The sequence below is a fragment of the Paraburkholderia polaris genome, assembly GCF_012927345.1.
Classification (GTDB): Bacteria; Pseudomonadota; Gammaproteobacteria; order Burkholderiales; family Burkholderiaceae; genus Paraburkholderia; species Paraburkholderia polaris.
The window spans coordinates 57672-114862 of record NZ_JABBGJ010000030.1; the positions used below are offsets into that span (position 1 = coordinate 57672).

Consider the following 57191-nt stretch of genomic DNA (forward strand, 5'->3'; position numbering starts at 1 on the left):
ATAAGAACCGTGCTGTCGTTCAGGATCTTTTTGTCGAGTTGTGAGGTCTGGAGAATCAGGTTCAGCGCATCGATTACTGTGGTATTTCTGGCGTAAATGGTGGCGCGTAGCTCGGGACTCACGTCCTTGTCCAGTACGAACCCGATGCCGGATGTCTGTGTCAGGATCGAAAGGATGGAGCGAATCTCCACATCTCTCAATTCCAACGTAACCGGCGTCTGCAACGACTGGTTCAGCGCCGGCAGCACCATTGCAGCACGTGTGTATTGTGCGTCGATCTGCTGCAACATCTGGCGTGCCGGGGCATGCCCCGGATTCTCCGACAGGATTGCATTCAGCTGTTGCCTGGCGGTGGCGGCATCGCCTTTGCCGAGCGCAGACCTGGCCTCTTCCAGTTCAGTCTTTTCGCGTTGCTCACGTGCGATCAACCCAACGCCACGCAACGCCTCCGTATTCTGCGGGTCGTAGTGCAATATCTCCTGATACGCTGCGAGTGCCTCGTCCGCATAGCCGTTATAGCGCGCCGCCGCCGCCTTTTGCATCAGCGATTGCACTTGCTGATCACGTTGGGCAATGAACTTCATCCGGTACTGTTGTGGGTTTTCCAGTGACGCCTGCTGCATCCGCCCTAAGCCTTCGCCGACCCTGCCTTCTTTGAGCAGCGTGTTTCCATCGCGCCAGTCGTTGTAGCCGGCACAGCCGCCGACGGCAGATACAAGTGCGCCGATGCACAACGCTAGCGCCAGCCGTTGCACATACGTGAGTGCGTGCGTGCACAAACGCTGATACCCAAACTGCTCATTACTCATCCGTCTGCCTGTTAGTCGGTCTTTTGCTGTTGTATGGGTTGGCTCGCGAGAAAACGTTGGCCGATCTGAACCGTTGCCACGCTACCTGGATGCGGATCGGTGCTGCCTCCCATTGCAACCCGGCGCGTTTCCCCGGTTTGCAAGTGATGCAGCGCGACTTCCGTTGTCGAAATTGCCTGAACGCGCCAGCTACCGTTGAGCACGTCGCCCGTGCTCAAGACAACCGGATCGCCGTTTGATGCGAAAAATACCTTCACTTTGCCGTCCTTGATCATGCGGCCCAGATACACCACATCCGGCTGCATTGGCGCGGCTGGGAGGGGAGGCAAGGGCGGCGTCGAACCTGCGTCCGGATTAAATCCGGGCGGCGGGAGAGGGGGCAATTCCGAAGTCTTGGGCGCGACCGTCCTGGGCGCTACGGTCTCGGGCAACAGAGGGCGGCTCCACGGCCGGTCCTCGCGATTCGCGATCTTCGGCGCGGCGATCTGCTGTCGTGTCGCGGCTGATGTCCGCGACGCGACAGGCAGAGTCAGCTCGACCGGTTCAGGGCGGAGTAGCAGGACGACGGAGCCCACTATCGTCGCCACCAATACCGACTGGACCGGTGTTGAAACAGTCGGCCTCATGCAGAGGCCTTCTGGCGCGATTGGTAATACAGATTCACATCCAGCTTCTGCTCGACCTTGGCGGCACCGTCGGCGCTCTTCGCAAACGCAAGGCGCGTGATCGAAAGATTCGGAATGGCGTTCAGCGTCGCTTGCAAGAATCTGCGCTGCTGCGCTTCATCTCCTCTTAAGTCCATGCGCAGAGTCAGCTTCCTGATCGGCAGCGCAGGCATCTGTTCGTAACGATAATCGATGCGCATGATGACGACGCTGCTTTTGTCCGCCAGCAAGTTCAACTCGCGAAGCTGTTCTGGATACTTTTCAAATCCGGGCAGGGACGCCATGAATTCATGCGTCAGATCACGCGGCGCTAACTGCTGCGCGGCTGGGGGCGGTCTTGTCGGTTCCAGGGCCGTGTGCTGCGCTAACTGCAATGTCATCTGCCGCGTTTCCACGTGCAGTGGCCAATCTATCGTGCCGACCAGCATTGCCCACAAGGCCAGCAGACCCATTGCAGTGGTGTGTTGCCACTTCACCCGGTTCAAGACGCACGCGAGGTGCCAGGAGACGATTTGCCGAAGTTTTTTCCCGTTCACGGTCGGCCCCATTCGGCTACCAGCGAAAACGAAATGTTGCGAGGGGAGGCGGTGGGTAGTCCCGGAAGTGCGGAGCCGTTGGCGCGTGGCGCGCCGGTCTCGTCGTTTCTCGTCTGGCTGATCAGTTGCACCGAGGACCAGGCGTGGTCACCCTGCAGCGCCGCGATCAGTTCGAACACGTCTTGGGCCTGGTTCGCCACCGCGCTGATATGCACACGGCGGATCGCACCGGCGTCCGCTTGCAGTGTGAGCAGGTCAAGGCTGGGTTTGGTCACCCGCTGCAGGCTGTCGAGCATGTCGCTCCACGGGTAGCGCATCTCCGCAAACACCTGGTTGAGTGCGGCAGGTGGCGGGGAGGCATCCCGATGGTCGCGGGCCGCTGCGAAGCGAAACACTTCCTGCGCTTGCCCGACCACGTGCTCTCGCCGCTGAAGCAGGTCATGCCGCCACCACAATGCATGGATGCAGCCAGCCAGCGCGACGACGCAGACGATCGAACACGGTTGAGTCCAACCACGCCGCGGGGCAAAATTCCAGCGTAGACGGGCCATTCAGACCATCCCGCAGAGCGCATATGCAAAGCGCGCGTCATCGTCGGACGCCAAGCCTTGCAGTGCCAGGTCGCCGGCTGCCGCCATCGTGAGATTCCGTGCCGGGAAAGCGAGCGTCACGTCGCTTGGAATGGCCGCTGTCCGTCTGCCGGAGAAGGGCTGGACGGATAGAGAACTGACGTGCCCATGGTCATATGTCACGCGCAGCAGACGCTGTCCTTCGACGAGCGCCAATACGCCGGAATCATTTTTAATGCGGACAAAGAAACAGTCCCAGACCGCACTCAACGCCGGCGTAATGCGCTGAGTGCGGCTCTGGTGGCGGGATGCGAAGGTGGTGAGTTCTTTTACGACTTCGCTCGGGATCAGTGCCGCCAATAGCGGCCGGCCGAACGAGAGCGGGGCCAAGCGCATCTGATACGCGGAGAACGGAATTTCACCCGCTGTGGATTGCTGAGCGAATAGCGCGGCCGCCAGCGTGTTGCAGAACGATTGGCTCGCGAGGCGTTCGTCCCACGGCAACAGCAAATAGCGCACATGGTCGATACCGATGACCCAATCGATCGAACTTCGGAGCGGATGCGCGCATAACCACGTGGTCAACGCGGTGAGCGCAACGGAAACGCTATGCGTGCCATCGTTGTCCGATGCGGTGGAAGGCAGAATCGTTTTACTCCGTACCACGGGCCGGAAGCGGCCGGTTACGACGCAAACCGCCAACTCGTTTCGGCTGAGATACACGCAAAGCCGTTCATGCTGGCCGATTCTGGCGAGCAGACTGAAGACCCTCTTAACCAATTGAATCAGCCGACTAGCCAGTAAACGTGACACGGTTAATTTCCTCCAGGGTGGTCTGACCGAGGCGCACCGCGTCGACGGCTTGTTCTCGCATAAAACGCATGCCGCGTTGGCGTGCCATTTCCTTTAGCTGGCTTGCCGGCATCTGTTGCAAAATGGCTTCGCGCAGGTCGTCGTCCAGCGTCAGCACTTCGGCCAATGCGCGCCGGCTGCGATAACCACTGCCGCGGCAATGTCCACACCCCGACCCTTTCATCAGACGGCCGTTCGCCAACTGCTCACGCGTAATACGAGAGTCCTGCAGAAGCGCGTCGTCCGGGATAAACGGTGCTGCGCATTGAGTGCAAACGAGCCGGACGAGCCGCTGCGCCACCACCCCGTTCAGCGCCGTGACGAAGCTATAGGGGTCTATCTGCATATGCCGGAAACGGCTTAGCACGTCAAACACGTTGTTTGCATGGACAGTCGTGTAGACCAGATGGCCCGTCAGGGCGGCCTGAATCGCGATCTCCGCGGTTTCGCGGTCACGGATCTCGCCGACCAGTATCCGGTCAGGGTCATGCCGCAAAATGGAGCGCAGTCCGCGAGCAAACGTCAGCCCCTTTTTTTCGTTTACCGGAATCTGCAGGATGTCTTCGAGTTGATACTCGACGGGGTCTTCGATGGTGATGATCTTGTCGTCGCCACGCTTGATCTCGGAAAGCGTCGCATACAGTGTGGTCGTTTTGCCAGAGCCGGTTGGTCCAGTCACAAGTAGCATCCCGTATGGCTGATTCGCCAGTCTGCGCATCACCTGACGCGTCGTCGCATCGATACCCAGCATGTCCAGATTCAATTGCGCCATATCGGTTGTCAGCGACTGCCGGTCCAGGATACGCAGGACCGCATCTTCACCGAACAGGCCGGGCATGATCGACACGCGAAAATCAACCTCGCGCGCCTGGATGGATACTGAGAACCGTCCATCTTGTGGAATCCGTTTTTCGCCGATATCCAGTTCGGCCATCACCTTCAAACGTGAGATGACCTGCTCGGCCAGACTGGGGTCGGGCAGTGCGCGTGCAGTAGAAATCACGCCATCGATCCGATACTTGATTGTCAGTCCGCGCAGGGAGTTCTCAAAATGGATGTCGGAGACGCGGTTTCGATGAGCGTCGTAAAGCGTCGAATTCACGAGGCGCACGACCTGGCTCTCGTCGCTGGCGATCGACGCGAGAGAAATCTCTTCAGCGTCCAGCGCGCCGGTATCCGACCGGTCGAGCTGAATCAGTTGAGTCAGTGCCTCCTGATCGCTGCCATAACGTGCGAGCAAGACCTTCAGTTCGAGTGGATGCGCGCATGCCACGTCGAAATAGCCCACCAGCCGATAACTCGCGAGTGAAATCAGCGATTCGTTCCACGGATCGTCACAGACAAAAATCCGGCTGGGTTCGCTGCTGCCGTCGTCTCTGCCACCGTCTGCGGCATTATTCAGAACGACGCAGTTTTGCTTGAGGCATTCCGCGTAACTGAACACCGAAAAATCCGGGGTCATCGCTTCCATTTGCGTTAGCCGCTGAACGGGCATGCCGCTTTCGCGCGAGGCAAACTGCAATGCCTCATCGAGAGACAATCCGGCAAGCCTTTCCAGCGCGCTCAGAACGGCTTCGCCGCCGGTGAGCGCGAGTTCGCGCGCTCGCTTGAGCAGCAAGGCTTTCTGAGCGGGTTCGACGAGCGCCTCGGCTGCGGAGTTGCTCATTGCAGACTCCCAGCCAGGTCGAAAATAGGCAAGTACAGCAACACGACGATCAGCCCGATTCCCAATCCCATTACCAGCATCAGTACCGGCTCAACCAGGCGCGCAAACCGCTCAACCCACTGCATGATTTCCCGTTCATGAAACAGTGCCGCCTGCTCCAGCATTCCAGCGATCTGACCGTTGCGTTCGCCGGCACGCAACAGACGCAACGCAACCGAGGTCATCAGGTTTTCATGCTGCAAGCTCTGGCTCATCTTCTTGCCTTGCGCAATGCTCAACATCGATCTTGTCAGGCCGGCCTGAAGCGTGAGGGGCAAAAGCTCTCGCGTCATTTCAAGTGATGGCAGTAGCGCAACGCCACCTTGCAGCAGCATTCCAAGCGAGCGATAGAAGCGGGTCAACTGCATCAACTTCAATATTCCGCCTATCCATTCGATTCGAGCGAGCGTTGCGACGCATTGCTGCTGCACCGCCGGACGCATCGGCAGCGCGGCTGCGGCGGCGAGCGTAACGGTCAGGCAGGCCAGCGATGCGGTTGTGTGATCGCTGGCGAAGAGCCCAAAGCTGATCAGCCATCGCGACAGCAGAGGCAACTCGGTATGCGTCATCCCCTCGTACACATGCCCGAAGCGCGGTGCGAGAAACCAGATCAGAAAGAAAGCGACGACCGTTCCCGTTATCAGAAGCATGGCCGGATAGAGTGAGGCTGCGATCAGTTTTTGCCTCACGAGGCTCACCTGACCGTCATATTGAAGATATCGCTCTAGCGCCTGCGTCATCCCACCTGTCTGCTCGCTTGCTGAAACCATAGCGACAAACAACCCAGAAAAGCAGTCTGGATGCGCGGCCAATGCGACTGAAAACGACTTGCCCTCTTGCATCAGGCGAATCAGTTCGGGCAGGACGTAATAACCTTTCTCCTCAACTGACGTGCCGGCACTGTTCTGCCGCCGACGCTCGTCGAGCGTTTCCAGCGCCTCGGTCAAGGCGAGTCCGGCGCGCAGTAGTGCCAGCAGTTCGTACACGAACAGGGATAAATCGAAACGGTTGCGCCGGAACAAGCTGGTGAGAGAAATGCGCGCGCGCGGCGATCTTGCCGTGCCGGCGCCGGCAGCACAGATATCGACCACCTGTACCCCGGCTTGCCTCGCACACCGCACGCCTTCCTGCTGCGCATCCTTTCGGTTCGCGGCGAGCAGGTCAAACTGCTGCAATTCCCCACGCGCATTCAGCCCGAGCAAGACAAATTTCGTCACGATCCTAGGTCACTTACCTGTTACAGCCGCGCTTGGCCTAGTTGTGGATTTCCGCGTTTGCGTTGCCGCTCGCACCTTGCTTTTCAGCGCCATTCGACACGATGTCGTAATCCGAATTGCGCGTGCCGGGAAAGACGTAGTGGTACGCCATGCCCCACGGATCCAGCGGCACGGCTTTGGTCAGATAAGGGCCGTTCCAGCCGGGAGTGCCGTCGGCGGGTGGCGACGTAAGCAGGGTCAATCCTTCCTGTGCCGTAGGGTAACGGCCGATATCCAGCCGCAACTGGTCAACCGCTTTGCTCAAAACGTTGATCTGTGCCTTTGCCGTGGTCACTTTGGATTTGTCCACATTGGCAAACAGCCGCGGACCGACAATGCCAGCGAGCAGGCCGATGATTACCAGAACAACTAGCAGTTCGAGCAGCGTGAAGCCGCGTTGGTCACGTGCCTTTACATTTTTCATCGTTTTACTAAGTGTTGTTTGGCCTATTTTGCCGACTGGGTTTAATGCGCGGCACCCCGGCAGGCGGATCCGGAGAATTGCACATCCTCGGATGGGATGGCAATACTTTGTCACCTAATTTGACATTTTCATTTGATGCGTTTGATTTAATTTGGATTTCTAATCGGTAGAAAAATTTGATGTTGATCGTGTGTTAAGTGTTCTGTAATATCGGTTACAAGTTAGTAATGCATGGAGTATGGTGAAGCGAACACGGGTCAGTGGCGTGGCCAAAATAATGCCGTATCGGCGCACTAATGGCAGCGCGATTCACCTGACCGGCTTCGATGTGCGTCATGACCAGTACAAGTTGAAAGAGGGGGTATAGCGAAGTGAGCAGCAGAGAATCGTCGGAAAGCAGGCCGGGCAAACTACGCGGCGCAGCTCGCAAGTGGAAGGAGTACAAGGGAACACGGCCGGCAGTCGGTCTTGCGATCAGCTTCGTTTTGCTAACGGCTTCCACATCGGCGGTTTCCGCCAGCGACACTAACTACACCTATGACGCGCTGGGAAGACTGACAAAGGTCGCCTACAGCGACGGTGGTAAAACCACCACCATCACCTATAGCTATGACGCTGCCGGTAACCGTACCAGCGTTGTCAGCACGTCGCCTTCATAAGCTCCATTCTGACCGTCCGCGCCGGACAGCCGTCGGGATAAGTCGGTAGCGCCGATTGCAACTCCATCTGCACGCTTTAAGCCGCGTGCAGATGGACGCCACGACGTCTGATTGTCCCGCTTGCCCCTGCGAAAGCATTTATCCCTTGCGCACAAGGGAGGGGGCTCTCTGCGCGCAAATTCGATCACAGCAACTAAAAACACCAACACTCGAGGAAATGGTTCGATGCCCGAGGCCGCATACGTAGAAATCCGCGCGACCAGTCGTCGCGCTGCCCGCAAACGCGAATCGGTTCGCCTTGTTGTGCTTACAGCACTCACGGGCATGCTGGCTCTGTTTTTCGGCACTGCCGAAGCCGGTAACGTCGAGTTCTCCAGAACCACGCCCGTCGTCGTCGACAAAGACGCCGCCGCGAACGCCCAGCAAACCCAGCAGCAGCCGCTTATTCGCCGTGGACGTGAGTCTTCCACAGCCAGCGCGCCGAAGTTGTTACGAGCCGCCCCAGCTCAGTCTGGCGTGGAGTTCGCTCCGCAGCCAAACAGCTTGCGCGCAGTCATGCCCCCGGTTACTGAAGCTGAGGCCACCGCACACGACGAGCAGGTAGCTCGTGAGTTGCCGACGGGTATCAACGCCAATGGCGCGATCGAAACACTGCCGAAGCTCGATCTGCAGCGCGCGCACGCCGCTGCCGAGGGCGTTCATTTGCAGAACTTCGAGCAGCCGAAGAAAGGACTGCTGCGCGGTGCCGGCATCACCGGCGCGAACGGAATCGTCAGCAACGATGCGCCGCCCGGCCCCGCGTCGATCGACGAGCTCGCCCGTGCGCTGCGCTACAACCCCGACCTGATTTATCAGTTCGTTCGCAACAACATTGAAATCGACCCGGTGCGCGGCATCCACAAAGGTGCGCTCGGCGCGGTGCTCGATAACCAGGGCAGCGCATTTGACCAGGCGCAGCTGATGGTGTCGCTGCTGCGTACCTCAGGCTACGACGCGCGGTTCGTGCGCGGCGTGATCAAGCTCAGCGCGCAGCAGTTCGCTGACTGGTACGGCGTCCCGGCCAGCAACGCTTGCGCCGTTCTGAACCTGATGGGCCAGACTCAGGTTCCGGTTTACAGCATTAGCGCGACGCAGGCGGGCAGTTGCCCCGGGTTGAATGCCGCGATGACCGAGATCTCGATCGAGCACCTGTGGGTCAAGGCAAATATCGGCGGGACCTGGTACACCTTCGACCCCAGCTACAAGCCGCACACAGTCAAGTCCGGTGTGGATCTGAATGTGGCTGCCGGCTACAACGCAGCGTCGTTCCTGAAGAACGCCACGACCGGTGCGACGGTCACGCCCGATCTGGTGCGCAGTCTGAACCGGACCGGTATTCGCTCGGACCTGCAGACCTCCGCGACTAACCTCGCTAGCTGGATTCGCAAGAACAAGCCGACGGCCACTCTCAGCGACATCATCGGGGGTAAAGCGATCACGCCTTTCTACGGTGGTGCCGTTCGGCAGACCCAGAATCCACTGCTGGATACGCGCTGGAACGCCGAGGAGTGGACGGACATTCCGGCCGGCTTCAAGCCCACTGTCCGTGTGGTTTATCAAGGCATCGATCAGACCTTCACGTCCGACGCGATTTACGGCAAACGCCTGACGATCACGTACAACGCGTCGAACCAGCCCGTGCTCAAACTTGACGGCCAGACAATCGGTGCGCCGGGAAGCGCTGTCGCGCCGGGCGCAGACAGTGTCGTGAGCTTTATCGTGTGGCATAACGCGTATCCCAACGCAGATTCCGATCATGCGTTCGACCAGCACATCAAGGGCGGTGGCACCTACCTGATTGTCAACGGCTGGGGGCCGACCGGCCGCGGGCTGTCGCAGAGCTATCTTAAGTATCTGGAAAACGTCCGTGCGGCCGGCAATGCCGATACGAGTGAGCCCGTGCTCGGCGCAAGCCTTGGCGTGATGGGCGCGCAATGGGTGTCGCAGACGACGGCCAGCGCCTCTATTACCGACCGCCTCGCGAATGCGTATTCGGTCCAGCAGCACCAGGTCGGCGTGGCCGGTTTCTACAATGGCCCGTATGTCGATTTGCCGAGCAACATGAGTTCGACCGTCCAGATGGCCGGCGACACGAATCTGGAAAAGGCGGTGTTCGACAGCAACGGGATGCATCTTTCGATCCTTGAGTCGACCGCGGTCAATCAAACCTCGGGCGTGTCGGCGGTGTCCACCGTGAAGCTGCTCGATATGGCGATGAGTCAAGGGCAGACAATCTACAACACGGGCGGCGGTCACTACTCGAATGTGATTCAGCCCGCGCTGGCTAACTGCCAGGCTCATCTCGGCAACTTCCAGAGTTATCTGAACCAGGGCTACCGGTTACTGATTCCGGGCAATTGCCAACTGACCGAAAATAGCTGGAAAGGCGTCGGCTACTTCGTACTCGGAACCGGCAAAGTCCGCCTGCTCGGCGCGAGCATCAGCGGTGGGTATTCGGGTGGCTACTTCACGATGCCAACGTCAGCGCCTGTCTACAACGTTGCCGCGATCAACAATTCGCAGTCCCCACAAGGCATCACGTTTTACTCAGGACCGGCGCTGAGCGCAGGCGATCCGATCGACATGGTTCACGGCAACTTCCTGTATGAGCATCTGGATCTCAAGACAGGCTACGGTGACGCACCCGACAGTCTGAACTTCCAGCGCTTCTACAGCAGCGGCATGAAGAATCAGAGCGGTGCACTCGGCAAAGGCTGGACGCACAACTACGATATCCGTCTTCGCACCGCGTCCGATGGTTTCCTCGGGCTGGGCGACCGCCTCGCACTCGACGCTGTCGGCACGATCGTCGAACACAAAGCGTCACTCGATCTGCTGAATGATCAGTTGGCTCCGGCTGAAAAGTTTCTGAGCGCGGTGGTGGCGCAGCGCTGGTTTGGCGACCAGTTGGTCGATAACACCCGGATTGCGACGTTCGGCCTGAACAGCGACGTGTTCGTGCGCCTGCCCGATGGCAGCTTTAGCTCGCCGCCGGGCAAAGCTGTGCTTCTTTCGCTCAATGGCGCTACGACGTACTACACGACACTTAGTGGTGGGAAATATTTGTTCAGCCTCGGCAACGCGTACAGATACGATCAGCCCGACGGCAAGGCGATTAATTTCACCTGGAACGGCGACGTGCTGACCCGGGTGGACAATAACGTCGGCCGCAGCCTCACGCTGACCTATTCGAACAACCGTTTGCAAAGCGTTAATAGCCCGCTACAGACGGTGCGCTACGCGTATGACGGCAATGACAACCTGGCTAGCGCGACCGATCCGGACGGATTCACGACGCGCTTCGAGTACGACCAGCCCGGGCGGATGACGAAGTTCTATCAGCCGAGCCTGCCGTACACCGCGGTCGTCACCAATACCTATGACACGTTGGCCCGGGTACGGACGCAGACCAGCGCCGCGGGCAACTTGTTCAACTACTACTTCGCCGGCTACCGCAGCGAGGAAGTCGGCCCGGGGGGATCGAGCCGCACGCACTACCTGGACGGCGAGGGGAATCTGGTGCAGGTCGGCGATCCAATGGGCAACTGGACGATCAAAGACTACGACGGCCAGAACCGGCTGGTCCGCGAAACACGTCCCGAGGGCAACCGCACCGAGTTTGCCTACGATGACGCGACTTGCGCAATGAGTGGAACCGGCTATGTGAGGGGCTGCACGCATAATATCGTGACGGTGTCCCGGTATCCCAAGCCGGGCACCGGCGATCCGGTGTTGACCGACCGTTTCACCTACGACCAGACATCCGGCAAGGTTAGCACCGCTACGGACGCTCGAGGCCAGGTCACGCGGACCCTATATACCGCTGTCGGTCAGGTGTACAGCGTGACGAGGCCTGCGGTCAACGGCGTGGCGCCAAGTGTGACTGTTGGCTATGAGTCTGTGACACCCGCAGGTAGCGGCAACTATCAGCCGCTCTATCGCCCGGTGCGCGTGACCGAAAAAATCGACGCAACGCGGAGCACCGCGACGACGATCAGTTATGCAGCCGACTACACGCCGTCAATCACGACCCAGGATGCAGGCGGTCAGGCAATCAAGACCGTGACCACCTTCGACAATGAAGGCCGCCTGCTCACGAGCAAGCGCGACGGCATGGCGACCGTCACCAATACCTACGACAAGCGCGGCAACGTGATCCGCACGAACGCGAACCTGCTCGCAAGTGACGAGGTGATCACTTACGACTCGGACAGCCGCGAGATTAGCCGCGGCGTCGCAATCGACGGTGGTGCGATGGTGAAGTGCAAGAGCTACAACCCAATGGGCGACGTAGATCTGGTATGGGGTCCGGCGAAGACCGCTGGCGTGACCACCTGTCCGGTGCGGACAGTACCGACGCCTATGACCGGTACGGCGTACGACGACCATCACCGTCCATACCGGGTGACTCGTTACCTCGGCTCAACCGAAGGCAGCAACCGCGTTACCGAGACGGTGTACAACGCGGACGACAGCGTGAAGAGCATCCGCAAGGCGGTGGGGACGAGTCTCGAACAGAGCTACGTGAGCTATACCTATAACCCGAACGGGACGGTGGCGCTGACGACCGACGCGAAAGGCAATACAACGGTCAACGTGTACGACGGTCACGACCGGCTGTACCGCACGCACTATCCACTGGACGGCCAGCCGGGCATGGGCGATGCGAACAACTACGACCAGTACACGTGGGACGCGAATGGCAACCTGATCGCGCACAGGAAGCGCGATGGCCAGACGGTGGAGCAGAGCTTCGACGCGTTGAACCGGCTGGCGACGCGCACGTTCCCGGGCGGCGTGGGCAATGTGCAGTACAGCTACGATCTGCGGAGCCTGAAGACTGCATCGCAGTACAGCGACGGCAGTCACACGATCACGAACAGCTACGACGGTCTGGGCCAACTGACGCAGACGAGCGCGGCGGGTAAGACGCTGCGCTACACCTACGATGCGGCGGGCAACGTGACAGACACCGCGTGGCCGGATGGTTTCCATGTGACCACGAAGTACGACGGCTACGGCCGGCCCACGCAGATGCTTGAGAACGGCACGCAGAACCTGGCGAAATACACCTACGACGCGCTGAACCGGCGGACCCAGGTGGATCTGGGCAACGGTACGCGCACAGAGGTGGCGTACGACAGTCAGGGTGGGGTGTCGAACCTGAACCACCGGTTTACGAGCAGCGCCGAGGACTGGTTGGCGAGTTTCACGCGCAACCAGGTGGGAGAGATCAGGCAAACCCGTGTGACGACCAGCCAGTACGCGAACCCGCCGCAGGTGTGGGACGCCACCTTGAAGACGAACGCGCTGAACCAGTACACGGGAGGCTGGAGCGATGCGTTCACGTACGACCGTAATGGCAACCTGACGGGCGAGGGGATCTGGCAGTACTCCTACGACCTGGACAACCGGATGAAGACGGCGTACCGGCGGGGCACGGACGCGAGGTTGGGCTACGACGCGGAAGGGCGGCTGGTGCGGCTGACCTACAACGAGGTAGACACCAACCTGCTGTATGACGGTCAGAATCTGGCGGCGGAGTACGATGCTGCCGGGGCGATGAAGTTTCGCTATGTGTTCGGCCCCGGTGTGGATGCGCCGCTGGTGCAGTACGAGGGTGCGGGTACAAACGCGAAGATGTTTCTGTACGCGGATCATCAGGGTAGCATTGTGTCGTCGGCGAATAGCGCAGGCGCGACGATCGACAGTGTGAAGTATGGGCCGTTCGGGGAGACCACCGGGACTCAGCCGTTCTCACGCTTCCTGTACACGGGGCAGCACTACGTGGCGCGGTTGGGGCTGTATTATTACAAGGCGCGGATGTACTCGCCGGCGTTGGGGCGGTTTCTGCAGACGGATCCGGTGGGCAGCGCTGCGGACTTAAACCTGTATGCCTATGTTGGCAACAACCCGGTTAACTTCACAGATCCGAATGGAGAGAGTCCGGTCTCTGATGTCGTGAAAGCGATCATCAAGACGTTTGAGCCGGGGCCATTTGCCACAAAGAGCTTGCCTGCGACGGGCACGAAAGTAACTGCATCTGAATCGAAAGCAGTCACCGAGATCGGAAAAGAGGCCGGCTGTCACATCTGTGGTAGCTCGGATCCTGGAACGACATCAGGGAAATTTGTTGGAGATCACATGCCGCCCACTTCTATTGCTGCTGGCCAGTCGCAACGTCTTTTTCCAAGTTGCATGACGTGTTCGAATACGCAAGGCGGGTATCTCAGCGGCATCGCGAAGACGGCAACTGTTGCCGTCGCGTCTGTGACATCTACCGTCACACAAGCCGCGACAGCAATTTGGAACGGCATCAAAGATGATCCGCTTGGAAGTGTTTTCTATACACTGCAGTCAACGCAGCTTGGAGATGGGACTTTGAAGCATAGACCTTCCGCTTCGGGGTTCTAGCGCTCTGCTAGAGCGTCCAATTTATGAAGTGGGGGCTCTAGCAATCTAGTTTCAGACCATTGGGAGACGAACTGCGACTCGATGCAGAACTTGATGTTCGTTCACGTTTGAAGTGTTTCTCTGTGAGCAGGGAATGATTTTAATTCTCTACGAAACTGGGAAGTCTAGATTTTTAGAAGCGCTAATTTCGCGTAAACTTTGAAGAGGTCACCTAAGACACATGAAAGACGATATTGACGAGAATTTTTACAGCCGAGCCGATGAACACATAAATCTTTCGAACCAACAAATTGAAATGGTTGGGGGTCGTGGAAAAGTAAGTGCATCGATGATGTATGGGACTGCCCGCTTCAACGCATGGGTCAGTGCATGTGGTTTTTCCTCCGGAGAGGAGATGGCCGAATTAAAAGAAAAAACCATTGAGTATTTTTGTCAACAATACCGATCGATGCTTGAGAAAAACGTAGACGACTATATTAAAAATTTTAACGCATACATGAAGCCTCCTCATTGATTGTAGGAGCGTTTGGCGGCAACGCATCGATTCCATGCACTAGGGGTAAAAACAGTCACCACCTTCGACAACGAAGGCCGGCTGATCACGAGCAAGCGCGATGGCGTCGCGAGCGTCATGTACACCTACGACAGGCGCGGCAACGTGACCCGCACCAACGCGAACCTGCTGGCGAGCGACGAGGTGATCGGCTACGACGCGGATAGCCGCGAGATCAGCCGCGGCGTGGCGATCGCCGGCGGCGCGATGGTGACATGCAGACGCTACAACGCGATGGGCGATGTGGTGCGTATCTGGGGCCCGGCCAGAACGGCGAATGTAAGCACATGCCCGGTTGAAACCGCGCCGACGCCGATCATCGATACGGCGTATCACGACCACCATCGCCCGTCGCGAGTAACGCGATATATGGCGGCGGCCGACGGCGGCAACCGCGTCACCGAGACGGTGTACAACGCGGACGACAGCGTAAAGAGTGTCCGCAAGGCGGTTGGCACGGGTCTGGAGCAGGGCTACGAACGCGAAGATTTATCTGTAAGCGGACCATCAGGGCAGCATCGTGTCGTCGGCGAACGCTGCGGGTGCGACGAGGGACAGCGTGAAGTACGGACCGTTCGGGGAGACCACGGGGTCGATGCCGTTGTCGAACTTCCTGTACACGGGACAGTATTACGTGGCGGGGCTGGGGCTGTACTATTACAAGGCGCGGATGTACTCGCCGCAGTTGGGGCGGTTTCTGCAGACGGATCCGGTGGGCGGCGCTGACGACCTGAATCTGTATGCGTACGTGAAGAACAACCCCATCAACTTCACGGATCCGACGGGGATGATTGCGGCCTCGGGGTTTGCGTCGACGAGCAGTGCACCGGCTGCTACCGTAAGTGCTCCAGTGCAGACGCCCGCCGTTGTGGCGAAGCTTGATGCACCGGTGTTCAGCATGCCGCAAGCGGCAGTGGGGGATGCGATCCAGGTCGCTGGTTCCAGCGGTACGCCGGGAAACAATCAGGCTCAGAACAAGCAGTTTAACGATGTTGTCGTCAAGCTCCGCTTAACTCCGGGTCAGGCGCGGTCATTGCATGAAGAAATTAGTGGGCAGGGTTTGGGATATCACGAGATTCTCGAGCGTGGAAGGGACATGTTTAACAAATGACGAGCAATCAAATGGAAAGCATAAGTAAGATTTTTTCTCCGCTGATAGGGAAGATTGTTTTTTCTATTAAGCAGACTCACGGGAGTTGTTTCTTGATTGAGTTTGGGGATCCGTATCTGCGGATTCGTGAACCCATCGAACCAAGGCCGGAGACCTCGGAGAAATCAAAGATTAGCCTCCGTAGACGTCGGGTCTTTGTGACCGGGACTTGGTCACTTCTCGTCTTGGGTTGCGATTGGACGCTGACTAACGAGCAAAGATCGGTCAGTCAGGGCGATGATGTAGACGATATGGAAAATCTGTTTCGGAACGTCGAGGGGCAGTATCTTGTTTCTGCGCGTGGCGTTGAGGCGACAAAGTCATGCACATTGAAGTTTGACATGGGAGCCAGTCTAAATCTGCGGCCGAGGCACGATTGGAACCCGAGCGTCGATCCGGATGAAAATCAATGGCAGTTGCATTCCAAGGACGGGGCGTCCGTGGGATATACAAACAATGGCTTAGTCGCGGTTGAGTCAACGGGTGAACCGGACAAAACCTAAGCGATTGCTAGGGAATACTGTTCCATAAACCAGGGGCCGCTAACGCGGCCCCTGGTCATTCTGTCAACCGTGATCGGGCATGATGGTAAGGCGCGCGTAGCGATAGTCGATACTGAAGCTGACGCGCTCACCGGGTTTGAAACCGGCTGTGGCGAGCCAGTGGTCGGCGCTCTGCATCCACGGGAAATACGGTTGTCCGTCCGGTTGCGCCGGCCCCGGATCGGGGGTGTTTCGCAGGATGCCGCTGCAATGCTCGTACTCGCGCTGAGGAGGTTTACGGGTCTTGCGGGGTTGTGTTTTAAGATCGTGCCTAGTCATCGTCAACTCTCCCATTGAGCTGGTGGTGATCAGCGGGCGGTGAGTGTTGGCGCACTCATCGCCCGCGCTTCGTTTACGGCTTCTACCTCTGCTTGATGAGCTACCTACCGGCGGCGGCTCATGACCTTCTGAACCTGCGTCTTCCTGACGAAACTGTCTATCACCGGGATCAGGGCCTGCTGCTCGGCATCGGGCAGGCTGTCCACCTGCTGGTAGAGGTTCAATAACTCCTGATTGTGAATCCTGGGCTCGGCCGCAGCGGGCGTTCGCCCGGCCAGTTCATCGAGGGTGACCTGGAGGATATCGGCGATGCGCACCACGGTATCGAACTGCGGCGTAGCCAGGCCGCGCTCCCAGCGGTTATAGACACGCGGGTTGACTTCCGACATGGCTGTTGTCGGCACTTCATGTATGAGGACAGCCACAAGATACCCCGGGTTCTACAAAACAATGTCCAGGATACTTCAAAACGAAGTATGCTGGATGGTGAGTTATTTTTATTAAAACCCCCTTGACAGGTTTTAGCCGAAGGACGTTTTATGGCCCGCATCGCCGATTCCGAGCTTGAACGCATGAAGGCCGAGGTGTCGGTGGAGCAGCTCGTGCGCACGCACGGGATTGAACTGGTGAGATCGGGCAGGGACGTGCGCGGACGTTGCCCGTTTCATGAGGACGGCACGCCCTCGCTGGTGGTGACGCCGTCGAAGAGCCGAAGGACCAACTTGTTTCGAGATGCGAAGTAATGGAAACTCGCGTCTGGAAAAATTCTGCTGACGGCGCAGGCGATATGGCGGGAAACCTTGCTGGATAAGAGAAAGCGGCCCGCGTGAGGGAAGTTCGCGTCAAGGTGAACTGAACTGGGGCTGTACTATTACAAGGCGCGGATGTACTCGCCGGCGCTGGGGCGGTTTCTGCAGACGGATCCGGTGGGCGGCGCTGACGATCTGAATCTGTATGCGTACGTCGGCAACAACCCGATAAACTTTACGGATCCGAGCGGGCTTGCAGCCGCCTCTGCCAGGACGTTTAATTATTCTCCACTTGGTGGCGCTACCGCGTTTGCTTACACTCCGGTTGGCTTTGGTAGTGGCACGCAGGTTGCAATGGGGCCGCTGTTGCCGCTCCTCGGTCTCGGGCTGATCGCAAATGAAATTGCGACTAGCGATGTGCCGATAATCGGGGGGATGCTTGGCAAGGGAGCGGCGGCAGCCGCGAAGAGTGTAAGTAAGTCTGAAGCTGTAATTGCAGAGGCGCTTGCTGGTAGGGGGAACATCACCAGCCAGCACACACTTCAAAGTAATGAGTTGCTCAAAGCTGGTGAGGATTTCTTGGGGCAGGGCTACAAGGAAATTGGCAAGCCTGGCAGTGGAGTATTTCGGAGCGCGGACGGAACTCGTCAGTTCAGAATTGATGGCAATTCGCTTTCGGGCAGTCACGCTCCAGGTGTCCCACATGGTCATTTGGAAACGTACGCACCCGGTGCAGCAAAGCCAGTGGCGAACAATCATGTCCCATTCACGGATTAAGAAAGTCCGGTTATGAACAATGTGCAAACAGGTAGAGTCGGTAAGATAGTTGCGGGCGATGAGCTTGGACGATACATAAAGGTCGTGGAGGACAATGAAAACACGGGTGGCTTTCTTATCTTGACTGCGGATGATTTAGAGTTTCATAGTGGTCATGACAATTGGGTTGAGGATGAAGCAGCCTTGTTGCGTTATTTTAAAGAGGCTGGTTGGTCAGTCATTTGGATAAGCTAAGAAAGTACCTTGGGTAGTGTCGCCGATTTGGGGCTGCCTTATTACAAGGCGCGGATGTACTTGCCGGCGTTGGGGCGGTTTCTGCAGACTGACCCCGTTGGAACCGCTGACGATCTGAACCTGTATGCGTACGTCGCGAACAACCCGATAAACTTTACGGATCCGAGCGGGCTTGCAGCCGCCTCTGCCAGGACGTTTAATTATTCTCCACTTGGTGGCGCTACCGCGTTTGCTTCACTCCGGTTGGCTTTGGTAGTGGCACGCAGGTTGCAATGGGGCCGCTGTTGCCGCTCCTCGGTCTCGGGCTGATCGCGAATGAAATAGCGAATAGCGATGTACCGATGATCGGAGGGGCGTTTGCGAAAGCCGCAGCAGGTGCAGCTGAGGGAGTGGCAAAGGATATAAGCCTCTCTCTTTCGAAATACGGTGAGGCAGCACAGCACGTTGCCGACGCGATTAAGGCTGGCCAGCCGTAGGTCCTCACCATAAACCGAGCTGGCGCAGCAGCGAATCGGCAGGCATCGACTGGTGGGATTGCTAAGGTTCCGGGTAAGCAATTGGATGAGTACCCACCAGCTATGTTCAGGGAAGGTGGGGCGGGAGCAAGTGTGCGACCGGTCAATCCTGGCGCGAATATGGGAGCTGGAGCTTGCATTGGAAATGCATGCCGAGGCTTACCCGATGGCGCTCGTGTTCGAATCACGGTTGGAGATTAGGATGACAATCACGATTAAATTTGAAGTTTCGTATAGTCAGCTTGCGGTATTTGCGAGCGCGCTTTCGCAGCCATATAACGACTGGAGCGATCGACACGTTGCACAAGGATTTGCTTGGCGACCAGGCAGCGTATCGTTTCGCACATTATCGGAGACGGGTTCGCACGTGGTGGAAATTGATCTTGTTGATCACACAGGAGGGATGCATCCCGACACAGTGCGAGCTATAGAAGTGCCATTTGATGTGCCAGATGACGGGGCAATTGAAATCGGTAGCATCGCCGAAACGGTGCCGTTAGCGCTTCCGGCTGGTTCGTTCCTGTTGCGTTGCGAATTTAGGCGATCGACTGGTGTGGGTGAGGAGCGGGTACGACTGACCTTTGCAAAAAAGGATGCTCCCCGTTTTGCCGTCATCCGAGCAGATTCGGAACTGTCGCCTGATGAACTGCTTCTGACTACCGCAGAACCAGCCTGTTGATCGCGACATAAAACATAGCAGCGTTAAGGTGAAAGGGGGCGTATGGCCTGTCGTCGTGTCTGTGATGATACTCGGAAAACGATTCAGTACACGAAGACGACATACGTTCCAGCTGGTGATATCGTCCACGTGAAGGATAGGATCCACGAAGGGCACGCGCGGCCCTTCGTCCTTTAAACTGTGATGATGAGCTTGTGTTCGACGGTGATGCGCATTCGCTGGCTTCCGAATAACACCTACGGTTGGCTACGAAATGTTGTCTGCGCAGCAGTGAACTTGTAGTACATCTGGGCTGTATTATTACTAGGCGCGGATGTACTCGCCGGCGCTGGGGCGGTTTCTGCAGACGGATCCGGTGGGCGGCGCTGACGATCTGAATCTGTATGCGTATGTAAAGAATAACCCGATCAACTTCACGGATCCGACGGGGATGATTGCGCCTCGGGGTTTGCGTCGACGAGCAGTGCACCGGGTGCTACCGTAAGTGCTCCGGTTCAGGTGGCCGTGAGTGCGCCGAAGCTAGTGGCGCCAACATTCAGCAAGCCGCGACAGCGGCGGGGAATCAGGCGGCGGTTCAGGTTGCGGCCCGCGGTGTCTCGATGACGGGCAATCCGCCCGGTGGCTTCCGGTTGAATCCAAACGGCCTTGATGCAGATTACTTTGACGGCGCCGGCAACCTGACTGCTCAGTATCATGAAAGTCACGGTGAAGCCCATGGTCACAATTTTTTCGACGGCAAACGTGACCCGACTCACCTGCCGATGTCGCCCATACCGAGTCGATGAACCGATCTAGAGAGTAGCGATGAACCCTTCAGAGAGCACATTTGGCTGGGAATTTGCACGGAATGGGAAACTGCTCCAGAACGTGCTCGGTGAATATCCCTCATTCCACGACTCGTCAGTTCGAAGCTTTTGTATGCGACGAGCGAGACGTTCCTTTGTTGATGGCGAAGGCACGCCGCTGCCACCGGGTTGTGATCGAGATCTTGTCGATTTGACGCTGGAGATCGCCCACAATCGCTTTGGGCCACGGCCGCCCGAAGGCGGTTCAGATTACATCGTCACCGTGGATCTGCTGAATATTAGGGAAGTAGATATCGACATTAACGCAATGCTCGAGGAAGCCTGGATCAGGGATGTCAACCTCACGAAGATGGACAATGGCCTAGTGAGGTTTGATCTGAACCCTAACATTGGTCTAGATATCGTCGTGACATGTCACGAAGTCATCGTTGAGTCGATTCGGCCTTATGATCGGGACACGCTATTCGTTCCGAGCTAAACAATGCGGACATCTAAAATCCTTGAACTATGTGCGCGAAGCGCGACCGAAGAAAGCGCTGGCGCAAATTAGATCTAGGAGGTGATGAAGAAGAAGGGCCGCGCGAGCGGCCCTTCTTCTTTTATGCTGGGGGAATGACGAGCCGCTGGTGCTCGACGGTAATGCGTACGCGGGATCGGGGTTCAAAGCCGGCGGTCTCGATCCACCGTCCGGAAAGCTTCATTCACGGAAAGGCGGGCGGCTCCTTGCGCATATGGAAGGGCAGGCGTGCCGGTTTCTGATATCGCCAGGATTCCTGGATGGTGACAAACCGCCTGGCCCATCCCCTATGCCAATTACTGCGCTTGGCGCAACGTCCCTTAAACCCCAGCCGACGAATCCTCTTCCGCTTCGCTCAACACCGCATTCTGCACCGCCGTGGCGGGACTGACGTAAGGCGGCGCCACGCGTAGGTCGTCAATGCTGTACCGCAAACGCCCCGCTTCGACATACACACGCAACTGACGATACTTCACCAGATACATCAAGCCCACAATCGCCGCCGCGAAGCCCGATGCAGCACCAACCCCGAGCGCCCAACGCGGGCCAAAACGATCCGCAACCCATCCCACCACCGGCGCGCCGAGCGGTGTGGTGCCTAGCGAGATGGCAAGCAGGATCGCAATCACCCGGCCACGCATGGCCGGGTCCGTGGAGATTTGCACGAGACTGTTCGTCGAAGTGGTGAACGTCTGCGTGGATATGCCGATCACGACAAGTGCAAGCCCAAACAGTACATAGTTCGGCATGAGCGAGGCGGTCGTACAGCCCAGTCCAAAAAGCGCCGCTGCGACGATCAGAATAGCCATGCGAGGCTTTGCTCTGCGCGCGGCCAGCAACGCCCCGGCCACCGAACCGATTGCCATGGTCGAGCTCAACACCCCGTATTGACTCGCGCCCGCATGAAACGCGGTGACGGACATGGTGGAGATGAAGATCGGGAAGTTCAGCCCGAAGGCGCCGATCAGAAACAGCATCAACAGCGCAGCCTTCAGATCGGGGCGCGTCCATACATACTTGAAACCTTCCACGAAGCTGCCTCGTGCACGTACCGCTCGCGGCTTCAGATTCAGTTCGCTCAGGCGCAGCATGCGCAGCGAACCGAGCACGGCGACGAAAGAGAGCGCGTTGATCAGAAACACCCAGCCTGTGCCCACCGAGGCGATCAACAGCCCTGCGGCGGCGGGCCCGATCATGCGCGCCGCATTGAACGAGGTGGAGTTCAGCGCGACCGCATTCGACAGATCGGCTTCTCCCACCAGATCGGAGACAAAGGTCTGACGCGCCGGTGAATCGAACGCGGTGACGCAACCGAGCAAGCCCGCAAACACATAGACCTGCCATAACTGCACGAGCCCGGTCACGGTGAGAATCCCGAGGCACAACGCCAACGTGCCCATCGCCGCCTGGGTGGCGAACAGCAGCTTGCGGCGGTCGAAGTGATCGGCCGCATAGCCGGTTAGGGGCAGCAGGAGCATTTGCGGCCCGAACTGCAGCGACATCACAATGCCCACGGAGGTTGCATTGTGATGCGTGAGTTCCGTGAGCACGAGCCAGTCCTGCGCCGTGCGCTGCATCCATGTGCCGACGTTGGAGACGATTGCGCCGCTGGCCCAGACCCGGTAGTTGAACGTGCGCAGCGAACGGAATGTGCTGCTCACCGGAACATCCTGGCGTGGACGATCCGCGTCGCGCAGAGGTTCAAACGAATGCTCATGCGCACGATTTCTCGAGCAGATCGAGGACATCCTGCGTCGTGCCGGTTTCGCCGAGGCGCGGGAAGATGCGCGCGATGCTGTTGGTGTGAGCGTCGAGGTTCATGTCGGTCATGGCGTCGACCGCGAAGGTGACGTTGAAGCCGAGTTCGTGTGCGAAACGCGCGGTGGACTCGACGCCGATGCTGGTGGCCACGCCGACCAGCACCACTTGCGTGACGCCTTGCTTGCGCAGATACGCTTCAAGATCCGTATTGGTGAACGCGCCCCAGGTGCGCTTGGTGACCAGATGATCCGACGGCTGCTGATTGACTTCGGGTACGAGATCGGCAAAACCAGCGGGGAAATCGCCGGTGTTGCGCGACTGTTCCGCGCGGCCGGGTGCGCCGCCTGCAACGTTGACGAGCACCACTGGCAGACCGTGGCGGCGAAACGCCTCAGCTAGCGAAGCGGAGCGTTTCACGACATCAGCGGTGGGGTGGGCGGTGGGCAGCGCGACGATGCCTCGCTGCAAATCGATGACGACCAATGCGGTCTTTGCGTCGAGCGTGGTGAGAGCCATGGTGTTTTCCTGACCGTTATGAGTCGATGAGGCGTTTGAGCAAGTCGACGCCAATCGCGAGTTGTTGCTGTTCGGCAGCGGAGAAGCGGGTCTGGATCGTACGGAATAGCCAGTCTTCGCGTGCCGCGCGGCTTGCCTTGATCTTCTTGCGGAAAGCGGGCGTGAGGGAGAGAACAGTTTGCCGCCCGTCGTTCGGGTCCGGTGCGCCGCTCACGAGTCCGGCAGCTTTCAGAACCGAAAGTGTCTCGCCCATGGATTGGGGACGCATACCCTGGATGCGTGCGAGCGTAGTGACCGTTGCCGGACCTTCGCGTTCCAGCAGGCTGAGAACCTGCACCTGCGACGGCGTGAAATCGCCCACATGCGCTTCTTCGCGCAACCGGCGGCGCAACTTGCCGACGAGTACACGCAAGTCTTCCGCCGTGGCGTGCAGGGCGTCCGGATCGGAGGGGGGGCGTGTGGACTGAGTGTCGTTGCTGGACATGCCGGCAGATGTGAAGGTTACCTTCGTAGGTTACCTTCGCATCTGCCGGGAGTCAAGTTGACGGAGTTGGCGGCGGAATGCGAGGCGAGCCACGCATTCCGCATTTGGCTTGAGTGCTCGAGTTGAAGCGTGGCGCGGCGACGCGCCTTTTAGAACTTGTGGCGAAGCGCCACGCGCGCTACGACCTGATTCTGCGTCGACGAGGGCGTCTGCACGCCGGGGATGAATGCGTCGTCGAGAATCGAATTGGTCGAACTGCCGGCGACCTTCTGATACTCGCCCTGGATATAGACGTCCGTACGCTTGGACAGGTTGTAGTCCGCCATCAACCCGACGGAGTGGATCTTGGGCTTCACGCTGCCTGTCGAGGCGTCGTATGTCTCCATCGTGTAGACATACTGCGCGCCGACGAAGAATGCGGGTGTGATCTGGTATTTGCCGTTCACTTCGAAGTTCTGGTATTTCAGCGTATTGAGCAGGACGCCGTTCGCGGCGAGCGGGATGCCGATATAGCCGTTTCCGGTGGGGTCTTGGTAATTCGAGTTGGTATACGCGAAGCCGACGGTAGCCGAGCCGAACGTGTAGTTGACACCGCCGCCGAACACGCGCATGCGGCCGGCGATGAAGCTTGCGTCGTTCGCGGTGATTGCGCCGTTCGAACCGACGCCGGGATTATTTGCTTGCAAATAGGCGGCGGCGACCAGCAGACCGCCGTTTGCGTATTGAGCACCGAAGCTGTACTGACGGTTGTTGGCGAAATTCGTATCGTTGCTAAAGCTGTACGTGCCACCGAACTGGAAGCCCGAGATATCGGGGCTTGCATATTTGATGGTGTTATCGACGCGGAACGAATTATCGGTGTTGTCGTTATCGTAGGGGTGGGCAAACAGATAGCCTGCCCAATTGCCGTTGGCGGTGGTTTGCGCGAGGTAGTCGACCACCGAGTCGTATTGACGGCCTAGCGTAACGGAACCGAAGCGATCGCTGCTCAGACCCACATAGGCTTGCCTGCCGAACATGCGGCCGCCCTGATTGAGCCGACCGGAATTCAGGTCGAAGCCGTTTTCGAGTTGAAAGATTGCTTTGAGACCACCACCGAGATCTTCCGAGCCTTTCAAGCCCCAGCGACTGCCTTGTGCATAGCCGCTGGCGAGCTCCACGACGCTACCGTGCCCGACGTTATTGGTGTAGTCGATCCCTTCATCGATGACTCCGTACAGCGTCACGCTGCTCTGTGCGAAAGCGGGGGAAGCGGCGGCGCCGAGCAGGGCGATAGCGAGGACTTTCTTTTTCATAAGATCTCCAGAATGGTTTGGCAAGTGGCCGACGCATGATTTTCCGGCCAATACTTTTTGCAAAGCGAGGAATTCTGATGGCATCAATCGGAAACGCCGATGGAGCAAGCGCGGGAGAATCAGCAACGAGAGAAAAAAGTTTGCTATCCGAATGATTTAACGGGACGGGAAGAGGATGCGAGGGACGAAGCGAGATGAAATGTAGTGCACCTCATTCACTGCACTGCAGTGCAGTGAATGAGGTGGGAGAGAGGAGAGCCGAAGCAGATGGTTTTAAGAAATACGCTTCGGCGCGCGCAGCGCCGCCGGAAGAATGACGCCCTTGTCACAAACGCTGGAGGGTGCACGAGCACGGATTCCACGGAGCCACTGCCACTTGCGGGCCACGGTTCCCACTTAGCATGAGCGGTTTGAGCCGCTTTCTTTTGCCTACTTTTCTTTGCGGCAGGCAAAGAAAAGTAGGTGCCGCCCCGCACAGGGGCAACGCTAATAGACCACTAAGAAATCAAGGAAAGGCCAAGAATCCAGATCAAGGAAAGGCCAAAAATCCAGATCAAGGAAGGCAAAGAATCCAGATCAAAAAAACGCCACCGCCGCGAGGCAAACAGCAACCCTAAACGTTAACAGCAACCACCAGATTGCGCCTCTCCTCCACCATCTCCTCGATCAAACCAGCGAGCACATCCACAGCCGGATCCCGATTAACCGAAGCCCGATGCAACTCGAGATCGGCCGCGGGCAAGGCGGGCAACCCATCCTGAACCCCCAGCACCCGCCAGTTATCCGGCAACGTACACCGATCGATAATCGTCACAGCCGCCCCATGATTAACAGCAACCTTAATCCCGGTAGGACTCTGACTCGTATACACAACCTGATACTGCCGCTCAAGCGCGGCGAGCGCTGCAAGCCCCCGCTGCCGGTAGCAGCAAGTTTCAGGAAACAAGGCAAGAGGCACCGGCGCCCCAGCCTCCAAAACAAAATCCCGATGCGCGGCCCACACCACTTCCTCACGCCCGAGATGCCGCCCACTGGTTTGCGACCCGTGCCGCACTACTAAAGCCAGATCCAACTCCCCAGCCTGCAACCGCTCCAGCAACTCCAACGACATCCGGCAGTGAATATGCGGCCGCACGCCCGGCCTCAGCGCATAAAACTTCTTGAGCAACTCAGGCAGCCATAACTCAGCATAGTCCTCGGGCAGGCCAAACCGGATCACCCCATCGCTACTGCTCCGGTTCAGTGCCGCGATCGCCTCGTTCTGCACCTGAATAATGCGTCGCGCGTGAATCAAAAAATTCTCGCCATCGCGCGACAAAGCCAGCCGCCGGCTGTTACGCAGAAACATATGCGTATCCAACCGCTCCTCCAGCGTGCGGATCCGCAGACTGATGGTCGACTGCGTGCGGTGCAGCAGTTTGGCCGCTGCGGTAAACCCGCCACTGTCGACGACAGCAACGAATGCCCGCACCAGTTCGGGGTCCAGAGAACTCAGTTTCGACCAATCGGGTCCGCTGATGGAAGCCATCGGAATTACTCGCTTTCCAAAGAAATTTGGCGATCAAAACATGGGGGCGTCAGTGAGGTGATTGTTGTCGAAAACAATTCGCGTCACAAATCAGTCTGAACCCCTAATCTGGAGTCTCTCCGTGTCAGTCAGTCTTCCTCTTGCCGATGCCGAATGCAACGATTTGAGCGACATCGTCGATACCGGGCGCTATCCGTTGCACGATCCGGACCACCCCCGTATGCGCGAGCTGATCGCGAGCTGTCGCGCCCACCTGGCGGGCAACGGCAGCGCAGTGCTGCACGGCTTCCTGCGGCCCGAGGCACTCGCCCAGGCGCGCGTCGAAGGCGTGGCGCTGGCGGCCAAGACCTACTTTTCAACCCGTAAGGTCAACGCTTACTTCACTGCGGACGATCCGTCGCTGCCCGCCGACGATCCGCGCCGCGTCTTCATGGACCGCACCAGCGGCTTCGTCACCCGCGATGTGATCCCCGCCGACGCGATCGTGCACCGCATCTACGTGGCCCAGGCGATGAAACGCTTCGTTGCCGCTTGCCTCGGTGAAGCGCGTGTCTGGGAATACGCGGACCCCTATGCCGGACTGGTTCAAAACGTCATGCCGCCGGGCACCGAACAGCCGTGGCACTACGACACCAACGAATTCATCGTCTCGATGATGACGCAGCAGCCGGAAGCGGGCGGCGATTTCGAGTATTGCCCGAATATCCGTTCGCCCCAGGGCGAGAACTATGGCGACGTGGGCAGCGTGGTGCGCGGTGAGACGCGGGCGCCGATCAACGTGATCACGTTGCAACCCGGCGATCTGCAACTGTTCAAGGGACGCTTTTCGCTGCACCGCGTCACGCAGGTGCAAGGCGGAATCGACCGGCATACGGCGATCTTCGCGTACTCACAGAAGCCCGGTGTGATCGGCAGGCTCGAACGCACGCGCCAACTGTATGGACGCGTGTCCGAAATGCATCTGGAAGCCGAGCAACGCCTCGTGCGCGCCGACAACCTCGTCGATTGAAGCTGTTCTTTTAAAACCATTCCACGTCCCCATCAAAACCATGACGATTATTCGCCCGACCCATCTTCCGGAAGATTGCGAACCGACCGCGGAAGAGATCGCGCAGATCCAGCGTGACCGGCTTGCCGCCGTGCGCCGTGAACTGAAAAAGCGCGATCTGACCGCCGCGATCCTGTTCGACCCCACGCATATGCGCTATGCGACCGGCTCGCGGAACATGCAGGTGTATTCGATGCGCAATCCAGCGCGCTATCTGTTCGTGCCGGCCGAAGGCAAGGTGGTGCTGTTCGAATACGCCGGCTGTGATTTTCTCGCCGACGGCCTCGACACTGTCGATGAAGTGCGGCCTGCCACCGCGATCTCCTACTACTTCTGCGACGACATGCTGGGTCGCGTCACCGAACGCTGGGCCGCTGAAATCGACGAGCTGATCAACGAGAGCGGTGGCGGCAAACGCATCGCCATCGAGAGCGCGACGTCGGCGGCTGCCTTTGCGTTGCAGGCGCGCGGCTATCAGATCAGCGACGCACAGGAGCCGCTCGAACGGGCGCGCTCGATCAAGGTGCCCAACGAGATCAAGATGATCCGTTCATCGCTGCGTGCCGCCGAAGAGGGCGTGCGCAAGCTCGAAGCGGCACTCGTGCCCGGCATCAGCGAAAACGAACTCTGGTCGCATCTGCACAAGCACATCATCGAAACGGACGGCGACTACGTGGAAACACGTCTGATCAGCTCGGGGCCGCGCACCAATCCGTGGTTCCAGGAAAGCAGCCCGCGCAAGATCCAGACGGGCGAGCTGGTTGGACTCGATACCGACGTAGTGGGGCGCTTCGGCTATTACGCCGACTTCTCGCGCACCTTCCTGTGCGGCGACGCTCCGGCTACGGCGGCGCAGAAGAACCTCTACAAGCTCGCCTATGAACAGGTGCATTCGAACATGGAGAACGTGCGTGCCGGCACGACCTTCCAGGAATTCATCGCGAAGGCGTGGAAGATTCCCGGCCCTTACCAGGCGCGCCGCTATTTCGCGCTCGCGCATGGCGTCGGCATGACCGGCGAGTATCCATACATCGTTCATCGGGAGGACAACGACGCCAAGGGCTATGACGGCGTGATCGAGCCGGGCATGACGCTGTGCATCGAAAGCTACATCGGCCATGAAGACGGTGGTGAAGGCGTCAAGCTGGAAGAGCAGGTGTACGTGCGCGACGACGGTCGCGTGGAACTGCTGTCCGACTATCCGTTCGAGAAGCGCCTGCTCGCCTGAGCGCACGGCGCGTCCTCATCGGCATGTGAGACAGAGCTTCGGCCTCTCGCGCATGCCGCTCAATGCAATTCAACGCTCCAAGGGTGATCGACGATGCAATTCAGACAACTTCGGGCGGTGCTGTGCGCCGCCGCCATGACTTTGACCGGCGCTAGCGCGCAGGCTGCGGATAACTGGTGCGCGCAGGGCAAGACGGTGCATTTCGCGGGCATTACGTGGGAAAGCGGCTCCTTCGCCACTGAAGTGCTGCGGCAGATTCTTGAAAAGGGTTACGGTTGCAAGACCGATGTCGTGCCCGGCAGCACGGCGGCTACTGAAACCGCACTGGCGCACAACGACGTGCAGGTGTGGGCCGAACAGTGGACCGGACGCAGCGAGATCACCGCGAAGGCGGTGGCCTCGGGCAGCGTCAAACTGGTCGGCGACACCTTGCCGGGTGGCACGAAGGAAGGCTGGTTCGTGCCGGAATACGTGGTGAAGGGCGATCCCAAGCGCGGTATCAAACCGGTCGCAGCGGGTCTTGTTTCGGTGACCGACCTGCCTAAGTACAAGAGCGTATTCGCGGACGACGAGGAACCGGACAAGGGCCGCTTTCTCAACTGTCCGACGGGTTGGGATTGCGAACGGGTCAACACGCGTTTGCTGAAGGTGCTGAATCTCGATGCGAGCTTCACCAATTTCCATCCGGGGACGGGCGCGGCGCTCGATGCGGCTATCGCGTCCGCGTACCAGCGCGGTGCACCAATCGTCTTCTATTACTGGGGGCCAGCGGCGTTGATGGCGAAGTACAAGTTCGTCGAACTGAAAATGCCAGCCTATAACGATGCCTGCTGGAAGACGTTGCGCGACGAAAGCAGTACCTCACAATGCGCCTCCTCGTACATGGTCTCGCATGTCACCGTAGGCGTATCCACGCCGTTCTACGACGCTGACCCGCAACTCGTGTCGATGCTTGGCAAGGTCAAGTTTCCGAGGGACTTCCTCAACAGCACAATCCTCGAAATGAGCACGAAGAAACTCGACGGCTCAGCCATGGCTACGCAGTTCTTGCGCGAGCATCCGGAGATGTGGAAGCAATGGGTGCCTGCCGACGTCGCGTCGAAAGTGCAGGCTGGACTTGCTGGCGCCTGACAGGCGGTAACGTCAGGCAGATTTCGACGGCACGAGGTCCTGCGGCGTCGTGCCGGACAGCAGGTTCGTACAGCCTGCTGTCCACCTGCAGTGGAGGCTTGATCATGAATTCGTTTTTTCTGCATCTTTCGATAGCCGACTGGGTAAACGACGCCGTGCAATCGTTCGTTACCCGCTATGGCGATAGTTTTCACCAGTTCAGCATCGCACTCTTGCGCTATGTGCTCGTGCCGCTCGAAGGCGCACTGCGCGCCTTGCCGCCGTGGCTGATCCTGCTGGCGGTCGGCGCGGTGACGTGGAATGCGACGCGGCGGCTAAGCATTGCCGGCTTCTTCATGCTGCTGCTCTATGCGATCGGTTGCTTCGGTCTGTGGGAAAAGCTGATGCAGACTCTCGCGTTGATGCTGGTAGCCACCGTGCTGTCGGTCTCGCTCGGCGTACCACTCGGCATTCTGACCTCGCGCAGCGCATGGCTGCGGCGCGTGCTATTGCCGACGCTCGACGTCATGCAAACGCTGCCCAGCTTCGTCTATCTGATTCCGGTGTTGATGCTGTTCGGCCTCGGCAAGGTGCCGGCGATCCTCGCCACGATCATCTATGCGCTGCCGCCTCTGATTCGCCTGACCGATCTCGGCATTCGTCATGTGGATAGCGAGGTGGTCGAGGCGGCGCGCGCCTTCGGCACGACGCGCTGGCAGTTACTGGTCAACGTGCAGATGCCGCTGGCGCGGCCCAGCATCATGGCCGGCATCAACCAGACGACGATGATGGCGCTGTCGATGGTGGTGATCGCCTCGATGATCGGTTCGCGTGGGCTCGGCGAAGATGTGCTTGCCGGCATTCAGACGCTCGACGTCGGCAAGGGGACGCAGGCGGGTATCGCCATTGTGATTCTTGCGATCGTGATCGACCGCATCAGCCAGGGCTATGGCCAGGACCGTCGCGCGCGGCGCCTGTTCGCGCAGCGCAGAAAGGCTAAAGCGGCTTCGCGCATTCCTTATCGCATGAGCAGCACGAATACGGATGAAACTTCGGCGGCTGAAGGCGGGCTCGAAACCCGCACGGCCAAGTAGCAGGAAAACGAGGAAAGCAAGGAGAGCGACATGGCAGCGATTGAAGTCAACCACGTGTACAAGCTTTTCGGGCCGCCGACCAGTCATGCGCGCGTGCTCGATCTGCTGCGAAGCGGCAAGGGCAAAGCCGATGTGCTCGCCCAGACCGGTTGCAATGTTGGTCTGAACGACGTCAGCCTGAGTATCGGTGCGGGCGAAATCTTCGTGATCATGGGACTGTCCGGCTCCGGAAAGTCCACCCTGGTACGGCATTTCAACCGACTGATCGAGCCGACGTCGGGTGAGATCGTGATCGACGGTTCGGACGTCATCAAACTTGGCGCGCAAGGATTGCGTCACTTGCGCCGCTACCAGGTCAGCATGGTGTTCCAGAATTTCGGGCTGTTGCCGCATCAGACCGTGCTCGACAATACGGCGTATGCATTGCGTGTGCGTGGCGAAAGCAAGTCTGAGGCCAATGAGAAAGCCCGTGTCTGGCTCGGCAAGGTGGGCCTGAACGGTTACGACGAACACTATCCGGACGAGTTATCCGGCGGCATGCGCCAGCGGGTTGGGCTGGCCCGTGCGCTTGCCGCGGATACGGAGGTGCTGCTGATGGACGAAGCATTCTCCGCGCTCGATCCGCTGATTCGCACGGAAATGCAGGATCAACTGCTGCAACTGCAGGCTACGTTGCAGAAGACCATCGTGTTCATTACGCACGATCTCGACGAAGCACTGCGGATCGGCAACCGCATCGCGATTCTGCGCGACGGCAAACTCGTGCAGGAGGGTACACCCAACGAGATTCTGACGCGCCCGGCGGACGACTACGTGAGGCGCTTTGTCGAGCGCCGCTCGGATCGCGGCACGGCGAGCCATTGATGCGTTGCTCGTATGCAGATTGACGTGAGGACACCGGGTTCACGGTACAACCTGCGCGAACTCGGGCAAGCTATCTTCAGGCGGGAGCCTGTCGTCGACCGCGAGGCCGCGGCAATCGGGTGCCGGAGCGGCAGTCGCTGCAACGATCTCGATACCGGCACGGCTATCCGTGTTGGCGACACGGGTCGTTTCGGCTTGCGTGGCGATGCTGCAACCGAGCGCCTCGAGCAGCGAGGTCGAGTTAGTCGAGCGGCATTCCTCGTGTAAGTTGTCAGCCCAGTTCGCATAGTCGAGGAACTTGCGCCGTTCGTTCCGATTCCCGGGCAGTTCGGCATATCTGGCATAGGCGAGTCCCGCGTGTGTCGGGTCCATCTCGATAGCGCTCACGTATTCGCGGCGCGCGCCGTCGTCGTCGAGCAGCTTGAGCGACTCCGCCAGATTGACGTGCGCCTCCTGGTAACCCGGTTTCAGATAAACGGCTACGCGGAAATCGTCGCGCGCGTTTTGCAGGTCGGTTCTGGCTTCAGTGGAATGGCGGTCCGGCGCCTGTCTGGCGAGTGCCAGCCAGGCGCGGCCAATGGCATTGAACGCAGCCTCCCGGGACGAACGCAAGGCGATGGATCGCTCGAACGCGCTGATCGCCATCTTGTGGCAACCGAGTTCGCTGAGTGCAACGCCCCAGTTATAAAAGCTCCAGGACGATGGGTACTTGGCGGAGAGGCGGCTGACCGCGTCGATTTCGTCTTTGTAATCGTGGTACGCCTCATCGATCTTCGATAGTCCAAGCAGGGCCCATTTGTAATTCGGCTGTTCGTCGCCGGCGTCGACAATGCTCGAAAATACCCGCTCAGCCTCGGAGAAATCACAGGCTCCCTGGCCGGCGTAGCAACGCGCCTGGGCTTCAGCCGACTCATACGAGGCGTAGATATAGGGGCTGTGTTTCTTCAACACATCCACGGCGAGATTGGAGAGATTTTGGTCCAGATCGGTGATCGAGCCTTCGGGCGTGGCAAAACGGGACACTTCGCCGCGCTCCGCCAGGACCAGATGCAAAACGTAGCGGTCCGGGGTGCCGGTGACGCTGCCCGAGATGGTCGAGACCGGAAGCGGCAGCGCCTCGCGCACGTATTGCAGGATCGTTTTCGCGGAAATAGACGTGCCAGGCACCGAGAAATCCGGCATGTCGGAATCGAGCTTGATTTCTTCTTTGGCCGAGGCGGGGATCACGTCTGCCGCGCGCGCTTCAAGTGCAATCAGGTGGCCCGCAACGAATGACTGGAAGGTTTCGCTGGAATAGCCGATTTTGGCGAACGCCTCGGGCACGTAGATATTTTCGATGAGGGTTTCGCGTGCGAATATCAGCTTCCACAGCATGGCCCCGGCAAGACATGCGCCGATCAGAAGCAGCAGGTTCAACGAAACCATGCGCAGGTTGGTCGTGAAGGTTGCGAGCTTCGCAACGCGGTCTTCGCGCGGGGTGCTTGCCTTCCTGAGCGTCGGCTTCGGCCTTTGTTCTGGCTCGGGGGTGGATCCCGGATGCGCCTGATTGGTTGGCTTGACCGCTTTTAGATGCGAGGGGCGATGAGCTCCGCGGTGATGTCTCTGTGCGTGCATACTGCCTCCCCTCGATGAGCCGGCTTCAACAAAACGAAGCTGCGAGGCGAGGATTTAACAATTGGGCGGCCGGCGTGGCCAGGGGGTATTAATCAGGTCCGCAAGCGTAGCGCTCGATGCCGAAATGTTTTTTCAGTCCATCCCAGCCGAGCGTCGTGACGGTCACCGCCCGCGTAGTGGGCGACCTGCACATCCATCCCCATGCAAGGAATGCGTCCATGAGCCGGGCGCCTAACTGTCCCGCGACGTGATATTGCCGCTCGGTCCAGTCAAGACATTGGCGCGCATGGTCCGTTTGGTCGAACGCCGGATCGCCCATGTCGATACCGAGTTGCTGCAGCCATTCGCAACCGGGCGCGGTGAGTGCGTATTGGCGCTCGCCGGCCTCGGCGATGAAACCCTGCGTGAGCATGCTTTGCGTCACCGCGACGCCGATCTGACCCGCCAGGTGGTCATAGCAGCAGCGTGCGAAACGCAGCGCCTGGGCCGAGCGACTGGGCGTATTGCGCCAGGCCGGGGTGACCGGTCCGACTGACGCGAGGCTTTCAAGCAGGTGCGAAACGTGCACGCCCGCGAGCCGGTAATAGCGATGCCGGCCCTTGCTCTCCACGCTCAGCAAGCCGCCGTCGAGCAGCTTGGAGAGATGCGAACTCGCGGTCTGCGCGGTCACCCCCGCCGCTTCCGCAAGCGCGCTGGCCGACAGCGCGCTGCCGTCGGCGAGTGTGATCAGCATCACCGAGCGAACCGGCTCGGCGATCAGGTGTGCAACGCTCGAAATATTGTGCTGGCCCATTTGTTTGCTGCGTCCTTCATTGATGCGCGTTCGATGCCTGTTGGCAGGTGAAGAACCGTTCGTTTATTCGCTCTGACACTTCGATACAGCTCGAAGCATTCTCTGTGCAGGCCGCCTTATAGTCAACGGCGAACCGATAAACAGGGGCTGGAACTCTTGAACAATGAACGTGAATATCAGAAGCGGGTATTGATTGCGACGAGCCTCAGCTACGTCATTGTCATACTGGATACATCGATCGTAAATGTCGCGCTGGAGCCGGTTGCGGCCAGTCTGGGCTCGGATATCAGCGGCCTGCAATGGGTGGTCAACGCTTATACGCTGACATTTGCCAGCCTGTTATTGAGCGGTGGCGCATTGGGCGACCGGATCGGCGCGAAGACCATTTATCTCGCCGGATTGCTGGTTTTCGCTTGCGCATCGGCTGTATGCGGATTGGCGCCGGATTTGCAGGTTCTGGTTGCCGCCCGGATCGCGCAGGGCGTCGGCGCGGCATTATTGGTGCCGTGTTCGCTGACGCTTATCAATCGTGCTTTTCCGGGTGCGCGGCAGCGGGCCAGCGCGATCGGCATGTGGGCCGGATGCGGCGGTATCGCAATGGCGGCGGGGCCTCTCGCCGGTGGTCTGCTGATTCATCTGCTCGGTTGGCGAAGCATTTTTCTGGTGAACGTGCCGATCGCGCTGATCGGCGCGTGGCTGACTACGCGCGTCGATTCGGACCGTCCGGCCGCGTCGGACAGGCCGATGGATGTCGCCGGGCAGATGCTCGCCATCGTCGCGCTTGGCGCGTCGGTAGCCGTGCTGATCGAGGGGGCGAAGCTCGGGTGGCAGGTGGGTGCCATAAGGGCGGGCGCGGTGGTCGCGCTGGCCGCCTGGGTGGCGTTCGTGCTGGTCGAGGCCAAACGGAAACAGCCGATGCTGCCTTTGCACTTCTTTCGTAGTCCGGTGTTTTCTGCCTCGGCGTTTGTTTCGCTGATTTCCGGCCTGGTGTTCTACGGGTTGTTTTTCCTGCTGAGCCTGTACTTCCAGTCGGCTCGTGGATGGTCGCCGCTGCGCACCGGCCTGGCATTCCTGCCGTTGACCGCGATGGTGACGATCGGCAGCTTCGTATCCGGCGCGTTGAACAGGGCGTATGGCGCGCACCGGCTCGTTTGCGGCGGCTTCCTGCTTTATGCACTGGGTTTCGCCGGGCTTGTCGCGCTCGCAGACGATGCGCCGTACTGGCGTATTGCGCTTTGCTTTCCGGCTGTCGGTTTTGGGGCAGGGGTGATTACGCCGGCGGCGACCGCCGCGTTGATGACGGCGGTGGACAAGGCGCGTGCCGGCGTCGCGGCGGGCGTGCTCAACGCAAGCCGGCAGACAGGGTCCGCCTTTGGCGTCGCGATCTTCGGCGCATTGATGAGCGCGATGCAACCACTCGACGCCGGGGTTCGCGCGGCGGTCTATCTGGCGATCGGCCTGTCGCTGCTCGCCGCGCTGGTCTGGGCCATCGCGTTGGCCGTGGCGACGCGTTATGCAGGCGGGGATGCCTGTTAAGCGGGATGGACCGCTCAGGGTTTCGCATGTGGACCAGGCGATTTATTATCGCTGGTACTAGTCAGGTGCATTTTCGGCCACCGATACTCAAACCAATTGCTATGGCCATCGTGCCACATCCGCTCCCTACGGACCGCCATCACCCGGTCCGGCCCTTCAATGACAGGCGGATTCAGCAGAGATGATTTCATCGATCACAAAAAGCAGGCGGAGACTTCATGCTCAAGTTCTTGATTGGGATCGGCATCCCCTATATCGGCGTGATAGGGCTGCTGCCCTGGGTCGCTTCAGTCGATAGATTCGTCCTGGGCGTACCGTTCATCTATGCGTGGATCTTCGCCTGGTTTGTACTGACGTCGATCTGCCTGCAGGTGTGCTGGCGTCTGTTCGATCGCCGCGCGGATGATGCAGATCCGCAAACCCACTGAAGCTGCAGGAGAGCCAGGATGTCCACCGTTGTCTTTCTCGGTTTGATTCTCTTCTCGCTGTATCTGGCGATACGGTCCAAAAAGGGGCACGGCGCACAAAGCGTTCATGACTTCTTTGTCGCGTCCCGGCAGTTCGGCGCCTATCTGGTCTTTTTCCTCGCTGCGGGCGAAATCTACAGTATCGGCACGATGGTCGGCTTTCCCGGCGGCATCTATGCCAAAGGGCCAACCTATGGGGTCTGGTTCCTGGGATATATCCTGCTGGCGTACCCCGTCGGCTATTTCATCGGGCCGAAAATCTGGGAGGCCGGCAAACGCTATAACGCCATCACGCTGCCCGACCTGTTCAAAGGTTATTACGGCAGCCGCGCGCTGGAGGTGATCGTCGCCGGATCGGCGATCCTGTTTTTGCTGCCTTGGGGCGAATTGCAATTCACGGGGCTCGTTGCCGCGTTCAAAGGCCTCGGCTGGAATTTCCAGCCGCTCTATCTGATTCTGATCTCAGCGATGCTGGCATTCACCTACATCGCCATTTCGGGGGTGCGGGCATCGGCGTACATTGCGATCCTGAAGGACGTGCTGATGGTCGCGGCGATTGTGATCACCGGGCTCGCGGTCTCGTGGCAAGCCGGCGTTACGGAAGTTTTTCACGCCGCGAGCCTGCACGTCAGCAACAGCATGAACGCTAGTCAACTGACGTTTTCGATGAGCACCATGCTGTTCCAGTCGCTAGGGTTCTACGTGATGCCGTTCGCTGTGCAGGTTTTCTTCACGGCCGCCAGTCCGAACACGATCCGGCGGACCCAGGTTGCCATGCCGCTGTACATGCTGATGTATCCGTTTCTGGTCATCGCTTCGTACTATGCGATCAGTCAGAACCTGCACCTCGCGTCGCCGAATGAAGCGTTCTTCGCGGCGGCGATCCGGCTGCTGCCGGGCTGGTTGCTGGGTTTGGTCGCGGCCGGCGCCGCGCTATCCGGTCTGCTGGTGCTGACGGGCATCTGTCTCGCCATCGGCCCGCTCGTGACACGCAATCTGTTGCCGAGGATGCCCGAGAGCAAGCAGAAAGCCACCGCGAAAACGGTGATCGTGCTCTACCTGCTGGTCTCGATCGTGATGACCTTGCTGACGCCGAATCTGATGCTCACACTGATCAATACCGCGTACTACGGGGTGACCCAGTTTTTCCCGGGCGTGATGGTGATTCTGTTTTCTCTTCGAGTCAAACCGTCCGCCGTTGCAACGGGTATTCTGACCGGCCAGATACTTGCGATCGTCCTTTACATCCTTCATGCCGATCTCGGTGGATTCAACCTGGGCTTGCTGTGTCTCGTGATCAATATCGCGGTGACCGCCGTGTTGAACCATGGTTGGAAGCGCAAACCGGTGCATGCGCTGTCCTGATCGTTTTCGGCCTGCCTCCTGAATCAGAGAACACCTATATCTATGAATTCGATTGAACGAGGTCCCATCACCGTCTTTGTCGCCAGAAAGATTCTGACGATGAATCCGGCCCAGCCGCACGCCACGCATGTTGCCGTGCGAGACGGCAGAATTCTCTCGGTCGGCAATCTGGAGGAGGTCAGCCGGTGGGGCGAGGTTGAGATCGTCGACACGTTCCAGGACAAGGTGTTGATGCCGGGTCTCGTCGAAGGGCATTGCCATCTGATGGAAGGCGCCATGTGGGACGCCGTGTATCTCGGCTACTACGACCGGCGCGGTCCGGACGGCACCTTGTGGCGCGGTCTGAGAACGCTGGACGAGGTGATCGGGCGGCTCACCGAAGCGCAACGCGCCATGACGGATGCGGCGGCGCCGCTGCTCGCGTGGGGCTTCGATCCGATTTTTTTTGGCGCGAGCCGCTTGTCGGTCAAGGAACTCGATACCGTTTCGACGAGCCGGCCCATCGTCGTGCTGCACGCGAGTGTGCACCTGATGAACGTCAACACCGCCATGCTGGCCCTCGCCGGTATCGACGAGAACACTGACGTCGACGGGATCGATAAAGACAAAGATGGCCAGCCGACCGGCGAGCTGCAGGAATTCGCCGCCATGTTTCCCGTGTATCAGGTGATCGGCAGCCAGCTTTCCATTGCGGCGAGTGAAAAGACCGAGGCCATCTGGAATTTCGGCAAGGTCGCGCAACTCGCCGGCGTGACTACCGCGACGGATCTGGTCAACGATCTGTCGGCGCTGGGCAATCGCAACCTGCGCGAAGTCACTGCCGACCCGCAGTATCCGGTCAGGATCGTGCCCGCGTTTGCTCCACAGCGAAGCCCCGACGGCGGCGTCGAAAAAGTGCTGTCGGCCATTAGCGACAGCACGGAAAAATTGACGTTCGGCCCGGTCAAATTCATCGTCGACGGGTCGATTCAGGGCTTCACGGCGCGGTTGAAGTGGCCGGGTTATGTCGGCGGACAACCGAATGGATTGTGGCTGATTCCGCCTAGCCAGTTGGAAGAGGTGTTCACGCCGTTTCACCGCGCCGGATTGCAACTCCATATTCATACCAACGGCGACGAAGCTACCGAGGTCGTATTGAACGCCGTCGAGAAGATGCTCGATGCGTGTCCGCGCAGCGATCACCGCCACACGCTGCAGCACTGTCAGATGGCCGACGCGAGCCAGTTGACCCGCGCGGCGAAACTCGGCATGTGCATCAACTTTTTCTCCAACCATATCTACTACTGGGGCGACGCCCATTACGCGCAGACCATGGGCCCCGACCGGGCGAACCGGATGAATGCAGCGGGATCGGCGCGACGGCTGGGCATTCCCTTTGCCTTTCACTCGGATGCGCCGATCACGCAGTTGAGCCCGCTGTTCACGGCCTGGTGCGCGGTGCAGCGCCAGACCGCCAGCGGTCGTGTGCTGGGCGCGAGCGAGTGCATCCCCGTGGCGGACGCATTGCGCGCGATCACGCTGGGTGCGGCCTATACGCTCAAGATGGATCATCTGATCGGCAGTATCGAAGTGGGCAAATTCGCGGACTTCGCCGTGCTCGCGGACGACCCGAGCGAGGTCGCGCCTGAGCGGCTGAAAGACGTCGAAGTGTGGGGCACGGTGCTGGGCGGCCGCGTGTTTCAGTCGCCGGTAAAAAATGAATGACACTGCCGCCGCGAGCGTGCGGCCACCCATTCCGCTAGTCGTGCTCGGCGGCTATCTGGGCGCCGGCAAGACAACCTTGCTTAACCATGTGCTCTCGAATGCGGGGCAGCGCCGGGTGGCTGTGCTGGTCAACGATTTCGGCGATATCAATATCGACGCCGCGCTGATCCGCGAACGCACGGACGATGTCATCAATCTGGAGAACGGCTGCATCTGCTGCTCCATCGGTGGGCGCCTCGTCGACGCGCTCGTGAAAATCAGCGCGCGGCCCGAGCGTCCCGAGCTGTTGATCATCGAAGCCAGCGGCGTTTCCGATCCGGTGAAGATTGCGCAGATCGGCCTGCTCGACCGGGCATTCAGGCTGTACGGAATCATCGTAGCGGTCGATGCGGAGCGGATCGGCGCAACCTTACTCGACCCGTACGTCGGCGATATTGTGCGCCGGCAGATTGTGGGCGCGACGGCGCTCGTGCTCACCAAGACTGACCTCGTCACAGAGCAGGAGAAAGCGGCGGCGACCGACGCAGTGTCGTCGCTCGCGACCACTTCCATCCTGCTCGAATCAGCCAACGGATCCATACCGCTGGCGTTGATCTTCGACGCGAGTGTCGCGCCTCGCCATCGCACCAGTGGGCTGTCTCTCGCGGCGGGCGAGCGCCTCAATAGCCATCAGGACATTTACAGTTTTTCCTTTCGGTCGGACTTCCGCCTCGACAGGAAGAAACTCAGGGAGGTGTTTCGCAGCCTGTCTGTCCCGCTATTGAGAGCGAAGGGCATCGTCTGGCTCGACCAGGAGGCTTCTCCGCAGGAACTCCATGTGGTCGGCGGTCGCATTCTGATCACGCCTTTTGCGGGGCACGCAGGGGCTGAGTCGACGATCGTCCTGATTGGCCGTTTCAGCAATGAAGACGAGTGCAGCGTGAAGCGCTGCCTCGAAGGCACGCAAGCGCTGAACTAGGCCCCGTCTCGCGCCAGCGTGGCGCGGCAATGGCGCCACGCGCAGCAAGCGCGTCAGCCGCATCAAGCGCACCAGCGTACCAAGCGCACCAGCGTACCAAGCGCACCAGCGTACCAAGCGCACCAGCGTACCAAGCGCACCAAACACACCCACGGCCCGAATCCGAAAACCCGGTTCGAGGCCAGTCAACCCGCGCGCCCTCCACACTCACTGCACCAGGCGAAACCAGCGCACTGGCCCTACCGTCGAGTGAACACCAAACTTACACTTTTCCATAAGAGATCGCCGCTTAGGCAACCTCACGAGTCTCATCCAATTCACCAAGCAGGAGACATGCATGGCCACAACAGAAACGTCCGCATCAAAGGTCACCGCGGACACACTAGCCGCATTTTCCGCTGCGTTCAACCGTCACGATGCGAACGCGCTGATGGACTTCATGACCGAAGACTGCGTGTTCGACGCCGCCGGCGGAAGCGAAGTTTATGGTGCACGCTTCGTCGGTCGCGACGCCGTGCGCGCAGCGTTCGAAGCGGTCTTCAAGACTTTCCCGGATGCGCATTGGGGTGACGGCCGTCATTACGTTATCGGAGAGCGTGGCGTGTCCGAGTGGGTGTTCACGGGGACGCATGCGGAAGGCTGGCGCATCGAAGCAGAAGGGTGCGATCTCTTCGAGTTCCGCGATGGTCTGATTGCGGTCAAGCGCGCGTTCCGCAAGGAACGCCCGAAGCAGAACGTCTGACGCCGACGAGGAGCTTCACATGGAGCACAGTGTCATCACACGGGTCGGCGAAGGTCTGTCCGCAGGGCGGGACAGCGCGACACAATATGACCCGAGATACGACCCGCTGGTCTCGCCAGGACCCGGGCACGGCAAGCAATACGCACCCACCTACTGGGCTGCGACCGCCGGCACGCCGCCGCCCGACGATGGCCCGATCACGAAAGATATCGACGTGGACGTGGCGATCATCGGCGCAGGCTATACGGGACTCGCGACGGCACTGTGTCTCGCGCGCGAGCATGGCATCAAGGCCGTCGTGCTCGAGGCCAACAAAACCAGTTGGGGCTGCAGTAGCCGCAATGGCGGACAAGGGCAAAATGCGTCGGGACGTCTGTCGCGTTCCCAATGGGTCGAGCGTTGGGGTAAAGACGTCGCATTGAAAATGCACGACGAGATCCAGGAAGGCTTCGACAACTTCAAGTCGCTGGTGGCCGAAATCGATTGCGACCCGCAGCCGGGCGGCCACTTTCTGATTGCGCACCGGCCGCGCATGATGGCTAAACTCGCTGCCGAAGCCAAAGTCTGGAAAGACGTTTTCGGTTACCCGTCGGAGCTCATCGACCAGGCCACGTTGCGTCGCGAGTACGTCAACGATAGTGAGGCGGCCGGCGCGCTGCACGAACCTGAAGGCATCGGCATCCACGCGTTGAAACTCGCTTACGGCTATCTGCGGCTGGCGCGCGAAGCGGGCGCGCGCGTCCATCCGGCGAGTCCGGTGATTGGCTGGGAGACCATCAACGGTATTCATCATCTGCGTACGCCGGGCGGCACCGTGCGAGCCCGGTCTGTGGGTATCGCGACCGGCGCGTATACGGCGCCGGACCTCCATCCTTCGCTGACGAGTCGCGTCATGCCGATCCTGTCGAATTCGATGGTGACGCGTCCGCTCACACAGCAGGAAATCGCCGCCTGCAATTTTCGAACGACACAGGTGCTCACCGATACACGCACCTTGCGTTTCTACTATCGCTTCCTGCCGGACAACCGGCTGCAGATCGGCAGCCGTAGCGCGATCACCGGTGCGGATGCGCCGAATCCGCGCCATTACGAGTTGCTTATCGAAGGAATGGGCCGCAAGTTTCCGGCGTTGCGCGGTGTCCAGATCGATTATTCATGGTGGGGCTGGGTGGACGTGAGCCACGACATGATGCCGCGTGTGTGTCAGCCGGATCCGAAGCAGTCGGTGTTTTACGCACTAGGCTACGGCGGCAACGGTGTGTCATATTCCCAGCAGGCGGGGCGCCGCCTCGCCGAACGGATAGCGGGTAAAGGGTCCAGGCAGACGCTGCCGATCTTCACTTCCCCGTTGCCCGGCCACCCGTTCGCGCCATTCCGTCGCATCGGACAACGAATGCTCTACCAGCTGTATTTCCGGCGCGACGAGAAACCCTGAACGCGCGCTGCGTGCCGCGCCACCCGCGGCACGTCTTTCGCCCGTCGTCGTGCCTCACGCGCACGGCGCTGCGCAGCCAGACAGGTCTGCGCGTCAAGTCATAACAAAAGAGATGATGCAGCGAGACGCGCAAGCGTCCTCGCTCGATCCGAATTGACGGCGCTCAGGTTCCGGGACTGCATGCAACCCCGCATGCAGTCCCACGCGACCGGCGCCGGCATCAACAGGATATGGAGGTGACATGCAGGTATCGAACAAAAGTGAATTGAAGACCGGCCTCAAGGAGCGCCACATGACCATGATCGCGCTAGGCGGCGTGATCGGCGCGGGCCTGTTTGTCGGCAGCGGCGTCGTGGTCAGGCAGGCCGGCCCGGCGGCGGTCCTGTCGTTTCTGATTACCGGCGGTCTGATCGTGCTCGTCATGCGCATGCTCGGAGAAATGGCGTGCGCCCTGCCGGCCGTGGGCTCGTTTTATGAATACGCACGCCTCGCGTTTGCCGGCAAGCGCGGGCCTGGCAAACTGGCGGGCTTTCTGACCGGGTGGATGTACTGGTATTTCTGGGTCATCGTCGTCGCCGTCGAAGCGGTGGCCGGCGCGAAGCTGGTTCAATTCTGGCTGCCGGATACGCCGGCATGGGCGATCAGTCTCGTGTTGCTGGTGGTGTTGACCGCGACCAACCTGATCTCGGTGGGCAGCTACGGCGAATTCGAGTTCTGGTTCGCGTCTATCAAGGTGGCGGCGATCATCGTGTTTCTGTTTCTCGGCGGTCTGTATGTGTTGGGGCTGTGGCCCGCATCGATGCACACCACCGCCGTGATGCCGACGCTGCTTTCGCACGGCGGGCTGATGCCGAAGGGGATCGGGCCGGTGCTCAGCGGCGCGGTCGCGGCGACGGGTTTTTACTTCGGCGCCGAGATCGTCACCATTGCCGCCGCCGAAGCGCATGAGCCGGTCAAGGCCGTCGCTAAAGCCACCAATTCGGTGATCACCCGCGTGCTGATTTTCTATGTCGGCTCGATTCTGCTGGTGGTTGCGCTGGTGCCTTGGGATTCGCCGAAAATGGCGACGCCGTATGTAAGTGCGCTTAGTGCAATGGGTATCCCGGCCGCCGCCAATGTCATGAACGCAATCGTGCTGACCGCGGTGCTGTCCGCGCTCAATTCCGGCCTGTATGCAGCGTCGCGGATGATCTTTGCACTGACCCGTCATGGCGATGCGCCGGCTTCGCTCGCCAAGGTCAATCGCCGCGGCGTTCCGGTTCGCGCGATCCTGATCGGCACCTTGTTTGGCTATGTGTCGGTCGTCATGTCTTACGTATCGCCGGACACGGTGTTCGCATTCCTCGTCAATTCGTACGGCACGGTGGCCATTTTCGTCTACGTGCTGATCGCCGTGTCGCAATTGAAGCTGCGCGCCCGGCTCGAGCGCGAAGCACCGGAGAAGCTGCGCGTGCGGATGTGGTGCTATCCGTATCTGACCTGGTTCGCGATCGTCGGCATGATCGGCATTCTGGTGGCGATGGCGTTCATACCGGACCAGCGCACGCCGCTGTGGCTGGGCGTCGTGAGTCTTGGCGTGCTGCTCGTGGCGTATGCATGGCGCGCCCGAACGCGTGGGGCCGCGTCCACTGAGCCGGAATTCGTGGAGTATCGGACCCACACGCATTGAAGCTCGTCTCACGCGTGATGTTTGCAGTGCAACAGGTGTCGCTCGCGACAACCGCTGCACTGCAGCGACACGTTATTGGTCCGCGCCGCTGCGGCCTCTTTACTTCGATGCGGCCACGGCCGCCGTAGTCGCCGCCGCCGTCGTTGCAGGCTGAAGCAGGGGGCCGATGCGCACGGCTATCTCCTTAAGCTTCGGCACCGCTTTCAACAGATCCTCCAGACTGGACCGCGCCGTGGGTGCATGAACGGCCAGCGCCGCGAGCACACGGCCATCCTCGATATTACGCACTGGCACCGCGACCGCCACCATCCCGCGCACGAACTCCTCATTGTCGACACCGATGCCGCGCATGGCGAGGCGGTCGAGTTCGGCTTCCAGCAGATCGACATCGGTCAGCGTGCGATACGTCATCGATTTGAGCGGCAAGCGCCGGATGACGAGGCCGCGCTCGGCCGGCGTCATCTGCGAAAGAAACAGCTTGCCGCTGGCAGTGCAATGCAGCGGGACGCGCGTGCCTGGCTGCATATGCAGACGCAAGGGCTCGCTCGTCTCGACACGCTCGACGTACAGCACGGTATCGCCGTCGAGCACGGTGAGATTGCAGGTCTCGCCGAGCGACTCCACGAGGGTGCGCAGCAACGAGCGGCACGCCCGCGTAAACGTGCTGTTCGCGAGCGTGGTCAGGGCGAGCTGCGCGGCCCGTGGCCCGAGCGCAATGGCGCGATCGGCCCCGCGCGAGTCCGGCATGTGCGTGACGTAGCCGCGTGCTTCGAGCGACTCGATCAGGCGCATCAAGGTCGCTTTCGGAATCTGCAGACGTGAGGACAACTGGGAGAGTGACGACGGTTGTCCGGCGGACGCGAGTTGTTCCAGCACGTTGAGCGCGCGCAGGACGCGGGTGTCGTCGGCAGGCTCGTGAGCAGGTGCGGGCGGATGCGTGGTGTCTCTCATGTCCTTCCTGAGGCGGATGAAGGTGAATGCCGCCCGAACGGATCAGTGACAACCCGGATGAACACGTGCGGACAGATTGAATAGTGAAACGAAAAAGTCGGTTTTCGTACCGGATTAATCAATCGTAACCGGATTTGCTTGAAGTCGAAACTCTCATCCAATAAATTGGGACGAAATGATCCGGTTTTAAAAGAAAAGGCATCAGCACGGAGACATCAATGGTACGGAGTTTCGACTACGTGGTTGTCGGCGCGGGATCGGCCGGCTGTGTACTGGCCAACCGCCTGTCCGAGAATGGCCGCTACTCGGTATGCCTGCTTGAAGCCGGCCCGCCTGACCGCTTTCTGTGGATCCATATCCCGATCGGTTACGGCAAAACCATGTTTCATCCGGTCTACAACTGGGGCTTTTACACCGACCCGGATCCGAACATGCACGACCGCAAGCTCTACTGGCCGCGCGGGCGCACGCTGGGTGGCTGCAGTTCCATCAACGGGCTGATCTACATTCGCGGTCAGAAAGAGGATTACGACCACTGGGCCGCGCTCGGCAATCGTGGCTGGAGCTGGAAGGAGTGCTTGCCTTACTTCCGGCGGCTCGAACACAACGAGCTCGGCGAATCGCCGACACGTGGCGTGGGCGGTCCGTTGTGGGCCTCTACGATCAAGCAGCGCCACGAACTCGTGGATGCGTTTATCGCCGCGTCGAATCGCCTGGGCATCCCAACGGTCGACGACTTCAATCAGGGTGATCAGGAAGGGGTCGGCTACTACCAGTTGACCACGCGTCGTGGCTGGCGCTGTTCGACTGCCGTCGCTTACCTCAAACCCGCGCGCCGCCGTCCGAATCTGCAGATCGAGACCGACGCGCTGGCGTCGAAGATCCTCTTCGAAGGCACCCGCGCTACGGGTATTCGCTATGTGCAGCACGGCAAGGTTCACGAGGTGCGCGCGCACCGCGAGGTGGTGCTGACGGCAGGCGCGCTGCAGTCGCCGCAATTGCTGCAGGTGTCGGGCGTCGGGCCGGCGAAGCTGCTCAACGAGTTTGGGATTCCGGTGGTCGCGAATCGAGCCGGCGTCGGCGAGAATCTGCAGGACCATCTGCAAGTCCGCCTGACCTATGAAGTGACGCGGCCGATCACGACGAACGATTTGCTGCACTCCTGGACGGGCCGCGCAAAGATGGGTCTGCAATGGGCGCTGTTTCGCGAAGGGCCGCTGTCCGTCGGCATCAATCAGGGCGGCATGTTTTGCCGCGCCTTGCCGGATGAGGCGAAAACGCCCGACATCCAGTTCCACTTCTCCACGCTCTCAGCGGACACCGCCGGCGGCGATGTCCACGACTTTCCAGGCTGCACCTATTCGATCTGCCAGTTGCGGCCGGAGTCGCGCGGAAGCGTGCGGATCCGCACGAGTGACATGCGCGACGCCCCGTCGATCCAGCCGAATTATCTGGCGACCGATCTCGACCGCCGTACGACGGTCGCGGGTGTGCGTTTTGCGCGCCGCGTCGCCGCCACGGCGCCCATGGCATCGCTGATGAAACGCGAAGTGCGGCCTGGCCCGCAGGCGCAAAGCGACGATGAATTGCTGCACTTTTGCCGCGAATACGGCCAGACGATTTTTCATCCGTCCGGCACCGCGAAGATGGGCGTCGCGAGCGATCCGGGTGCGGTGGTCGACGAACGATTACGCGTGTATGGCACGCAAGGATTGCGGGTGGTCGATTGCTCGATCATGCCGACGCTGGTCTCGGGCAATACCAACGTACCGATCGTGATGGTCGCTGAGAAGGCGTCCAGCATGATCCTCGCGGACGCCCGCGCCGACGACCGGCCGGCCGGGCAAGTGCAGTCGCGGAGTATGGAAGCGCAGTATTGACGCAAAAGTGAAAGCAGAAGCAAAGGCAGAAGCGAAAGCAGAAGCGAAAGCAGAAGCGAAAGCAGAAGCGAAAGCAGAAGCGAAAGCAGAAGCGAAAGCATAAGCAACGAACCGAAGTGGCTGCAGGAAGTAAAACGATCGCGACCTGACTCGCTGCATCCGAAGTCGATAACAGCAGCGTGCAGGCGGCGAAATTCGTGCCCCCAGGAGGAGACAGACAGGGGCTCAAAATGTGCTGCGTTGCCGGGACGGCACGCGGCCATCCATTGGAGGAGGCGCTATGGCAATCGATAAGCGGGTGATCCGCCGCGTTGCATTCGCGAGCGTGATTGGAGCGACGGTCGAATGGTATGACTTCTTTCTGTACGGTGTCGTGGCAGGCATCGTGTTCAACAAGCTCTACTTTCCCGCCCACGATCCGCTCGTCTCGACGATGCTGGCCTACGCCACGTTCGCCGTCGGCTTCGTGACGCGGCCGCTCGGCGGCGTGATCTTCGGCCACTTCGGCGACAAGGTCGGACGCAAGTCCGCGTTGATTTGCACGCTCATCATCATGGGGATTTCGACGGCGGGGGTCGCCTTCGTGCCGACCTTCGATCAGATCGGCATCTGGGCGCCGATTCTGCTGCTCTTCTTGCGCGTTTTGCAGGGCATCGGGCTCGGCGGTGAATGGGGCGGCGCGGTGCTGATGGCCTATGAATATGCCCCGCCGAACCGGCGCGGTCTGTACGCAAGCTTGCCGCAGATCGGCTTGTCGATCGGCTTGTGCCTCGCGTCGGGCATCGTCGCGGGCATTTCCCGGCTGCTGCCGGAAGCGGCGTTCCTTTCGTGGGGCTGGCGGGTCGCGTTTGCCGCTTCGCTGCTGCTCGTGGTGCTCGGCCTCTACATCCGCCTTAAGGTGATGGAGACGCCCGAGTTTCTCGAGCTCAAGCGCAATCGTCGCGCCGTGAAAATTCCCTTCGTCGACATGATCACGCGCTATCGCAGTTCGGTGCTGCTCGGCATGGGCGCGCGCTGGATCGACGGGGTGTTCTTCAACATCTTCGCCGTGTTCATGATCGGCTACCTCACACAACGTCTTTCGATGAGCCGCACGGAAGCGCTCACCGGTGTGATGATCGCGGCGATGGTGATGTGCTTCTTCATCCCTTTCTTTGGCCGGATGTCGGACCTGATGGGACGCGCGCGCGTGTATCGCTGGGGCTCGCTGATCTGTGGCGCCTCGGTGTTGCCGGCGTTCTGGCTGATGGAGACTCAGGCCGGCAATACGCTGGCCGTCTGGCTCGGCGTGGTGATCCCGTTCGGCATCTTCTACGCCATGGTCTACGGTCCGGAAGCCGCGCTGTTCGCCGAACTGTTCGATCCGGAGGTGCGTTATACCGGTATCTCGTTCGTGTATCAGTTCTCGGGCATCTTCGCGAGCGGCCTCACGCCGATCATCGCCACGGCGCTGCTACGGCTGGACGGTGGCAAGCCCTGGTACGTGTGCGGCTACGTGATTCTGTCGGCGCTGCTCTCGGCATGGTCGGCGCGAGCGATGGAGCGGCGCGCGAAACCCTTCGACGAGATGGCGACCGTGCGTTGACGATGCGGGCCGCCGGGCGAATACGCACGAATCGCCGCCGAGGGGTGAGATTCTGTTTATAATAAACGGAACAAAACGTACCGAAAAGTACATCGCCCGGCCGCGCCGAACGAACATCCCCGCAGCGGGGAGGAGAATGAAGTGACTGATATCGTGACTGGCAAACCCGACCGAATGGTCTCCGTACGGACCGTTTTCGGCATCGATTCCAGCCTGATGGTGCCCGCTTTCAGCGAGCGTGACGATCACGTGCCGGAGATCGACGAGGTCTACCGCTTCAATCCGGAAGTGACGCTGGCGATTCTGGCCGGCTTCAGCCGGGATCGCCGGGTGATGGTGCAGGGCTTGCACGGTACGGGGAAGTCGACGCACATCGAACAGGTTGCGGCCCGTCTCAACTGGCCGTGCGTGCGTGTTAATCTCGACGGCCATATCAGCCGCCTCGATCTGGTCGGTAAAGACGCGATCGTGGTGCGCGACGATCTGCAGGTCACGGAGTTTCAGGAGGGGATCGTGCCATGGGCATTGCAGCGCCCGGTCGCTCTGATCTTCGACGAATACGATGCGGGGCGCCCGGATGTGATGTTCGTGATCCAGCGCATTCTCGAGCGCGACGGAAAGTTCACGCTGCTCGACCAGAATCGCGTGATTTATCCGCATCCGTACTTCCGCATGTTCGCCACGACCAACACGGTGGGGCTGGGCAATCTGAACGGTTTGTATCACGGCACGCAGGTGCTGAATCACGCGCAGATGGACCGCTGGAATGTGGTGGCTACGCTCAACTATCTGCCGCGTGCGGAAGAGGCCGGCATCGTGCTCGCGCGCGTCCCGGAACTCGCTGACGAGGCGGGACGCGCGCTGATCGAATCGATGGTGAGCGTGGCGGAACTCACGCGCAAGGGCTTCGCCGGCGGCGACCTGTCGACGCTGATGTCGCCGCGCACGGTGATCAACTGGGCGGAGAACTGCCAGATTTTCCGCGATCCCGCGATGGCGTTTCGCCTGACCTTCCTGAACAAATGCGATGAAGCCGAGCGCTCTATCGTGGCCGAATATTTTCAGCGCTGCTTCGGCACTGAGCTCGAGCCTGCAGCCGTGGGTGGCGATGCAGACCACGCGGCGGAATCCCGTCGATGACGTCGGAATGGCAGGCGAACCGCCGCCAAGCGGACCTGCGCCGAGTGGACCAGCGGCAAGCGGACGTGCAGCGAGCGGACCAGCGGAAAGCGGACCAGCGGCAAGTGGGCCAGCGACAGGCAGCTCTACAGGAGCCGACCCTGAACGAGCAGGCCTCACGACAAGCGACGCTGCGCGCGGAGCAGCGCGAAGCCCTATGCGCGGCGGCCGTGCGCGCCCTCACGGGTGACGCGTCTTTGCACTACCGGGAGGGCCGATTGTGCCGCGACCTGCGGCCCTTGCCATTGCACGCGCCGCATCTGCGCACCGACCCACAGCAGGACGACTTCGCATCGCTACGCGGCGCCGCCGATGGCGCGGCCCTGCGACTCATGCACTCCGACGCGGCGCTGCACAGCCGGCTCTGCCCGACCGATCCCGTCGAGCGGCTGGTGTTCGAACTGCTCGAGCAACTGAGGTGCGAAACACAGACCCCACCCGGCATGCCGGGTCTCGTACAGAATCTGCGCCATCGTTTCGAGGCCTGGTCGCAGGCTTTCTACCGCTCCGGGCTCGCCGAAGACCACCTCGGCATTCTCCTGTACACGGTGGCGCAAATTGCGTGGTCGCGCCTGACGGGTTGGCCTGTGCTCGAACAGACCGAAGGCTTCATCGAAGCCACGCGCGCGGCGATCGTGCCGGTGCTGGGCGTGTCGCTGGCGGGCTTGCGCCGGCATCGGCAGGAGCAGGGCGCATTCGCTGTCCATGCGTTGGAGTTGGCGCGGCTCGTGGCCGAGATGATCCGTGCCGCCCGTGCAGAGGCGCTGGGCGATGCGCAAGACGACCCGCAGGAGAGCGATGACAAAGCCCCGCGCACGGCATTCTCGCTTTGGTTCGATGTCGAGGACGACGAGTACAAGGACATGGCCGTTGCGCTGACCGGCAAAAGTCGCGTGCTCGAAGCCTCGGAGCAGGGCTATCGCGCCTATGCGACGCGCTATGACCGCGAGCTATCTGCGGGCAAGCTGGTCCGCAAGGCGTTACTCAGCGAGTTTCGCGAGCGGCTCGACGAACGCGTCGCCGCCCAGGGCATCAACGTGGCGCGGCTTGCTCACGCGCTGAAGGCGGCGCTGGCGATATCGCAACGCGATGGGTGGTCGTTCGGTGAAGAGCATGGTCGCATCGACGGGCGGCGCCTCGCGCAATTAGTCAGTTCTCCCGCTGAACGGCGCCTGTTCCGGCTCGAGCGGAACACGCTCATGGCAGACTGCGTGGTCGGCTTTCTGATCGACTGCTCGGGCTCGATGAAAGCGCATATCGAGCCGGTGGCGATCATGGTGGACATCCTGACGCGCGCGCTCGATCGGGCTGGCGTGACCACGGAGGTGCTTGGCTTCACCACCGGCGCCTGGAACGGCGGCCGGCCCCGGCTTGACTGGCTGGCGCAGGGTCGCCCTCATCATCCGGGCCGGCTCAATGAACTGTCTCACCTGGTGTTCAAGGATGCCGACCGGAGCTGGCGACGCGCCCGCGCCGACATTGCCGCGCTCTTCAAGTCAGACCTGTTTCGCGAGGGCGTGGATGGCGAAGCGGTCGACTGGGCCTGTACGCGTCTCGTCGCCCGTCCTGAGGCGCGGCGGATTTTGATCGTGATCTCGGATGGCAGCCCCATGGACAGCGCGACGGGCCAGGCCAACGACGCCTTCTATCTTGACAACCATCTGAAGGCCGTCGTGGCGCGCCATGAAGCCTTGCGAGACGTGGAGGTGCTGGGCCTGGGTGTCGGGTTGGATCTCAGTCCGTATTACCGCCGCTGTCTGGCGGTCGACCTCTCCGTGCCGCCGGACATGAAGCTGTTTGCGGAGATTGTCGGTTGGATTGGTGCGCGTGGGCGGGCCGGCAGAGGGTAGGGGGTATAGCGGGTTTACAGCTTCACAGTCGCAGCTTCGAAAAGCCGGCTTTACGTGGATCTTGCGACGTCCGTCAATGCGAACTGGAACAGCACCTTTTCGATGGCAAGATGCGTAGAGTATTGCCTGATGCTCAGGGATGCAAAGGAAGTTGGCGCGAAAACGGTCAGTGACAGTCAGTTTCGCCCGGGCCGGGAATACCGGTGCACTGGGCAGCACGAACGGACAACTGGGTAAGACCGACAAGAAAAAGCCGACCCGCGATGGTCGGTTTTTTCGTTAGAGCGGATATCCCAAAAACATAGCGCCCCGTTGATCTGCTAGGTTACGCCTTCACGAATGACGCTATCTAGCAAGGTGCTGAATGCGATTATGCGCCACGCAAGGCCTGGAATCGCCTGTCACAACTAGCAAAGCAGGTTTGCCTATGTCGCAATGGAATACGCTCTCGGTCCCGCTGGAGACCGGTTGGCAATGTACGCTGGTGCTGACCAGCGAATACCGCAACTCGTCCGGAGAATTGTTTGTTTTCATACAGGGTAAAGAACTTAAGCAACTTGAGCAGGACCGGCAAGATTTTGACCGGTCGGCAAAATCCTCGATGACAATATCCATGACTATGCACCCTGACCAAACACCAAAGGTGCGCGCGCACGCGCTGGCGCACGCAACTTTCATCATCTCGGGTGATGCTGTAGTGCCGGACTTCTGGACCGAGTATTTTGGCATTCCCCCGGACTCCACAATCACGAAAGGAAAGCCCTTTTTATATCCCTCCGGCAAGCTCAGCACTCGCCCCGGAAAATTGGGTTTGTGGGCGGTAAAAAGCGAGTCTGCGGTGTGCAGCGATCATCTCACCCCGCATTTGCGATATCTGACTGATCGGCTTTTATTGCCGCGTGCTGGCCTTCGCAATCTTGTTTGCCAAGACGAAGCCAAGATGTCTTTCTGGTGCTACTGGCACAACGAAACTGGCGACCGCGTACCCGATGTGCCTGACGACATTCGCGCGATGATGGAAGAGATGGGCGGCACCATCGAGATTGACGAGTATCGGTAGCTGGCTTACACGTAGTAGCTCGAACCAACCAGGAAGCCTTGTCCGCAAAAGTCCGGCTAGTTTTCTCCACCTTTACAAGGCTTATGACGCGAGCGGCGTCGTGTGTGCGTCCAGCGGTGCTTCTGCGGTTTGCGCCTGCACCGCAGTCACCGCGATCACGTAATAGATATCGTCCGCGCTGCAGCCGCGCGAAAGATCGTTAGCCGGCTTTTTCAGGCCCTGCAGCAAGGGGCCGATTGCCTTCGCGTCGCCGATCCGCTCAGCCAGCTTGTAGCCGATATTGCCTGCTTCCAGGCTCGGGAAGATCAGCACGTTAGCGTGCCCTTGCACCTGCGAATGATCGATTTTGCGCATGGCGATTTCGGAGACGAGCGCCGCGTCCAGTTGCACATCGCCATCGATCGCCAGATGCGGGCGCGCGGCTCTCACCTGACGCGTCGCTTCCACGACCTTGTCGACAGCCGCGTGCCGGGCGCTGCCGCTAGTCGAGAATGACAGCATGGCCACGCGCGGCTCCTCCATCAGCAGGCTTTGCGCGCTGTCGGCCGCCGCCATTGCAATCTGGGCCAGCTCACCGGCGTCCGGGTCCACCACCAACCCGCAGTCGGAGAAAATCAGGCCGCCTTTAAGCGTGTGGAAGGGCTCGCACAGCATCATCAGAAAGAAACTCGACACCAGCTTGAACGAAGGGTGAATGCCGATTATCTGGATCGCCGTGCGGACCACGTCGGCGGTCGTGTGGACGGAGCCGGCCACCGAGCCGTCGGCGTGACCGAGTCGCACCATCAGGTTGGCGAAGCAGAGGGGCTTGAGGATTTCCTGCTGTGCTTCGTCAAGCGTCATGCCTTTTTTACTGCGCAGTGCGAAGAGCGCTTCGGCAAACGAAGGGGCGAGCGGTGAGGTCGCGGGATCCACCAACTCCATGCCGGACAGGTCGATGTTTTGCACAGCAGCAGCCGCGCGAATGTGCGCAACTGGGCCTACCAGAACGATGCGGGCTATGCCTTCACGCGTCGCGCGTTGCGCCGCCTCCAGCATGCGGGGATCTTCCGCCTCGCAGAGCACGATGCGTCTCGGCGCAGTGCGGGCGCGTTCGATGATGCGATTGATGGCTTTCATGGCACTGGGCAGTGGTCACGGTTGAGAAACGGAAGCAGCAAACGAGAGAAGCAGCAAACAAAGAGACCGAAAACAAAGAGACCGGAAACGGCAGGAGAAGCCCCGTTTCCGGCCCGCCGGGAAGCAGGGATTCAGCTCCCGCAGCCCGGACCATCAGACAACGGATGGGTCAGACATAGTCCTTGTACTTGTCCAGCAGACGCACCGGCTTGGCCAGCGCATCGCGGCGGAACGGATCGCCGAGCTCGCGGGTGCACATGATCTCGATGATGGTGGTCTTGCCATGGTTCATCTGTGCATCGATCGCACGCTTCAACGCGGGGCCGACGTCCTCGAGCCGGTCCACCGTGATGCCCTCGGCGCCCATCGCGCGAGCGATGCCCGCAAAGCTCTGGTTGTCGAGTTCACCGGCGACGAAGCGGCGGTTGTAGAAGTCCACCTGGTTCTTCTTCTCCGCGCCCCATTGCCGGTTATGGAAGACCACCGCGGTGACCGGAATGTTGTGACGCACGCAGGTCATGGTTTCCATCAGGCTCATGCCCCACGCGCCATCGCCAGCGTAGGAAACAGCGGGGCGGTGGGGTGCCGCGACCTTGGCGCCGATGATGGTGGGGAACGCGTAGCCGCAATTGCCCCAACTCATCGCGGCGAAGAAGCTGCGCGGCTTGGTAAAGCGCAGGTAGCTGTTGGCCACGGAGTTGATGTTGCCGATGTCGGTGGAGACCATCACGTCTTCCGGCATGGCCTTTTCGAGCTCGCGCAACACCTGGCGCGGGTGCAGATAGGTGCCGCCGCCGGGCGTGCGCTCATTCTTCTGCTCCTCGATCATGTCCAGGCTGTACGGGTCGCGCTCGTGGGTCCAGCCGTCGAGTTCCTTCTCCCATGCAGCCTTTTCCGCGGCGATCTGGCCGGCGCGGTCTTCACGCGAGGCGTCGCAGGCGAGCGTGCGGCCTTCGAGGCGTTGCGTAAGTGCAACCGCGGCGGCCTTGGCGTCGCCGCAGATGCCCACGGAAATCTTTTTCACCAGGCCGAGCATCTTGTGGTCGGCGTCGATCTGGATGATCTTGGCGTTCTGTGGCCAGTAGTCCATGCCGTGCTGAGGCAACGTGCCGAACGGTCCCAGACGCGAACCGAGTGCAACCACCACGTCGGCGCGCTGGATCAGCTTCATCGCCGCCTTGGAGCCCTGATAGCCGAGCGGGCCGCACCACAGCGGGTGGTCGGCGGGGAAGGAGTCGTTATGCAGGTAGCTGTTGACGACCGGCGCGCCCAGGCGTTCGGCCAGCGCCTTGCACTCCTCGATCGCATCGGCCATGACCACGCCGCCGCCGGAGATGATGACCGGGAACTTGGCCTGGGCGAGCAGTTCGGCCGCTTCGTTCAGGCGTTGATCGCCGCCGGGGCCACGGTCGAGGCGCTGCGGCTGCGGAATCTCGGCCTTGATCTGGCCGTAGAAGTAGTCGCGCGGAATGTTGAGCTGGGTCGGGCCCATCTCGGCCAGCGCGCGGTCGAAGCAGCGACCGGTGAATTCAGCCATGCGCGCGGGATGGGTGACGTGGCCCTGATACTTGGTGAACTCCTGGAACATGGGCAGTTGCTTCGCTTCCTGGAAGCCGCCCAGGCCGATGCCCATGGTGCCCGCCTCGGGCGTGATCATGACCACCGGGCTGTGCGCCCAATAGGCCGCGGCAATGGCGGTCACGCAGTTGCTGATGCCCGGGCCGTTCTGGCCGATCACCACGCCGTGGCGGCCCGACACGCGGGCATAGCCGTCGGCCATGTGGCCGGCGCCCTGCTCGTGCACCACGGGAATGAGACGGATGCCGGCGGGCGCGAAGATGTCCATGGCGTCCATAAAGGCCGAGCCCATGATGCCGAACATGTCGGTCACGCCGTTCGCGGCCAGGGTTTCGACGAAAGCTTCCGACGGGGTCATGGCCTGCGGGCCGCTGACGGGGGTGTGATCGCTCATGGGGTTGTCTCCGATGTTTGATGAAACCGGAACAAATTGTTCCGAAAAGTGGTTATCTAAAATGTAGAGCATGCACCCGTGACGGTCAATAGGTGGTGCGATATAAACGGTACAATTTGTCTCGAAAATTAATGAATGCGATGCTGCGTTGGATGCATTGGGGCGGCTCAATCCCACGGCAGCGAATAGGTCTTCACGTTGGTGAAGCTTTTCATCGCCTCCTGGACCCCTTCCTTGTAGCCAAGGCCCGAATTCTTGATGCCGCCGAACGGCGTCAACTCGAGCCGGTAGCCGGGTACTTCACGCACGTTCACACTGCCCACCTGCAATTCGGCGATAAAGCGCGTGATGTGATCGAGGCGGTTCGTGCAGACCGAAGACGAGAGCCCGTAGTCAGTCGAATTGGAAATCCGGATCGCGTCGTCGATATCGCGAAAGCGGATCACCGGCGACACGGGCCCGAAGGTTTCGTATTTGACGAGCGGCATGTCCGGGGTCACGTGATCGAGAACCGTTGGCGAATACAGCGCGCCTTCGCGGAGATTGCCGAGCAGCAAGGTCGCGCCGCGGCTGATCGCATCGTTCACCTGAGCTTCGAAGAATTTCGCTGCGGCTTCGTCGATGACGGTGCCCATGTCGGTCGCCGGATCGGCGGGGTCTCCATAACGTATGGCCCGGGACTTCTGCACGAGCAGGTCGACGAAACGGTCGGCCACGGCTTCATGCACCAGAATTCGCTTGACCGCGGTACAACGCTGGCCGGAGTTCTTGTAGGAGCCGGAAACGGCGAGCGTGCTGGCTTCTTCCAGGTCGGCGTCTTCCATCACGATGATCGGATCGTTGCCGCCGAGTTCGAGCACCGCGCGTCGATAGCCCATCTTGCTGGCGATATATTTGCCGATCTGCACGCCGCCCGTGAAGGTGATGAGATCGACGTGTTCGTTCGTGATCAGTTCGTCGGCGATGTCTTTCGGGTCGCCGGTGATGACCTGCAGCATTTCTTGCGGCAGGCCAGCCGCGTAAAGGATGTCCGCGAGCAGGTAGGTGGACAGCGGCACCTTCTCAGAGGGTTTGACGACGATGCGGTTGTTGGTCGCGATGGATGGCACGATTTTGTGCGCAACCTGATTCATCGGATGGTTGAACGGGGTGATCGCGGAGATGACGCCGAGCAACGGATCGCGCTGGGTGTAGACGCGGCGCTTCTTGCCGTGCGGCGTGAGATCGCAGGAGAACACCTGGCCGTCGTCCTTCAGCGCTTCATTGGCGCCGAACGTCATGACGTCGGCGACGCGGCCTGCTTCGTAGAGCGAGTCTTTCTTGCAGAGTCCGGACTCAGCGGTGATCAGATCGGCAATTTCCTCAGTACGCCGACGGACCATGTCCGCTGCACGCAGCAAGATCTGTGAGCGCTCGTAGCGCGTGAGTCGTGCACGATACTGGTGGGCCCAGGCGAAGGCATGTCGCACGTCGGCGAGCGTCGCCTTGGGCACCGTGCCCACCAGTTCGTTGGTATAGGGATTGAAGACTTCGATGATCTCCGCACGCCGGATTTGTTCTCCACCGATGCGCAGCGCTTCATGACGAACCTGCGGCGACGGCCAGACTTTCGCGATCGAATTCATGCTGTACTCCAGCGATAACGGACAGCTGAA

General features: G+C 60.1%; 55 protein-coding genes (1 of these 55 only partly in view). 32 read left to right on the plus strand and 23 right to left on the minus strand.

What is annotated here, in order from left to right:
• The 8 genes from HHL24_RS26070 to gspG form a co-directional block, all read right to left on the minus strand.
• Positions 1-809, minus strand: the 5' portion of a protein-coding gene (locus HHL24_RS26070; RefSeq protein WP_169488232.1) for a secretin N-terminal domain-containing protein. It extends 1552 nt beyond the left edge of the window; only the first 809 of its 2361 coding nucleotides appear in the window; it begins with the start codon at positions 807-809; its stop codon lies off the left edge, out of view.
• An 11-nt stretch (positions 810-820) separates the two neighbouring features.
• Positions 821-1138 (minus strand): hypothetical protein, encoded by a 318-nt coding sequence (locus HHL24_RS26075; RefSeq protein ID WP_169488233.1) that lies wholly within the window; start codon positions 1136-1138, stop codon positions 821-823.
• A gap of 293 nt (positions 1139-1431) precedes the next feature.
• Positions 1432-2010, minus strand: coding sequence for a hypothetical protein (locus HHL24_RS26080; RefSeq protein ID WP_169488234.1), 579 nt, complete (start codon positions 2008-2010; stop codon positions 1432-1434).
• Positions 2007-2561: a PilN domain-containing protein gene (locus tag HHL24_RS26085; RefSeq protein WP_169488235.1), complete on the minus strand. Its 555-nt coding sequence runs from the start codon at positions 2559-2561 to the stop codon at positions 2007-2009. Before HHL24_RS26085 ends, HHL24_RS26080 begins: the two co-directional genes overlap by 4 nt.
• Positions 2562-3302: a hypothetical protein gene (locus HHL24_RS26090; RefSeq protein WP_169488236.1), complete on the minus strand. Its 741-nt coding sequence runs from the start codon at positions 3300-3302 to the stop codon at positions 2562-2564.
• 70 nt (positions 3303-3372) lie between these two features.
• The gene (locus HHL24_RS26095) at positions 3373-5097 is read right to left on the minus strand and encodes a GspE/PulE family protein (RefSeq protein ID WP_169488237.1); all 1725 of its coding nucleotides are present in this window, start codon (positions 5095-5097) and stop codon (positions 3373-3375) included.
• The gene (locus HHL24_RS26100) at positions 5094-6353 is read right to left on the minus strand and encodes a type II secretion system F family protein (protein WP_169488238.1); all 1260 of its coding nucleotides are present in this window, start codon (positions 6351-6353) and stop codon (positions 5094-5096) included. Before HHL24_RS26100 ends, HHL24_RS26095 begins: the two co-directional genes overlap by 4 nt.
• A 37-nt stretch (positions 6354-6390) precedes the next feature.
• Positions 6391-6816, minus strand: a complete 426-nt coding sequence (gene gspG / locus HHL24_RS26105) for a type II secretion system major pseudopilin GspG (protein ID WP_169488239.1) — start codon at positions 6814-6816, stop codon at positions 6391-6393.
• A 371-nt stretch (positions 6817-7187) separates the two neighbouring features.
• Between gspG and HHL24_RS44835 the strand changes: the two genes are divergently transcribed.
• The 6 genes from HHL24_RS44835 (at position 7188) to HHL24_RS26130 (ending at position 16134) form a co-directional block, all read left to right on the plus strand.
• Entirely contained in the window at positions 7188-7475 is a 288-nt protein-coding gene (locus tag HHL24_RS44835; RefSeq protein ID WP_329606741.1) for an RHS repeat domain-containing protein, read from the plus strand.
• Between the two features lie 225 nt (positions 7476-7700).
• The gene (locus tag HHL24_RS26115) at positions 7701-13928 is read left to right on the plus strand and encodes an RHS repeat-associated core domain-containing protein (RefSeq protein ID WP_169488240.1); all 6228 of its coding nucleotides are present in this window, start codon (positions 7701-7703) and stop codon (positions 13926-13928) included.
• Between the two features lie 220 nt (positions 13929-14148).
• Positions 14149-14442, plus strand: a complete 294-nt coding sequence (locus HHL24_RS26120) for a DUF3144 domain-containing protein (RefSeq protein WP_169488241.1) — start codon at positions 14149-14151, stop codon at positions 14440-14442.
• A gap of 12 nt (positions 14443-14454) precedes the next feature.
• Entirely contained in the window at positions 14455-15207 is a 753-nt protein-coding gene (locus tag HHL24_RS44140; protein WP_230417568.1) for a hypothetical protein, read from the plus strand.
• A complete protein-coding gene (locus HHL24_RS43650) occupies positions 15095-15592 on the plus strand; it encodes an RHS repeat-associated core domain-containing protein (protein WP_407947526.1) in 498 nt (165 codons plus the stop codon). The genes HHL24_RS44140 and HHL24_RS43650 overlap by 113 nt, the downstream gene beginning before the upstream one ends.
• Positions 15593-15603: 11 nt before the next feature.
• Positions 15604-16134 carry a hypothetical protein gene (locus tag HHL24_RS26130; protein WP_169488242.1) on the plus strand — a complete coding sequence of 177 codons (531 nt, stop codon included), beginning with the start codon at positions 15604-15606 and terminating at the stop codon, positions 16132-16134.
• Positions 16135-16197: 63 nt separating this feature from the next.
• Here HHL24_RS26130 and HHL24_RS26135 read toward each other — a convergent pair whose 3' ends face one another.
• Both HHL24_RS26135 and HHL24_RS26140 read right to left on the minus strand, forming a co-directional pair.
• Positions 16198-16452: a hypothetical protein gene (locus HHL24_RS26135; protein WP_169488243.1), complete on the minus strand. Its 255-nt coding sequence runs from the start codon at positions 16450-16452 to the stop codon at positions 16198-16200.
• A gap of 104 nt (positions 16453-16556) precedes the next feature.
• Positions 16557-16841, minus strand: a complete 285-nt coding sequence (locus HHL24_RS26140) for a helix-turn-helix domain-containing protein (RefSeq protein WP_169488244.1) — start codon at positions 16839-16841, stop codon at positions 16557-16559.
• 150 nt (positions 16842-16991) lie between these two features.
• Between HHL24_RS26140 and HHL24_RS26145 the strand changes: the two genes are divergently transcribed.
• The 7 genes from HHL24_RS26145 to HHL24_RS45125 all read left to right on the plus strand — a co-directional run bounded on the left by HHL24_RS26145 (position 16992) and on the right by HHL24_RS45125 (position 19890).
• Complete coding sequence (locus HHL24_RS26145; protein ID WP_230417570.1) at positions 16992-17195, plus strand: CHC2 zinc finger domain-containing protein; 204 nt, start codon at positions 16992-16994, stop codon at positions 17193-17195.
• A gap of 141 nt (positions 17196-17336) precedes the next feature.
• Complete coding sequence (locus HHL24_RS43655; RefSeq protein WP_206003022.1) at positions 17337-17978, plus strand: RHS repeat-associated core domain-containing protein; 642 nt, start codon at positions 17337-17339, stop codon at positions 17976-17978.
• A 12-nt stretch (positions 17979-17990) separates the two neighbouring features.
• Positions 17991-18212: a hypothetical protein gene (locus tag HHL24_RS26155; protein WP_169488245.1), complete on the plus strand. Its 222-nt coding sequence runs from the start codon at positions 17991-17993 to the stop codon at positions 18210-18212.
• A 27-nt stretch (positions 18213-18239) separates the two neighbouring features.
• Positions 18240-18521, plus strand: a complete 282-nt coding sequence (locus HHL24_RS45120; RefSeq protein ID WP_407947527.1) for an RHS repeat-associated core domain-containing protein — start codon at positions 18240-18242, stop codon at positions 18519-18521.
• A 176-nt stretch (positions 18522-18697) separates the two neighbouring features.
• Positions 18698-18928, plus strand: coding sequence for a NucA/NucB deoxyribonuclease domain-containing protein (locus HHL24_RS45330; protein WP_169488297.1), 231 nt, complete (start codon positions 18698-18700; stop codon positions 18926-18928).
• A gap of 1 nt (position 18929) precedes the next feature.
• Positions 18930-19406: a competence protein ComJ gene (gene comJ, locus HHL24_RS26170; RefSeq protein WP_169488246.1), complete on the plus strand. Its 477-nt coding sequence runs from the start codon at positions 18930-18932 to the stop codon at positions 19404-19406.
• A 313-nt stretch (positions 19407-19719) separates the two neighbouring features.
• A complete protein-coding gene (locus HHL24_RS45125) occupies positions 19720-19890 on the plus strand; it encodes an RHS repeat-associated core domain-containing protein (protein WP_169488247.1) in 171 nt (56 codons plus the stop codon).
• A gap of 10 nt (positions 19891-19900) precedes the next feature.
• Here the strand turns inward: HHL24_RS45125 and HHL24_RS26180 are convergent, their stop codons facing one another.
• Positions 19901-20161, minus strand: coding sequence for a hypothetical protein (locus HHL24_RS26180; protein WP_169488248.1), 261 nt, complete (start codon positions 20159-20161; stop codon positions 19901-19903).
• Positions 20162-20210: 49 nt separating this feature from the next.
• Here HHL24_RS26180 and HHL24_RS26185 point away from each other — a divergent pair, with 49 nt between their 5' ends.
• Complete coding sequence (locus HHL24_RS26185; protein ID WP_169488249.1) at positions 20211-20690, plus strand: Imm50 family immunity protein; 480 nt, start codon at positions 20211-20213, stop codon at positions 20688-20690.
• Positions 20691-20811: 121 nt separating this feature from the next.
• Here HHL24_RS26185 and HHL24_RS26190 read toward each other — a convergent pair whose 3' ends face one another.
• From HHL24_RS26190 to HHL24_RS26215, 6 genes are all read right to left on the minus strand, one after another.
• A complete protein-coding gene (locus HHL24_RS26190) occupies positions 20812-20913 on the minus strand; it encodes a SymE family type I addiction module toxin (protein ID WP_169488250.1) in 102 nt (33 codons plus the stop codon).
• A 136-nt stretch (positions 20914-21049) separates the two neighbouring features.
• On the minus strand, positions 21050-22390 hold the full coding sequence (locus tag HHL24_RS26195) for an MFS transporter (RefSeq protein ID WP_169488251.1): 1341 nt from the start codon (positions 22388-22390) through the stop codon (positions 21050-21052).
• A gap of 52 nt (positions 22391-22442) precedes the next feature.
• Complete coding sequence (locus tag HHL24_RS26200) at positions 22443-23006, minus strand: isochorismatase family protein (protein ID WP_169488252.1); 564 nt, start codon at positions 23004-23006, stop codon at positions 22443-22445.
• Between the two features lie 16 nt (positions 23007-23022).
• Positions 23023-23490, minus strand: coding sequence for a MarR family winged helix-turn-helix transcriptional regulator (locus HHL24_RS26205; protein WP_169488253.1), 468 nt, complete (start codon positions 23488-23490; stop codon positions 23023-23025).
• Between the two features lie 149 nt (positions 23491-23639).
• Positions 23640-24785, minus strand: a complete 1146-nt coding sequence (locus HHL24_RS26210) for a porin (RefSeq protein ID WP_169488254.1) — start codon at positions 24783-24785, stop codon at positions 23640-23642.
• A gap of 613 nt (positions 24786-25398) precedes the next feature.
• Positions 25399-26313, minus strand: coding sequence for a LysR substrate-binding domain-containing protein (locus HHL24_RS26215; RefSeq protein WP_169488255.1), 915 nt, complete (start codon positions 26311-26313; stop codon positions 25399-25401).
• Between the two features lie 121 nt (positions 26314-26434).
• Between HHL24_RS26215 and HHL24_RS26220 the strand changes: the two genes are divergently transcribed.
• The 5 genes from HHL24_RS26220 (at position 26435) to HHL24_RS26240 (ending at position 31657) form a co-directional block, all read left to right on the plus strand.
• On the plus strand, positions 26435-27322 hold the full coding sequence (locus tag HHL24_RS26220) for a HalD/BesD family halogenase (RefSeq protein ID WP_169488256.1): 888 nt from the start codon (positions 26435-26437) through the stop codon (positions 27320-27322).
• 40 nt (positions 27323-27362) lie between these two features.
• Entirely contained in the window at positions 27363-28589 is a 1227-nt protein-coding gene (locus HHL24_RS26225; RefSeq protein WP_169488257.1) for a M24 family metallopeptidase, read from the plus strand.
• A 93-nt stretch (positions 28590-28682) separates the two neighbouring features.
• Positions 28683-29720, plus strand: coding sequence for an ABC transporter substrate-binding protein (locus tag HHL24_RS26230; RefSeq protein WP_169488258.1), 1038 nt, complete (start codon positions 28683-28685; stop codon positions 29718-29720).
• Positions 29721-29824: 104 nt separating this feature from the next.
• On the plus strand, positions 29825-30793 hold the full coding sequence (locus HHL24_RS26235; protein WP_169488259.1) for an ABC transporter permease: 969 nt from the start codon (positions 29825-29827) through the stop codon (positions 30791-30793).
• A gap of 30 nt (positions 30794-30823) precedes the next feature.
• The gene (locus HHL24_RS26240) at positions 30824-31657 is read left to right on the plus strand and encodes a quaternary amine ABC transporter ATP-binding protein (RefSeq protein ID WP_169488260.1); all 834 of its coding nucleotides are present in this window, start codon (positions 30824-30826) and stop codon (positions 31655-31657) included.
• Between the two features lie 39 nt (positions 31658-31696).
• Here HHL24_RS26240 and HHL24_RS26245 read toward each other — a convergent pair whose 3' ends face one another.
• Entirely contained in the window at positions 31697-33082 is a 1386-nt protein-coding gene (locus HHL24_RS26245; RefSeq protein WP_169488261.1) for a tetratricopeptide repeat protein, read from the minus strand.
• A gap of 277 nt (positions 33083-33359) precedes the next feature.
• On the minus strand, positions 33360-34064 hold the full coding sequence (locus HHL24_RS26250) for an ArsR/SmtB family transcription factor (protein ID WP_169488262.1): 705 nt from the start codon (positions 34062-34064) through the stop codon (positions 33360-33362).
• A 156-nt stretch (positions 34065-34220) separates the two neighbouring features.
• Between HHL24_RS26250 and HHL24_RS26255 the strand changes: the two genes are divergently transcribed.
• The 8 genes from HHL24_RS26255 to HHL24_RS26290 all read left to right on the plus strand — a co-directional run bounded on the left by HHL24_RS26255 (position 34221) and on the right by HHL24_RS26290 (position 43940).
• On the plus strand, positions 34221-35600 hold the full coding sequence (locus HHL24_RS26255) for an MFS transporter (RefSeq protein ID WP_169488263.1): 1380 nt from the start codon (positions 34221-34223) through the stop codon (positions 35598-35600).
• A 218-nt stretch (positions 35601-35818) separates the two neighbouring features.
• Positions 35819-36028, plus strand: a complete 210-nt coding sequence (locus tag HHL24_RS26260; RefSeq protein ID WP_169488264.1) for a DUF3311 domain-containing protein — start codon at positions 35819-35821, stop codon at positions 36026-36028.
• 18 nt (positions 36029-36046) lie between these two features.
• Positions 36047-37432, plus strand: a complete 1386-nt coding sequence (locus tag HHL24_RS26265) for a sodium:solute symporter family protein (RefSeq protein ID WP_169488265.1) — start codon at positions 36047-36049, stop codon at positions 37430-37432.
• 42 nt (positions 37433-37474) lie between these two features.
• On the plus strand, positions 37475-39136 hold the full coding sequence (locus HHL24_RS26270) for an amidohydrolase (RefSeq protein WP_169488266.1): 1662 nt from the start codon (positions 37475-37477) through the stop codon (positions 39134-39136).
• The gene (locus HHL24_RS26275; RefSeq protein ID WP_169488267.1) at positions 39129-40094 is read left to right on the plus strand and encodes a CobW family GTP-binding protein; all 966 of its coding nucleotides are present in this window, start codon (positions 39129-39131) and stop codon (positions 40092-40094) included. The genes HHL24_RS26270 and HHL24_RS26275 overlap by 8 nt, the downstream gene beginning before the upstream one ends.
• A 337-nt stretch (positions 40095-40431) precedes the next feature.
• A complete protein-coding gene (locus tag HHL24_RS26280) occupies positions 40432-40836 on the plus strand; it encodes a nuclear transport factor 2 family protein (protein ID WP_169488268.1) in 405 nt (134 codons plus the stop codon).
• 19 nt (positions 40837-40855) lie between these two features.
• The gene (locus HHL24_RS26285; protein ID WP_169488269.1) at positions 40856-42271 is read left to right on the plus strand and encodes an NAD(P)/FAD-dependent oxidoreductase; all 1416 of its coding nucleotides are present in this window, start codon (positions 40856-40858) and stop codon (positions 42269-42271) included.
• A 241-nt stretch (positions 42272-42512) separates the two neighbouring features.
• Positions 42513-43940, plus strand: a complete 1428-nt coding sequence (locus HHL24_RS26290; RefSeq protein WP_169488270.1) for an amino acid permease — start codon at positions 42513-42515, stop codon at positions 43938-43940.
• A gap of 99 nt (positions 43941-44039) precedes the next feature.
• On the opposite strand, the gene HHL24_RS26295 is transcribed toward HHL24_RS26290, so the two are convergent.
• Positions 44040-44891 carry an IclR family transcriptional regulator gene (locus HHL24_RS26295; RefSeq protein WP_169488271.1) on the minus strand — a complete coding sequence of 284 codons (852 nt, stop codon included), beginning with the start codon at positions 44889-44891 and terminating at the stop codon, positions 44040-44042.
• A 218-nt stretch (positions 44892-45109) separates the two neighbouring features.
• Here HHL24_RS26295 and HHL24_RS26300 point away from each other — a divergent pair, with 218 nt between their 5' ends.
• The 5 genes from HHL24_RS26300 (at position 45110) to HHL24_RS26320 (ending at position 52445) form a co-directional block, all read left to right on the plus strand.
• Positions 45110-46771 carry a GMC family oxidoreductase gene (locus HHL24_RS26300; RefSeq protein ID WP_169488272.1) on the plus strand — a complete coding sequence of 554 codons (1662 nt, stop codon included), beginning with the start codon at positions 45110-45112 and terminating at the stop codon, positions 46769-46771.
• Positions 46772-47051: 280 nt separating this feature from the next.
• A complete protein-coding gene (locus HHL24_RS26305) occupies positions 47052-48356 on the plus strand; it encodes an MFS transporter (protein ID WP_169488273.1) in 1305 nt (434 codons plus the stop codon).
• A 141-nt stretch (positions 48357-48497) separates the two neighbouring features.
• A complete protein-coding gene (locus tag HHL24_RS26310) occupies positions 48498-49496 on the plus strand; it encodes an AAA family ATPase (protein WP_169488274.1) in 999 nt (332 codons plus the stop codon).
• Positions 49493-51385 carry a cobaltochelatase CobT-related protein gene (locus tag HHL24_RS26315; protein WP_169488275.1) on the plus strand — a complete coding sequence of 631 codons (1893 nt, stop codon included), beginning with the start codon at positions 49493-49495 and terminating at the stop codon, positions 51383-51385. The genes HHL24_RS26310 and HHL24_RS26315 overlap by 4 nt, the downstream gene beginning before the upstream one ends.
• A gap of 427 nt (positions 51386-51812) precedes the next feature.
• On the plus strand, positions 51813-52445 hold the full coding sequence (locus tag HHL24_RS26320; protein ID WP_329606743.1) for a DUF4279 domain-containing protein: 633 nt from the start codon (positions 51813-51815) through the stop codon (positions 52443-52445).
• 81 nt (positions 52446-52526) lie between these two features.
• Here HHL24_RS26320 and pta read toward each other — a convergent pair whose 3' ends face one another.
• The 3 genes from pta to phnY all read right to left on the minus strand — a co-directional run bounded on the left by pta (position 52527) and on the right by phnY (position 57161).
• Complete coding sequence (gene pta / locus HHL24_RS26325) at positions 52527-53564, minus strand: phosphate acetyltransferase (RefSeq protein WP_169488276.1); 1038 nt, start codon at positions 53562-53564, stop codon at positions 52527-52529.
• A gap of 169 nt (positions 53565-53733) precedes the next feature.
• Entirely contained in the window at positions 53734-55536 is a 1803-nt protein-coding gene (xsc, locus tag HHL24_RS26330) for a sulfoacetaldehyde acetyltransferase (RefSeq protein ID WP_169488277.1), read from the minus strand.
• Between the two features lie 167 nt (positions 55537-55703).
• Entirely contained in the window at positions 55704-57161 is a 1458-nt protein-coding gene (gene phnY / locus HHL24_RS26335) for a phosphonoacetaldehyde dehydrogenase (RefSeq protein WP_169488278.1), read from the minus strand.
• Positions 57162-57191 lie beyond the last annotated feature (30 nt).

What these genes read in the sequence shown, in the direction of transcription:
- HHL24_RS26085 (WP_169488235.1), bottom strand. Translation starts at nt 2,561, where the DNA reads ATGGCCCGTCTACGCTGGAATTTTGCCCCGCGGCGTGGTTGGACTCAA.
- HHL24_RS26095 (WP_169488237.1), bottom strand. Translation starts at nt 5,097, where the DNA reads ATGAGCAACTCCGCAGCCGAGGCGCTCGTCGAACCCGCTCAGAAAGCC.
- gspG (WP_169488239.1), bottom strand. Translation starts at nt 6,816, where the DNA reads ATGAAAAATGTAAAGGCACGTGACCAACGCGGCTTCACGCTGCTCGAA.
- HHL24_RS26115 (WP_169488240.1), top strand. Translation starts at nt 7,701, where the DNA reads ATGCCCGAGGCCGCATACGTAGAAATCCGCGCGACCAGTCGTCGCGCT.
- HHL24_RS26120 (WP_169488241.1), top strand. Translation starts at nt 14,149, where the DNA reads ATGAAAGACGATATTGACGAGAATTTTTACAGCCGAGCCGATGAACAC.
- HHL24_RS26130 (WP_169488242.1), top strand. Translation starts at nt 15,604, where the DNA reads ATGGAAAGCATAAGTAAGATTTTTTCTCCGCTGATAGGGAAGATTGTT.
- HHL24_RS26135 (WP_169488243.1), bottom strand. Translation starts at nt 16,452, where the DNA reads ATGACTAGGCACGATCTTAAAACACAACCCCGCAAGACCCGTAAACCT.
- HHL24_RS26140 (WP_169488244.1), bottom strand. Translation starts at nt 16,841, where the DNA reads ATGTCGGAAGTCAACCCGCGTGTCTATAACCGCTGGGAGCGCGGCCTG.
- HHL24_RS26145 (WP_230417570.1), top strand. Translation starts at nt 16,992, where the DNA reads ATGGCCCGCATCGCCGATTCCGAGCTTGAACGCATGAAGGCCGAGGTG.
- HHL24_RS43655 (WP_206003022.1), top strand. Translation starts at nt 17,337, where the DNA reads ATGTACTCGCCGGCGCTGGGGCGGTTTCTGCAGACGGATCCGGTGGGC.
- HHL24_RS26155 (WP_169488245.1), top strand. Translation starts at nt 17,991, where the DNA reads ATGAACAATGTGCAAACAGGTAGAGTCGGTAAGATAGTTGCGGGCGAT.
- comJ (WP_169488246.1), top strand. Translation starts at nt 18,930, where the DNA reads ATGACAATCACGATTAAATTTGAAGTTTCGTATAGTCAGCTTGCGGTA.
- HHL24_RS45125 (WP_169488247.1), top strand. Translation starts at nt 19,720, where the DNA reads ATGTACTCGCCGGCGCTGGGGCGGTTTCTGCAGACGGATCCGGTGGGC.
- HHL24_RS26185 (WP_169488249.1), top strand. Translation starts at nt 20,211, where the DNA reads ATGAACCCTTCAGAGAGCACATTTGGCTGGGAATTTGCACGGAATGGG.
- HHL24_RS26190 (WP_169488250.1), bottom strand. Translation starts at nt 20,913, where the DNA reads ATGAAGCTTTCCGGACGGTGGATCGAGACCGCCGGCTTTGAACCCCGA.
- HHL24_RS26200 (WP_169488252.1), bottom strand. Translation starts at nt 23,006, where the DNA reads ATGGCTCTCACCACGCTCGACGCAAAGACCGCATTGGTCGTCATCGAT.
- HHL24_RS26205 (WP_169488253.1), bottom strand. Translation starts at nt 23,490, where the DNA reads ATGTCCAGCAACGACACTCAGTCCACACGCCCCCCCTCCGATCCGGAC.
- HHL24_RS26210 (WP_169488254.1), bottom strand. Translation starts at nt 24,785, where the DNA reads ATGAAAAAGAAAGTCCTCGCTATCGCCCTGCTCGGCGCCGCCGCTTCC.
- HHL24_RS26215 (WP_169488255.1), bottom strand. Translation starts at nt 26,313, where the DNA reads ATGGCTTCCATCAGCGGACCCGATTGGTCGAAACTGAGTTCTCTGGAC.
- HHL24_RS26225 (WP_169488257.1), top strand. Translation starts at nt 27,363, where the DNA reads ATGACGATTATTCGCCCGACCCATCTTCCGGAAGATTGCGAACCGACC.
- HHL24_RS26230 (WP_169488258.1), top strand. Translation starts at nt 28,683, where the DNA reads ATGCAATTCAGACAACTTCGGGCGGTGCTGTGCGCCGCCGCCATGACT.
- HHL24_RS26235 (WP_169488259.1), top strand. Translation starts at nt 29,825, where the DNA reads ATGAATTCGTTTTTTCTGCATCTTTCGATAGCCGACTGGGTAAACGAC.
- HHL24_RS26240 (WP_169488260.1), top strand. Translation starts at nt 30,824, where the DNA reads ATGGCAGCGATTGAAGTCAACCACGTGTACAAGCTTTTCGGGCCGCCG.
- HHL24_RS26245 (WP_169488261.1), bottom strand. Translation starts at nt 33,082, where the DNA reads ATGGTTTCGTTGAACCTGCTGCTTCTGATCGGCGCATGTCTTGCCGGG.
- HHL24_RS26250 (WP_169488262.1), bottom strand. Translation starts at nt 34,064, where the DNA reads ATGGGCCAGCACAATATTTCGAGCGTTGCACACCTGATCGCCGAGCCG.
- HHL24_RS26260 (WP_169488264.1), top strand. Translation starts at nt 35,819, where the DNA reads ATGCTCAAGTTCTTGATTGGGATCGGCATCCCCTATATCGGCGTGATA.
- HHL24_RS26265 (WP_169488265.1), top strand. Translation starts at nt 36,047, where the DNA reads ATGTCCACCGTTGTCTTTCTCGGTTTGATTCTCTTCTCGCTGTATCTG.
- HHL24_RS26270 (WP_169488266.1), top strand. Translation starts at nt 37,475, where the DNA reads ATGAATTCGATTGAACGAGGTCCCATCACCGTCTTTGTCGCCAGAAAG.
- HHL24_RS26275 (WP_169488267.1), top strand. Translation starts at nt 39,129, where the DNA reads ATGAATGACACTGCCGCCGCGAGCGTGCGGCCACCCATTCCGCTAGTC.
- HHL24_RS26280 (WP_169488268.1), top strand. Translation starts at nt 40,432, where the DNA reads ATGGCCACAACAGAAACGTCCGCATCAAAGGTCACCGCGGACACACTA.
- HHL24_RS26285 (WP_169488269.1), top strand. Translation starts at nt 40,856, where the DNA reads ATGGAGCACAGTGTCATCACACGGGTCGGCGAAGGTCTGTCCGCAGGG.
- HHL24_RS26290 (WP_169488270.1), top strand. Translation starts at nt 42,513, where the DNA reads ATGCAGGTATCGAACAAAAGTGAATTGAAGACCGGCCTCAAGGAGCGC.
- HHL24_RS26295 (WP_169488271.1), bottom strand. Translation starts at nt 44,891, where the DNA reads ATGAGAGACACCACGCATCCGCCCGCACCTGCTCACGAGCCTGCCGAC.
- HHL24_RS26300 (WP_169488272.1), top strand. Translation starts at nt 45,110, where the DNA reads ATGGTACGGAGTTTCGACTACGTGGTTGTCGGCGCGGGATCGGCCGGC.
- HHL24_RS26305 (WP_169488273.1), top strand. Translation starts at nt 47,052, where the DNA reads ATGGCAATCGATAAGCGGGTGATCCGCCGCGTTGCATTCGCGAGCGTG.
- HHL24_RS26315 (WP_169488275.1), top strand. Translation starts at nt 49,493, where the DNA reads ATGACGTCGGAATGGCAGGCGAACCGCCGCCAAGCGGACCTGCGCCGA.
- HHL24_RS26320 (WP_329606743.1), top strand. Translation starts at nt 51,813, where the DNA reads ATGTCGCAATGGAATACGCTCTCGGTCCCGCTGGAGACCGGTTGGCAA.
- pta (WP_169488276.1), bottom strand. Translation starts at nt 53,564, where the DNA reads ATGAAAGCCATCAATCGCATCATCGAACGCGCCCGCACTGCGCCGAGA.
- xsc (WP_169488277.1), bottom strand. Translation starts at nt 55,536, where the DNA reads ATGAGCGATCACACCCCCGTCAGCGGCCCGCAGGCCATGACCCCGTCG.
- phnY (WP_169488278.1), bottom strand. Translation starts at nt 57,161, where the DNA reads ATGAATTCGATCGCGAAAGTCTGGCCGTCGCCGCAGGTTCGTCATGAA.